Source organism: Paenibacillus marchantiophytorum (assembly GCF_014640555.1).
Classification (GTDB): domain Bacteria; phylum Bacillota; class Bacilli; order Paenibacillales; family NBRC-103111; genus Paenibacillus_E; species Paenibacillus_E marchantiophytorum.
Genome location: NZ_BMHE01000023.1, coordinates 57,672 through 106,937, shown reverse-complemented (window position 1 = coordinate 106,937; position 49,266 = coordinate 57,672). Strand labels below are relative to the sequence as shown.

The following is a 49,266-nucleotide window of genomic DNA, read 5'->3' as shown; positions in this document are numbered from 1 at the left end:
CTGTCTAAACTAGATAACTTCAAGATTCCGTACCAGATAACATAAGGAATCTCATTACATTGGATAATTCCAATGTAATCGTGAATTTGGTCGCCCATCGGGCTATTGGATTGGATTTATCCATTGGAATCCTCAAATCTGCGGCCTATATGGCGTTTTTTATCTGATACCATTGGATAAATCCAATGTAGATGCGAAATTAACCGCCTATACGGCTGCTTGATTGGATTTATCCAATCTACAACGTGAGGCGTTTCTTAGACAGTGGACGTGCCGCCGCACAGTCAGGGTATTTCAGCTACTTTCCCTTGCAGCTACTCTCTTCGTTCTCCCAACCATCTATTTAAACTAGCTAACTTCAAGATTCCGTACCAGATAACATGAGGAGTCTGATTACATTGTATAAATCCAATGTAATCGTGAATTTGGTCGCCCATCGGGCTATTGGATTGGATTTATCCATTGAAACCCTCAAATCTGCGGCTTATATGGCGGTTTGGTTGCTCAAGCTATAAAATGGAGGCGGTTCTATTTGCGACAAATCTTCAAAGGCTTTTAATCAATTAACTACGCAGAAAAAAACGGACCAAAGCCCAAGGCCATTGTCCGTCCCGCTCTGTTCCCGTCTCGCTCAGATCCACTCCGTCCCCATCCCAATCCCCAATTACAAAGTCTCAACCTCAGCAATCTCAATATATTCCATGCTTTTCAAATCATCATAAACCTCGGAAGCATACTTCCGATCGATGAAAACGATGAAATGGAGCTCCTGCTGCTCCTTGTTCAGCTCTTTGATATGTACGCTTTTCATTTTATACCCTCTGGCAATAATCTCCTTGATGATAGTCGTTAAATTGGCTTCATGCGACACGACGAGCCTGACACGCAAATCCTTCATCAACAGCGGTCTTGGTCCCATTTTCTTAATATAGTATGGCAAAACAACCACACTCACCATAATCAGCAGCAGTCCAAAAAAAGCTTCAACAAAGAACCCAGCCCCAACGGCAATCCCCAGTCCTGCGGCTCCCCAGATCATCGCCGCCGTCGTTAATCCGATAATGACATCATTATGCTTCCGAAGAATGACCCCTGCCCCAAGAAATCCGATCCCGCTAACCACTTGCGCCGCAAGCCGCATCGGATCCATGACGTGCAACCCGGGTACCGCATATTTATTCGCAGATTCAATAGATACAATCGTCAGTAAACAGCTGCTTAGACATATGACTAAAGAAGTTTTGAGTCCAAGAGGTTTATTTCTGATTTCCCGTTCCAGACCAATGATTAAACCGAAAATAGCTGCGATTCCTAATTTCATTAAATCATGCACATCTACAGACAGCATCATCGTTGTTGTCTCCTCTATGTCAGATAGCTTTACAATATCTTAACATTTTGGAGTTGTAATAAATAGACATGTATGATTTGTTTTTTTATGCCCCAAAACAAATAAATGACCATTGATTCAAAAATTTATTGACCTACAGTCATTTTACTCATTCAAACTGAACGAAAGGTCATCTTGTGCGGATAACCTGAAGATTCGTATCGCTCAACACGGGTTTGTTTTTATTCTCGAGGCCAAATAACCTTGTTCTGAATGACTATGCCACCAACCGCTTGCCGCCATCATCCAATACCAGTAAGAAATGACCATTGATTCAAGTTAATATTGACCATCAGTCACATTTTTTGATATAACTGATCTTGTATAAAGTTAATTATTAGATGGGGAGGCTCAATCATGGAGCGTGAGGAAAACATTGTTACTCGTGCAAACCGATCGAAAAATCATCTTGTGCGGACAACCGGAAGATTCGTATCGCACAAAACGGGTTTTCTTTTAATCTTGACCGCCATAACACTTGCAGGCTGTTCCAATAAAGCACCGTTATCTGCCGCAACGACTGCCGAGCAAGCAGCCGGGGCAGCGAGCAAACCTGTGATAACGGCTGCGGTTACCACACAAGCATGGGCAGGTGCCAAGACACTCACTGCCGATGTAATTCCTTCGCTGGAGTTGAATGTCATTCTTAAGGCGGATGGCGATGTAAAGTCCGTGCTGAAAAAACGCGGGGAACAGGTCCAGAAAAACGATGTAATCATCGAGCTGGATAAGAAAGATTTGCTTCGCCAGAAACAAAAGCTGCTTTATGCCAGAGCCAGTCTTGAAGAACAGATGTCCAAGGCCAAGAAGGATTGGGACGACGGTATTCTGGAACTAACGAACAATATGGCCATTACCCAGCAATCCTTGGACGATGTCACAAAGCAATATAACCGTGTTCTGAACGATTATGACACGGGGCAGGCAACGAAAGAACAGAAAGAACAATTGGAATCTCAAGTCAAGCAGCTAAAGCTGAATCTTCAAACTTTGAAGCAAAAGCTTCAGACGCTCCAAAGCACTAGGCCGCTTGCCGCCATAGAGTACCAATTGCAGGCTAACGATATCGATCTGCAGGATGCGGACGTCAACCTGTCTTATTTTGAAGTCAAGGCGCCTGCGTCCGGACTTTTGACCGAGATGCCGATTGAGGAAGGAATGACGCTTGCCAGAGGACAAAAAATCGGCGTAGTGCAGCAGCAAGCGCCAATCAAAATTCGCGCCGAAGTGACGGAAGCGGACTTGCCGCTCGTGCAGGGCAAACCGAACCTGATCTTTCATAATTCGGATTCCCCTGATACATATGAGGGAAAAGTGTCTTATTTGGCGAACACAGCCAACACCCAGACGAAAACCTATTCCATGGAGCTTGAAGCCGCGAACGAGAACGGTCGCCTCAAACCTGGAATGCGCGTGCAGCTTCAACTTGCTGGAGGCGGCGAACAGCAAGTTATCTCCGTACCGGCGAGCAGCGTTTTGCGCGAAGATGGCGAGCCCTATGTATTCATTTTGAATGGAGACCATGCCGAAAAAAGGACCGTCAAGCCCGGCCGCAGCAAGGATAGCATGACTGAAATCACACAAGGGCTTAAGGCAGGCGAGCTGCTAATCGTCTCCGGTCAGTACCAGCTTAAACATATGGAGAAAGTAGCGCCCGGCCAGTAGTTTCGGCTTCTAACCGGAACAACTGGACAGAAGGAGGAGTCCGCTTGATTGCTAAACTGATTAAATACCAAAAAATTACCCTGCTATTCTTTGTCGTTCTCGTGCTGCTGGGCACCTTTAGCTTTTTATCGTTAAGCCAGCGCGAAAATCCGGAAATCACCGTATCCATGGCTACGGTGAAGACGATCTATCCCGGAGCATCGCCGGAGAAGGTCGAGCAGCTTGTCACGAAGCCGCTGGAAGAAAAGATTAGAGAGATGGAGTCGATCAAGTCGATCGATTCGACTTCATCCACCAACGTGTCCTTCATTACCGTTGAGATGCAGCCCGGGGCCGATAACAAGCGAGCATGGGATACGCTCAGACAAAAGGTGCAGTCCGCGCAAGGCAAGCTGCCTGCAGAAGCGCATCAACCCGAAATCAATGATGATCTGGCCAAGACATCGGCGCAAATCATTCATTTGATTATGGAAAACCGTTCTCAGATGGAGTCTTTGCGCCCCATTTCTGAAACATGGAAGGACCAGCTGCGCACGGTTGCCGGCGTCAGCGATGTTGAAATCGTAGGACTTCCGGGTCAGGAAGTGAAGGTAATTCTGAACAAGGAGAAGCTCGAAAGCCTGCAGCTTCCCTGGCCGCTGGTTATGCAGGCGCTCACAACCGCTCACGACCGCACGCCGATCGGGAACGTGACTGCCAATAACAATAATGCTTACGTTCAATTGACGGGCGAATGGAAGTCCGCCAAAGATATTGCCGATACGGTCATTTACCGACCGGCAGGGCAAGGCAATTCACTGAGCATCAAAGATGTCGCAGAGGTTAAAGTAGCTCCCAAGAAAACGGAAGAGGAAGTTTTCTATCAAGGCAAACCTGCTATCGATGTGGTCATTTATCCAGCCAAAGGAGAAAATATTCCTTCCTTGCAAGTAGGGATTGACGCCAAGGTTTCCGAATTGCAAGCTCAGCTCCCCTCACAGGTGACGATGGTATCGTTGTTTACACAAAAGGAGAACGTCGATCATCTATTTGCCGATTTGTCGCGGGAAATGCTGATTGGGATGGGTGCGGTACTGATTGTCTGCATTCTGGGGCTCGCATTCGGAACGTCCATTATTGTCGCGCTCGCGATTCCCGTTTCCATTGCGCTCGGGTTCCTCCCGATCGGCATGACGTCCATCGATCTCAATCAGATTTCTATCGTCGCGCTGGTCATTGTCCTTGGCATTCTTGTCGACGATGCCATCGTCGTTAACGATAATATCGAACGCAGACTGTCCCTTGGCGATTCTCCTCTGGATGCGTCGCTGAAAGGCAGCCAGGAAGTTTCGATTTCGATTCTTACCGCAACGATCGCCACAGCGGCCGCTTTTTTCCCGCTGTTTTTCTTGAAAGGCAACATTGGGGACTTTATCAAGCCAATTCCCGTCGTCGTCAGCTTGACTTTAGCCGCGTCGATGGCCATGTCGTTAACCATCATTCCGATTTTCCGCAAATGGAGCAGCGAACGCAGTCTACGCAAAGGAGTCTACGTTCAGAATAAGCTGCCGGGACTTTTGGGAAAACCTCTATGGCACCTTAGCGAGAACTACGAAAAGCTCATCCGCCGCCTGCTGCGAAAACCACTGCTAACCGGCATGATCGGTCTCGTTATCGGCACGGCCAGCTACGGGCTTCTTCCCCTGCTGGGCGTACAGTACTTTCCGAGTGCGGAACGAAGCGAATTTTTGCTTGATGTGAAGATGCCCGTAAGCGCCGATTATAAGCAAACCGCCGATATGATGACAAGCTTATCGGTTTGGGCGGCTAAGCAGGATGGAGTCCAATCCGTTTCCACTTATGCTGGAAGGACAGCACCCAAGTTTTACTATGCGGAAAACGATTCTGTCGGAACTAGAACAGGCCAATTATATGTCAAGGTCGATGAATCCCGAACCCATACAGGCAAGCTTGTATCCGACTGGCGACAACAGCTCAAGCACATATATCCCGACATCGAGCTGCTGCCCAGAGAACTCGAACAAGGCCCTCCGGTTGGAGCGCCGATTGCCATTCGAATCAGCGGCCCGGATTTAAGCGAGTTAACATCGCTCTCCAAGCAGTTGCAAACGATTCTGAAGAGCATCCCGGGCACCGCCAACGTCTCCGACAGTGTCGGTGATGAAACCTATACGATGAATCTGCAGCTCGATCAGGAGAAAGCGCGTTATTACGGCGTCACTGAGAAAGATTTGTCCGGAACCGCCAGACTCGCAACCGAAGGGATTGAAGTTTCCAAACTGCAACTGGGCAACGAAGAGATTCCTGTCACATTGTTCAGCGAGGCAAACCAAACGCCATCCAATGAAACGATAGGAGAATTGCTAGTTCCTGCGCAATCCGGGCAGCTGTACCCGATTAAGCAGTTCATCGATGTGCAGTCTGACCGCATGATCACCTCCGTGCAGCATCGCAATCTGGTGAGAACGATCACGGTAAGAGCTTACACGGACGGAACATTGCCGGCGAATATCATGACCGAACTGCAAAATCAAGTTGGCAAAATGCAAAAACCAAACGCCTACACGATAGAATTTGCAGGCGAGAACGCTGACCGGGACGCTGCTTTCTCCTCCATAGGCAAGCTTTCGATTGTTGTAGTCTGCCTTATTTTCATTATTATTGCGATCCAATTCTATTCCTTGTCCATACCGTTCCTAGTCATGATGACGGTTTATCTGGCCATGGGGGGCGCTCTTATCGGTTTATTCGTGACGGGTGCGCCAATCGGATTCATGGCGCTTATGGGCTTTGTCAGTCTGGCAGGGATTGTCGTGCGCAACGGCATCGTGCTGGTTGAGTTTATAGAAGACGCCAGACATAACGGCATGGAATTGTACGATGCCATTGCCGAATCGGGCCGTGCGCGGCTTCGGCCCATTCTGATGACATCGGCTACCGCAATCGGCGGCCTGCTGCCCATGGCTATTATGGGAGGCAGCTTATGGCGACCGATGGCCGTCGTCATTATCTCAGGGCTTATTGTCTCCACGCTGCTCACGCTCATTATCGTCCCTGCCTTCTATCTACGGCTGGCCCTGTGGAGGGATAACCGCAAGCTGAAGCGCAGTGCAGCGGCAACGACAAACCTTCCTGCTCAAGGCGAAACAACTTCTCTCTAGATGCCCAAACGATTTTCAAAGGAGGAACAACTATCATGAAAACAATATTCAAGCAAGCGACTTTGAGCTTCGCTTTGGCTTCCTCGCTGCTGATGTCGGGGATCCCCGCATTCGCGGATGGCGCAGCGGAATCAGCAAGCGCTGCCGTATATAAGATGAACGCCGATCTCCCTGTTAGAGTAAAAGGCGTCTTTAATGAAAAGACGACCGGCGGCGTCCGCCTCGGCGCAGTGATTCGCATGAACAATACAAGCAACCATACGCTGCGGATACCCGATCATGAGCTCAGAGTCAAAACGCCGGACGGCTTCGTATACACCTTGCGTCCCAGCAGCGCCAACGAGCGCGGTATACAGCCCGGTGCGGAGGTGGAGTTGACCTACATGCTCGTCGTCAACCGCACGAGTCAAATAAGCCTGACAGAACTTTCACTCATCGATGTCAATTACGACGTATATCCAAAGCAGGAAACAGCGCTGTTCACGATCCCTATCGATGCCATCGTATGGAAAGGAAAACTTGACGGATTCAAAGATGCTGCGTTGTTGAAAAAATGGGGAGAATCGTTCACGATCCCGACACTCGAATCGCCTCTTAGCTATCGAACGATAAGCATAAGCAAAACCAATTCGAACGACGGCTCCGACTATGTCGTGAAGCTGCTCGCAACGAATCCGTCCGACCGGAGCGAGACCGTTCCCGCTCTGGAGCTGGCCGGTAAAACCAAAACGGACGTCTTTACAGGCCGGGAAGTTGAAGCAAACCCAGTAGTCTTAGAGCCCGGCGAAAACAAATATATTCATTTCGCTATCCATACGGAGATGAACGCGGTACTCGCCAGCCTTAACGTATTGACGACCGAAACCTTTGCGCAAGCGGGGACGAACGGCACGTTAAAAGTATCCAACTTTGGCATTGGCAAGCTGAACATCGATCTAGCACAAAAAAAATCGGATGTCCTCAGCTACGCCTATGAATCGCCGATAACATTCGAAGCGTGGAATGATGCCATCCATCAGGATCTGAAGGTAGCCCTGACGGAACTCCGCGTGGCGGACAATGAAGATCAGGGAAGCAAGCTTGCGGTAGCCAAATTCAAGTTTACGAACAAAGGATTAACTATGCTTCCGATTCCGGCGCTTCTAACCGAATTGCAGAGCCCAGGGGGTTACGATTATACAGGGATCAGGCAAAGCCAAGTTCAGAGTACAATTGCTCCGGGAACGTCATCGGTTGTCAACTATACGTTTGTACTGCCCGTATCGGAGACTGCCGAAACGTTTACGATGAAGCTGCAGCAGTCGCTCAGCGGGGGTTACGGGGACGATAATGTCGGGGGTACAAGCGGCGGTACGAAATCCGCCTACAAATCGACCATTGCTTCCTTTCAGGTAACTCCACAGGGTAAGGAAGACAGACATAAGATTACTCTGTATCCATATACGCTCAACATTAAAGACTATTTCTTGAACCAAATAACGTCACCTGATCAGATGATCGCCATTACCTATACGTATAAATTGCAACTATTCCTGGAACTGGACCGCGATCCGCGGGTGCTGACGGACCAGACGTTCTCCAGGCTGAAGTTCGAACTGGTCGATCCCGCCGGCAGCATCCTTGGCTCCAAATCATTCCCTTTCACAGGCACCGATCGCTTGGTGAGCGGCAAGCAGACGTTAACTTTCAACCATCTGACAACCGATCAAATACAAAGTAACGTGAGCGTTAAAGTATATGAATCGATCCTTACCCCATCCGGCGAAGTCAATCGACTGATTACGGAGTTGAAATAACGGACCAAAACAAAAAGCTTGGAAGAGTGCTACATCGCACTTTTCCAAGCTTTTTTATTAAATGCGGAAGCGATATCCCGCGCCCCATATGGTTTCAATGTATTGTGGATTGGATGGATCCTGCTCAATCTTCTCCCGCAGCTTGCGGATGTGTACCGTGACGGTGGCAATTTCACCCATCGCGTCCATTCCCCATAGAAGGTCGAATAACTGCTCTTTGCTGTACACCCGGTTGGGATTCATCGCCAGATGAGTCAGCAAATCGAATTCTTTGGTGGTGAACACGACTTCTTTCTCGTTCACGAAGACGCGGCGCGCCGTTTTATCAATCATAAGACCGCGAATGCGCACTTCATCATTCTTGGTTTCACGCCTGCCCATCAGCCTTTCATACCTTGCCAAATGGGCTTTGACTCTGGCTACCATTTCGCTGGGGCTGAAAGGCTTAATGATATAATCATCCGCACCGAGGCCCAGCCCGCGAATTTTGTCGATGTCTTCTTTTTTGGCGGACACCATTACGATCGGAATATCTTTCTCGCTGCGAATACGTCGGCAGATTTCGAATCCATCTACTTTGGGCAGCATCAGATCGAGGATAATCAAATCATAATCGTTCGTGAGCGCCCGCTGGAGCCCTTTGTCACCGCTGTTCTCTATATCAACCACATAACCGCTGATCTCCAAATAATCTCGTTCCAACTCGGCGATGCTTTGTTCGTCTTCAATGATTAAGATCCGACTCATCCTTCGCTCTCCTCCTGCTGACTAAGCGGTAATGCCATGTAGACCGTCGTCCCCCGCCCGATCATGCTGGTTGCGCCGATTCTGCCGCCGTGTTCTTCCATGATTTGTTTGGCTATCGCAAGCCCAAGCCCGCTCCCTCCGGTCGCTGTATTGCGTGAAGGGTCTGCTCGGTAAAACCGGTCAAAAATATGCGGGAGCGCCTCCTCGGAGATGCCTTGACCGTTATCTATAATTTGAATGACGGCATGACCGTCGATCTCTCTCAAAGTTAAAGTAATGCTGCGGTTGCCTTCATCACTGTACTTGACTGCATTCTCAATGATGTTCAGCAGAACACGTCTCAGCTTATCTCGGTCTGCGGTTACATACAAAGGCGATTGCGGCAGCTCGGTAAGCGCGAAGCGAACCCCTTTTTTCTCCATATCGAACTGCAATTCCTGCGCGCAATCCTGCACATATTGGCCAAGATCCACGGTCTCGAATTGAAAAGGGACTTTGCCCAAATCCAGCTTGGAAAATAAGAATAACTCATCTATCAGCCGATCCATATCAGCGGCTTTATTGTAGATGGTACGAATATAGCGGTCCATTTTGTCCGGCGAATTCGACACGCCATCCATGATGCCTTCGACATACCCTTTGATCGCCGTGACCGGTGTCTTGAGATCATGCGAAATATTCGAGATGAGCTCCTTGCGGTTCTCTTCATATTGCAGTTGAATTTCTACCGACTTCTTCAGCTTGCGCCGCATTTCTTCAAAAGCCGTACTCAGCTCTCCAATCTCATCATCGGAATGTCGGACAACTTCGAAGTCGAGATTGCCTTCTTTGATTTCCTCTGCTGCACGTTTAAGCGATTTTAGCGGCCTAATGATACTGCGTGAAACAAAGTAGGTCAGCACCCCGTTGGTTAGAACGAGAATGAGAATAAACGTAACGATGACCGATTTGGAAAATTGGTGCAAATATTTCTGGAAAGGGCCGCCGTCCAGGAAGACGAATACGGAGCCTTTGCTTTTATCCGAGAATAAAAAATCCTGCTGCCTAGTTATCCACAGAGAACCTTGGTTGCGCTGAAATTCGCCCGATGAGGTGCCGTAGGAAGGCAGTTTGGTCGTGTTTCCCGCTTCCCCTTCTTTGATGTAGGGAGAAACGTACGTAATTTCCAAATCTTTGCGAATAATTACACCCATATTGATCTTATGGAACCGCGCTTCCAAATCCTTGATGAAGGCAGGATCCAGGAAGGCATCCGGTTCTGTATCTGTCTTCGCTTTCATATAAGCGACATTCTCAAGTTCCTGATCGACAACACGCTTGATGGGATTGCCTTGGGAGAAATCCACTTGGAAACCGGACTTCAAGCTTCCGAAGGTTGCGATGCTGATTAAGATCACGGCTAGTATAGAGAGCACAAGCGGTACCAGCAGCATCGCGATGTAAGAAAGTACCAGCCGTAAACGAATCGACATCCGCGTCAAATCTCCTTTTTATCGAAAAAATAAAAACCTGCTGTGTAAAACAATATACTACATGCCGCTAGAAACATAAAGATACTGCTGATCTTGCCTATCGCTAGTTGGCTGCCGATCCAAAGCATGTGCCAATCCATATAAGCCGTAGGTGAATAGGTGGCAATCTGCGGAACGAAAAAGGCGGCTACTTTAAACGCCAAATATAAAAGTATGCTGACGGTCAAAGCGGAACTGCTGCTGGAAAAGAATTGCGCCAGAAATACGGCCACAATACTGAGTACAAACAGGGGAACAAAAGCTGAGCCATAGGCAAGAAACCACTTAACGACCGTGCCAAAGCCTCCAAAGTTTTGGAAAAACAAAGCGGATATAGCAGAGGCTAGCAAGCCTGCCGCCAGAAATAGCGCAATATAGATGCCAAGCGCAATTTGTTTGGAAGTAAACACTTTAAATCGCGTGATGGGCCGCGTGAGCGTGTTTTTCATCGTGCGGTCACCCATCTCACCGGAGAAGACATCTGCGGCTCCCATGAAGACGAAGAGCGGAAGGAAGATGCTTGTTAATAGGCCCAGCATCAGAATCGGGAAGTCCTGAGAGGCGATGGCGCCGATCCCAATTCCGCTTTGGAAGCGTTCCAGCAGCACGCCTGCAAGTACCGGCAGAATAAGCGTTACCGCCAGAAAGAATATCGTTTTCTTTTTGGCTGCCATTTTAATCGTTTCGTTCCAGACGTTGGCGGTTAAACTAAGCATGGGCTGCGAGCCTCCTGACTTCTGTAATTTCGCGCAAGTAGGCCTCTTCCAGCGATGCGCTGCCCTTGGCTAATTCGGAAATAAGTCCTTCACGTACAAGCCGTCCTTGATGAATGATGCCCATCCGGTTGCACATGAGCTCCATTTCATGAATCAGATGGCTCGAGATCAGGAACGTAATTCGTTCTTCTCTGGCCAATCGCAAAATAATTTCGCGTATTTGGACCATCCCTTCGATGTCCAAACCATTGGTAGGCTCATCCAGTATGAGCAATTCCGGCTTCGACAGCATCGCCGCGGCGAGTCCCAAGCGCTGCTTCATCCCAAGCGAATAGCCCGCTACCTTCTCCCGTTGAAACGGAGTTAGACCTACGATCTCCAGCACTTCGTCTACGCGCTGCTTGTCGATGCCCGGATAGAATCTTGCTGCCAGCTCCAGGTTTTTGCGGCCGCTCATGAATGTGAAGGCTTCTGCCGTTTCGATCAGCACGCCAACCTTGGACATTGCTTGCTCATACTGCGTCGACACATCATACCCGAACAACTTCACTTGGCCTTGCTGCGGCCGCGCTAAACCTGTCATGATCTTCATGACCGTGGTTTTGCCAGCCCCATTCGGTCCGAAGAAGCCATAAATATCGCCTTGCTGCACCGTCATATTCACTTCATGAATGCCGCGCTTGTTCTTATACATTTTTGTCAGATTGTTAATTTCTACGATCGCTGTCATGCGAGGTCCGCCTTTCAAGAAATAAGGAGGTCAACTTGTGTTGAACGTTGAGCCCTCCCCTTCTTTATGAGTTCATACTTATTCGTGTTTGCCGCCCCAGTTTTTGCGGGAGTTCTCGTCGAACTTCACGGTTTCCAACTTTTTGCCTTTCAAATCAACGGTATCCGGTGTTGTCGAGTTCAGGCTGGACAATGTCATATCCACACTAAGTACAACATCATGTGCTTTGCCGCCAGCATCTTTGCCGGAAATATGGATTTGTGCTGTTTGATTCGTGATATGGTTATCCGCATCCACACTTGCGTTCATTTCAACCTCATCCATCTTGATGTCAGAAGTTAATTGGGGCAGACTATTCTTGAGTGTCGTTACGTCAACACCCATCGTGTCAGCTTTGGCAGGCAGCGGACGATCGTTATTCTCAGCTGTGCCATGTTTGATGACCAGTGAGCCAATCGTGTTCACGACCGGAGAAATTTGACTGCCTGACAGTTTAAAATGGATGTTCTTCACGTTGCCTGATGCTTGATCCAACGTGACATAATTTTTCAGATTGCCGACTAAGGCGTCAACCACATTTTCCACTTCACTTATGACTTGCGGGTCCGGTGTGTGGTTGGCACGTTCATGCTCTTTGAACTTGCCCTGCACGCCATCGCCTTCTAACACTTTATACACATCAGAATCGTCTGTTTTCACAATTTGTTTGCCATCTTGGTTGTAAAAGTGAATCGTTTGCTGCTCCGCGCCGCTCTTCACGGTTACTTCTGCGCTTCCAGCTTGATTCTTGCCGCTGCTTTTGATCGTCGATGTCACATTCAGCAGCGGCGCACCATTGTCCTTCAAGCTCACATTCACCTGACGAGTTACATTGTCTACCATTGCTGTTTCTTTGAATGCCGATTTAAAAGCCTCATATCCGGGAGCATCTCCCACTCCTGCATATACCGAAGTCACAAGCATCATGCTGCCTACAGCTACACCTAGTCCCATCATCGCTAACTTCTTATTCATATCTGTTTGCCTCCGCGTATTCAACGCTTTATCTAATTTGGATGCGTTCCTCGCTTCCATGTATTCATCTTATCCCCCCGATCTTAATTGCCTCTAAAACACCTATTAAGCTTGCCTAAAACAATTCTTAAAATTTTATAAAGTGGGCATGTGTCAAACTGATAGACCGCACAACACGGAGATACTATAATGAATCAAAGCTCAGCTTCTCAGCTAGCATTAAGGAGGGTGGTCCTACTGGATATAGAAAATAAAGCTAATCATAGGGCGTACGAGTCCCTTGATCATATGAGTTTTAAGCTCCGAGAGATCGAACTGTTTCGAAACCACGCCATTGCTTGGGAATTAAGGCTTCAATTCATTAAGTCTTATACCCTCATTCTGGCAGCAAGCGGCCAAGGCTGGTTGACCATTGATGGTCGATTTATCGAGCTGCGGCAAGGCAGTGCCTATATATGCGCTCCCGGTCAACTGATTCAGGCAGCGGCGCACTCATTTGATGAACGTGGATTTTATCACTTGCGATTTGACATGATTGAAGAGGCAGAGGCATTTGGCCATCCTACAGAAATTATCAGGCAGATAAGTGTATTTCCGATCAAAGGTGAAGTGATTACTTCTTCTCCCGTCTCTGTTAATGCTTTATGTGAAACCATTTATCACGAGTTATCGGGCGGGGATCCGTTAAAACGATTCCGCAGTCAAATTCTCTTTCAAGAAGTGCTGTATACCATCTTGCAAGATGCTCTTCTCAACCAAGGAAACGACCCGGAATCCGCACTTGAAAGTACGAAAGCCTATATCGAGCGGCATTACCAACAAGATCTGACAATTGAGCAACTCGCCAAGGTTGCAGGCATGAGTTCCCGCCATTTTATGCGATTATTCAAAAAAAGGTATGGTTGCAGTGCAATCGACTATTTGACAGACTTTCGGATCAAACAAGCGCAGCAGCTTATGCGCACAGGTGAGCATTATCGTCTCAAGGACATCGCTCGGCATGTGGGCTATCACGATGACATTTATTTTAGACGTAAATTCAAACAGATTGCAGGCATGCCTCCCGCAACCTTTATGAAGAACAGCAAGCTGAAAATTGTTGCCTACGATTCTTTGTGCATCGGATATCTGCTTACGCTTAAGATCACGCCCAGCGCTGCCCCGGCTGATCACCCGTGGACCGATTATTATCAGAGAAAGTATGCAACAGAGGCTGTAGTTCCATTAAGTTCTGATTTTGTGCGTAAACGGGAGGAAATTCGGCTTGTTAACCCCGATTATATAGTCGGCCTTGACATCCATGTACCAGCCGAAGAACAGACGAGGCTTCAAGAAATTGCTCCCACCTTTGTTGTACCCTGGACAGAGACCGATTGGCGTAAGCAATTGCGCTTGATCGCTCAGTTTCTGGGCCTAACAGCAATAGCCGAAGTCTGGCTTGAAAATTATGAACGGAAAGCTCATTTGGTAAGCGCTCAAGTGAAATCTCTCCTGAAGGACGATAGTCTCCTTATCCTGAGAATAACCGGAAATCAATATCATGTTTTGGGCAGCAGAAGCATTGCCACTGTATTTTATGATGATCTTCAGATTGTGCCTGCACCCGGCGTTGATCCCATCAAGATGAATCAGCAGGTGATTCCTGAACAGTTGCCCGGTTTCGATGCAGATCGCCTTTTGCTCATCGTGGACGAAGATCCCCTGGCACAATCAACCTGGCACAAGCTTACCCATTCGAAACTATGGCACAATCTGAAAGCAGTCAGGAACGGCAGGGTAGATTTCCTTCCTACCTACCCGTGGGTAGAATATACCGCCTTCACCCAGGAATTATTGCTCAATGAAGTACAGAAGCTTTGGCGGAATCGTGCATAGAAAATTGTCAGCATCGTCAATATTCCGAAATACAGAAATCATCTATACTCCTCTTATGTGATAATGATAATCAGTATTAATGTTGATCTTCATTGACAAATTCAACTTTTATGAGGAGTATTGGGAAAAATGAAACGCAGTATACAAGGGATAGTGGGAATCGCCAGCATATTGTTTCTACTAGCAAGCACGGCTTGCGCAGCAACAAAAACGGAGCCAAATCAGGTAAGTTCCTCCCCTGCAGCCTCCAATCAAACCACTAAAGTCGCAACCGATAAGCAGCGTGTAGTAAAAAGCTCAAAGGGCGACGTCAACATTCCAGCCGAACCGAAGAAGGTCATTGGACTCTCTGTCGTTTATCCTGAATTTCTATATGCACTCGGTGTTACGCCTATTGCTGTCCAAAACTATCACTCGGAGTTTCCGTCCTATTTGAAAGAACCTTTCAAGCATACCGTGAAGACAGGTCTTGCCCAAACGCCTAATTTCGAAGCTATTCTAGCCACTGAGCCTGACCTCATTATTGCGCCTACTTGGTGGTCCGACAAAGATTATGAGCAGTTGTCCAAAATCGCACCCACCGTGCTTTTGCCACAGAGAGATAATTGGCGTGATGAATTAAAGGATATTGGCGAGGTTCTCGGTAAAAAGACACTGGCTGAGAAGGTTATTCAAGATTTACAAAACAAAGAAGCTGACGCTAAGGAAAAGCTTCATGCCCTTGTTGGAAACGAAACGGTGATGTATATGATGATTATGGCGAAGGAACTAGTTGTTTACGGAGAGAATATCGATCGAGGCAGTTTCATTCACAAAGAGTTAGGCTTGAAGCCGGTTAAAGACTTCCCGCAGAGTGAGCAGAGTGTGTCAATATCATTGGAAAAAATACCTGATTTTAACCCCGACCATATCATTCTACAACTGGATGATGATTCCAGTGATGAGGTTCAGAAGAGATATAAAGCCCTGTTGGAAAGTTCTTTATGGAAGAATATGACCGCAGTGAAGAACAACCACGTTTACATCATGGGAGGCAAGGAATGGTTTAGCTTGGGGATGTCTCCACTGGCTGACAGCAACGCCGTTGACGACGTGCTTCGCGCATTCAATAAGAACGCTAAATAATGGGGGCCTGCAGTGAGCATGGTAGACTTCAATGAACTGGAAGAGAAGTTTTTCCTAACGTTGCATGAACCTTCAAATCTCTTGCTTTCGATGCCGGCTATCCATCTCTTTCAAGATGAGCAAGCGATCCGCTTGATCGACATGTATAGCCCTCTCATCAAGACCAGTGAGCGTGCCGTTGCTGCTGCATTCTTCTGCAGTTGGTATGGCAGCGTCTGTGCAGCGATGCAGGACATGTTGTTTCACGATCATGGAGCGATCCTAGATGTATCCTTATCGAATTTAACCATTCAGCTACATGACAACTCTCCCTACTCTTCGTTTTCATTTAAAATCAATGAAGTACGATTGATTACAGTCCCAGACCGGGATGACCAAGAGGCTTGGTATATACGAATGCTTCATTCCTACTATAGCAACCAAGTACGCCCTTTGATCGTTGCCTTATCCCGGCTTACCCAAACAAACGTCAATCGATTATGGGGACAAATCGTCAATGCTATCTACGCCCATATCGACGAAGAGTTAAAAGAAATTACGGAAGAATCCTGCAAGACTCGTCTCCTTCATGAGTTCGAACTCCTCACTCATCATGTCGATGCCCAAGCATTCGGACTGCTTAGAAATCCGTTTGAACGTAAACCGAAATTCATTGAAAGCCTTGCAAACCCTAATCAAATGGTCAAAGTAAAAACGGCATGCTGCCTGGCTTATCTGCTGGATGCAGGGTTTGGCTACTGTTACACTTGCCCAAGATTAAAAGAAAGCGATCGAGCCTTGCTCAGGGCAAAGGCTCGTTGTTAACTTCTCTCCTTTTCTCGTTCGAGCAACATTTCTATCGTGCTTGAACGAGAAAATGTCAATACTGCGGAGGCTTGTCTGTATTCTTCAGCATCCCCGAATGAACGATCTCCGCCTTCACGCGGATATCCCCCAGTTGGTACGATTCAAAAAGTTTCTCCCCATTGGCCGTCACCTTAGACCATTCAGGGAAATCTTGTCTATACAGCACATGTTCCAGTTGATAGACATCTATCTTCTTTTTCCTCCCCTGTTCAAACGTATATTCAAGCTCCTCGGCAATTTGCTTTTCTATTTGCTTCTGCAGCGCCCGCTCATCAACCTTTTCAATAACTTCAGCAATAACAACCTTGCATTTCATAGCGATATCGAATATGAGCGGGTCCCCTTTACGCGGTTTAATATGAGCACTTGGCTTTAGAATAGAAACCGTCTGAACCGCCTTTCCGTCCATATAAACGACTAGTGGCGTGCGCGCCGTGCTCTTTTCCAACCATCTTCCACCTATGAACTGATCTTCGGACAGCCAGTCCACCTGACCTTTTTTACCGAGGGCATAGACACCGTTCACTTCTAATTTAGAATCCGGTTTGTTATTCTTTAACCAAACGTCTTTGCGAATGGCCAAGGAGGGCATCATAAGAGTATATCCGGGTTCCCTTAACAAAGCAGCAGCTCTATACAATTTATTAGGACGAATAACGGAGCGTTGGCGATAATTTTCTACGGGCTGCATCATAATGGAGGTCATTGGCGACGTATTAAAGAAGGGGATAACCGATAAAACATCTTCAATCGGCTCATCCGTGCTGTAGACCCATTGCGTAAATCGTGTTTCACCGAATCTCACAGATCCGTCGGTAAATCTACCTATCCCTTGCTTCAAAGCTTCCTTCGAAAAAAGGTAGGCATTGACGTGTCCCCAAAAGACGCGCTGCTGGGTCGTTTTGTACAAGCGATTGAATGCCTCGCTAACCGTATCTCCCTCCTCACGTCCAACCCATATCATCGGTGGCTGTCCAGATTTCCCCCCCTCCTGTTTCGCTACGCTTGCGAAGTCAAACATTTGACCATACATGACATATTTCCCTTTTTGATAATCGAAGCCTAAGGCTGTCAAATAATTCGTATCCTGAATGGTTTTCATATCCCAGCAGCCAGTCAGGCTTACAAGAAGCACGCAACCAATGGCAAGCTTACCTATCCCTTTCATCTTCATGGGGAATCCTCATTTTGCCGTGTGTCATCCCCGACCTGCAAAGAATGCGGTCTTCGCTTCATATGGAGAAACGGCTTAGCTAATATAGCCGAGATTAATTCCCGATATTTGGGCGGTGATAAAGGCGACAGATAGGGTACTCCAAAGGATTCCAACGTCGATAAATATAAAATAAGCCCAATAAGCGCCACCATATAGCCATAAATGCCAAATATCGTGGATTCAATCAAGATTAGCAAACGCAGTATCGTAACGGTCCCCGCCAGTGACTGGTTCACCAAGGTATACATCGCTATCGTCGAAATAGAGGTAATGACTAAGGTTGTGGGGCTCGTAATGCCAGATCGGATAGCGGCATCACCGACAATGAGTCCCCCAACAACCGTAACGGTTTGTCCAACTACTTTGGGCAACCGTGCGCCTGCTTCACGAAACAACTCAAACAGCAGCAGCATAATTATAAAATCCATCGGGCCTGAGAGCGGCAATCCAAGGCGGGATGAAGCGATGGTCGCAACTAAGGGATATGGAATCTGATCTAGATTAAATACCGATAAGGAAATCCAAAAACCCGGCAAAAAGGTCGCTACTACCAGACCTCCAAGTCGCAGGATGCGCTCAAAGGCAACATAATAAAAGGGAGAATGTACATCTTCGGGAGATTTCAAAATAAACATTAGATTGGCAGGAGCCATCAGTACCATCGGTGATCCATCAACGACGACGGCGAATCTGCCGCGGAGCAAGCTGTCAGCGACAAAATCGGGCCTTCCCGCATAGTCCAGCAGAGGAAAGAACGAGAATTTATAGCCGGACATTGCTTCTTCCAATTGCGTGCTGCTAATCAAGGCATCCACTTCAATTTTCTTCAGCCGCTCTCTGGCAACTTTAAGTACATTCGGATCAATGACATCATCCAGATAAAGCAAAGCAACTGTTGTTTTGCTTCTTACCCCAATCTGCGATTTTTCGCAGCACAAACTACGTGTTAATAAGCGCTTGCGCACTAAAGCAATATTCGTTGTTACACTTTCCGTAAAACCATCGCGCGGCCCCCGAATTGAAGTTTCTGTATTGGAATCTTCCGGAGACCGGTTGGGAGCCGAGGAAATATCAATGGCGTACAAGTGCTGCGTTTCTTCAAAAAAAATGATAAGTGAACCGGCATACAAAGAAACCGTCATGGTTTCTAATGCATTCGATCCCGTAATTTCTTCTAATTGGAGCATCGTATTTACTTCTAGCTTCGCTGCTTGTCCCAGCAACTTTTGGCCAAACAAGCTTTGCAGCTTGGGTAAAACCAAATTTTCAATATGATCTCTGTTGACCATACCGTCACAGTACATCAAGAGGACGTCCGTTTTGGGCTCGATATCGGATAGTTGATACGATTTGACAATCACATCATTCGACGAGGCAAACAACTCCCGAAGATCATGCTCATTCATTTTGTCACCTTCTCCTTAGGCCGCACGGGCAAGATCGTTAACACAAATAAGATAAGCAGGAAACCCACGCCAACCACGAGCATCATCGGGTAGTACCAATCTTGGATAAAACGTACCATCTCATCATCTGTAAATGGGAATAGGCAAACGGCTAGGAAAAACAGACTCAGCCCAAGCAAGACCCACGTGCGCGAACGTTTCTTTTGGAAACCCATCACATCCACACTTAGGAACATCAGCATGCACATGCGGATGCAGGCCCCTGATATCCATTGGAAAATAGATAGAAAGTCCAGATGAGAAATATATTTCCCAAGTGTCACCATGCGCCATTGCTCGAAGGCAGGATATCTTAGATCAGCCGCCTCAAAAGGGCCAAATATCGCAATAGCTCCCATGAGAGGACCTACCGTAAGTCCTATGATAATGATGCCCAGAATTAATAAAGCACGCAGCCGAATTCTCGTCTCGGCATGGTGCTGCAAGAACACAATACTTATCAGTTCGAAGGAAGATCCGCAGGTCAGCAGCATCGTTTTCATCGTGGGCGCATAACCGTGTGTAAATAATGGCGTAATCAAGCTATAGTCCTTGTATTGAAAATTAGCCCCCATCACAAAAAAGCCCAAGAGAACTACACCAGGCAGTAAAATACCTGAGGTAATGGCAACAGCCCTCATCCCTTCACGCGCAGCAAAAAAACAAAAAATGAGAAAAGCCAGCCCAATCATGATAGGCGGGGTTCTGGGCAAGTAGGAAATATTCGTCCAGGTGACCATATCCCGCAAAGTAATTGAAGCATGTGCCACGGCTATCCCAATAACGATTACCCTCAGCAGGAATACAACCACTTTTCCATACCTTTGTTTCATCCATACCATTATATTCTGCTGTTTGGACCGTTTAATCACAACATAAAGGAGAGTAATCCATATCAATGTAGGGATCATGGCGAGTGAGGCGCCAAACCAGGAATCACGTTTACCGTAATGAAGCAATACTGGAATTAATAAGACATGATTGGTGATGCTGATCGACAGAATTAAGACAAAATACAATTGCAGTGCGGTAATTTTCCGAGTTCCGGACATGAGCTTTTCTCCTGCTTTGGTAGTAGGTGGAAACTTTTATTGGTATGGTTAACTAATACAGTTTGATTTATGCACAAAAAAAGAGGCCGCTCTCCAGGTTTATTCAACCTGTCGAGACAGCCTCTTCGAATATCAGTTAGAACGTTGCAAGAATGATGACCAACAGAATATACAGTACCAGCACAATAGCTGTATTAGAGTATCCAACTCCTGACATGGCGACTCCTCCTTCCTGCCCGATTCATTGATCTAGGTTGTTACCTGATATATCCTATGTCGGGCAGGGCAGATGGGTATGGACGTTTGTCTAGTTGATCGGAAGAAAAGGGGTTAACTCGCCTTGGTAGAACACATCCAGATGATGCAGCGCACGCGTGCAAGCTGTGTAAAACAGCTTGCGCTCCTTCGCCTCCGCGTAGACGGCAGCTCCGGCGTCGTAGAGAATAACAGCGTCGAACTCGAGCCCTTTGGCGAGGTACGCCGGTAAAATCATGACGCCCGCTTCATAGTGCAGCGTCTCTTTGGTAATCCGCGCGAGGCCCGGCAGCAGCGGCTTGAGCAGCGCGTGCGCGGACTTCGTCTCGCGCTCGGTCTTGCAGATGATCGCGATGGAGCTTGCGCCGCCATCGCGCCGGGCGCGAGCCGCCTCCGCCACGAGGCGGCTCAGCTCGGTCTCATCCGCCGCGCGCCGCAGGCGCGGGGACTCGCCGCTACGGCTGAACGGCTCGATCGGCTCGCCGCCCGGCAGCACGCTGCTTGCGAAATCGACGATTTCGCGCGTGGAGCGGTAGCTCTTGACGAGACGGATCGTCTCCGTCTCCTCTTCCTTCATCAGCTCGCTGATCGAGCTGTATTCGCTCTTGCCTTCCGCAGCGCTCGCCTGAGCATTCGCGTGCGTGAAGATCCCTTGATTCCAATCGCCGAGCAGCGTAAATCGTGCTCGGGGGAATAGCTTCTTCAAGTAGGCATAGTGAAACGGCGAGTAGTCCTGCGCTTCATCCACAAGGCAATACCGGATGGTTCCAACGCGCAGTTGGCCCTCCACAAGCCCCTTCAGGTAGACAAGCGGAGTTGCATCCTCATAGTGCAGCGTCCCCTCAGCCAGCGCCGCGGAAGTGAAAGCGCTGATCGCTTCCCACTCAGCAGGCAATACCTGCCCTGATTGCTTCATGAGCTCCTGATGCAGCTCTGTATCCGTGTATAGATCCTTGTACATGCCAAGGACATCGACATAAGCAAGCTTTCGCGTTTTTTCTTTGAGCGGCCCAATAGCTTTGTGAGCTTTGATCTTGCTCATCTTTTTCATTTCCGGTTCGCTGCCCAGATATTTGGGTTCACGCACCATTTTCCGGTAGAACCGTTTCTGCGCATCGGCTTGAATCGCATCCAGCTTCTCCAGCATCCATTCGGATAGCTGTTCCATACGTTCCCCTAAGGCTAGGATGGAATCCTTCGCATAGAAACGTTCGTTCAGTTCTTCCGCTGTAATTAATACCTTCTTGCCTACGGACAGATCAAGAAAGCGAAGCCCTCCATGCTTGAACTTCTCGCCATAGGCTTCAATTACGCTGAGGAAAGCGGCTGATGTTTTGTACTGGATACTTTGCAGCCGTGTAGCATAAGCGGGATCCTGCTCCGTTCCTGTCAGAACAAACTCCAACTGGTCGTATGGATCTTCGAGCTGCAAGCCCGTATCACTTAATTTATGGGTCAAATAGTCCTGAAATGTCGTCTGCTGCATCGTCGCTTCGCCCAGTTCTGGAAGAACGTGCGAAACGTAGTCGCTGAACAGCGAGTTCGGCGAGAACAGAATCATATTATCCGCGCTGAGCGTCGTCCGATATTTGTAGAGCAAATACGCGATGCGCTGCAGGGCGACAGAGGTTTTACCACTGCCGGCAGCCCCTTGCACGACCAACACCTTGTGCCGATCATCGCGAATGATCTGGTTCTGCTCACGCTGAATCGTCGTGACGATACTGTGCATCTTCTCATCCGCGCTGCGGCTGAGCATCTGCTGAAGCATCTCATCGCCGATAGAGATCCCCGTATCGAACACATCCTGCAGAACGCCGGCTTTGATAATGTATTGGCGCTTGAGCATCAGCTCGCCGCTGACATCCATTTCCGGCGTCCGATACGTCGCAGGGCCCGGCGGATAGTCATAAAACAAACTCGCGATAGGCGCGCGCCAGTCATAGATCAGTATTTCATCCGTTTTGGCATCGATGAAAGAGGTCAACCCGATGTATATCTTCTCGCGCTCTTGCTCGCTGCGCTCCTTGAAGTCGATGCGGCTGAAATACGGCGCATCCACGACGCGCTGCAGCTTCCGCAGCGCATCCTGCGCTAAGCGGTAGCTGCGCTCTTGGCCTTGCAGGACGTGCTCCTGCTGGGCCATACTCGCCGCTGTCTCGATCAGATCATCATCATTGTCGGCATTGACGGATATATCGTCCCAGAAGCTGCGGCCAATCGCCGTCGCCTCGGAGCGGCGCTGATCCACCGTCTCCCCCAAATCGATAATCCGCTGTTGGATCTGGGCTCGAACAGAGGCAACGCGCTGCGCTTCCTTCTCCCGTTGTTCCTTTTCTATCGCCATAAGAACTCACTCCTGACTATTTATATACGCCATGAATCACCTCTTCGAACTCAGGCTCTTCCATATGTACATCATCCATTTCGCCCCAATTGCTAACGATTCGCAGAACATCCATGGCCTTGAGCTCCTGCCGGTTGCAGGCAATGGTCAGCCTATTCGCCTCTTGCTCTACAATTTGAAAGGGCAGCTCCCAACTTGAAGGCACCTGAATTTCGCCTCGATAAGTCACTTTCATCATCGTGGGCAGCCCGATGCGGTCGCGCAATTCCTGAATGGAACCATCATACCCGATTTGACCATGATTAATCACGATGACCCTTTTGCATAGCTGCTCGATGTCATCCATGTCATGGGTGGTCAACAGAATCGTTTTGCCGAATTCGCGATTCAATGTATGAAGAAACCCCCGAATATTCCGTTTGGCCACGACATCCAAGCCAATCGTTGGCTCATCCAGAAACAGAATATCCGGATCATGCAGCATGGAAGCGGCTAGATCAGCTCGCATCCGCTGACCAAGCGAAAGCTTGCGAACAGGCGTATCCAGCAGTTCCTGCAGCTCAAGCAGTTCGGTTAATTCCCCTAATCGGCGGCGGGCAACGCTCTCATCCACCCGATACATCGCCGTCAGAATCTCGTAGGAATCCTTCACAGGCAAATCCCACCATAGCTGGCTTCTCTGGCCAAACACAACGCCTAGCTGGGCTACGACGCGTCTCCGATGTTTTTGCGGGCTATATCCATGAATCAGCACCTCGCCCGAAGTCGGATGCAGGATGCCGGTTAGCATTTTGATCGTCGTCGACTTCCCGGCACCATTAGGTCCAATATACCCGACGAACTCGCCAGATTCAATCTCGAAGCTGACATCGCGCACAGCTTCTTTCTCTTTGTAGGCTCGTGAGAACAGCGTTCTTAGACCTGCAAACTTGCCTTCTTTCACCAGCGGGGTCTGAAAAGTTTTGCGTAAGTGTTTAACGGTTATCATAATCCACTCGTCCCCTCCTTAACTGCCTGTGCTTTGATAGCGGGATAATCCCAACTTCCAGAACCGAATCGCAAGCCACAGGGAAACCGCGGCCACCGCCGCCGTACCGAGCAGCATGCCGATACCGCCTTGGTGTCTTAGGACATATAATGTCGGGATATAATTAACGAAGCCAACCGGAACCACCAGCAATAACGCGCCCTGCAGCCATTTGGGATAGAGGGATAACGGATACCTGGCAGCTGTTTGCGACGCGTCCTCGGTCATATTTTGCAGGGATTCAATGCGCGTCAGCCAGAAGCCCGCAGCCGCTGTCGCCAGTCCGATGGCGAATAAAATAATCGCGCCCGAGATGATCATTAACCCCGTTAATGGAATCACAAGCCAACCAATTTGACCGCTTGCTAGGAGAGCCTGTATCGCAATGTAGAGAAGAATCAGTCCCTGCCCGATTTCGGCAATTAAGACTTGTGAATTCTGGGTCATTAAAGCCAGCAAAACAGGAACGGGTCGGATTAACAGCGCATCCAGGTCCCCTGAAACGAGATACTTTTCCAAATGATGCACATCCGAAGCCAACGTGCGGTAAATCGCCCTGGAGATCATCATGACCCCATATAAGTAGCAGACTTCATACAGGGTCCACCCCTTGATATTGCCAAAACGCATCATGACCAGCGCAACCATCAGAAATTCGCAGATATGCACACAAGAGGCCATGGCCGTAGAGAAAAAGAAATTAAATTTGTACTGCATCCGGCTGCGCAAACTCGCCTTGATGAGGAGCATATACAGTTTGACCGAGATCATCCGCCCTGCACCTCCAATTTCCTGCGTACACCTTGGGTAACGGCCAAACAGACGCAAGTAAACCCGATGCTCCATAGGAGAGCGCCGAGCACAACGGTTCCATGTTCAAGCTGTAAATAGATACGAGTCGGATAATAGAGCAAATACGGATATGGTGTATAAAAGCTGATCGTGCGAAGCCAGGATGGCAGCCATTCCAGCGGAATGAAAAATCCGGACAGCAGCATGCTGAAAGAATAATTCACCCAATAAAACCAACGGGACTCCGTGGTCCAGAGAGCGGCAACACCAATCAAATAATTCATGCAAATGGAGATATAGGCGGCCAAGATCAGAGCAACGACTGTCCAGCCATAAACGAGAACTTGCTTAGGAAGCTGTAAAGAGAAGATGAAATAATAGAGGGCATAAATCGGGATAAATTTGTAGAGAAATTGATAATAGATTTGGCCCCATTCTCGACTCATCGTCTGATAGAACAGGTGTACAGGCCTCATCAGATCGATAGCGATTTGACCCGTCCGCACAGATTGTTCAAGCCCGAGCCCTTTCGTTGTGAACTGTGTAATCCACAGAATCGCTTGATTAAAGGCAATATAACCGACAATCCCTTTGGCGCCATACTGACCTAGTGATGCATCACTGCCCAGTCCCGTCCAAATGCTGGCATAAATAAAACCGAATACCGCGCTCACTGCATTATGCAGCAGATGTGAACCGCGATACTGCAAATTCCTTGCATACGCCTTGCGCGCCAAAACCGCGAAAAGCATAAAACACCTCCTCCGTTTTTACAGGCAATCATGGATGTTTCCTTGCAGCCGCTGCGTAGAGACAGGAGTTCTATATTACCAAAAATCCCCTAACAATAGCAATGATTATTTTTCGCGCGCAAAAAATCCCCATCTCGTCGCAAACGACAACGAAACAGGGACTTCTACTACTGTGCACTTACAGGTTTGGCTTCCGAGGGCGTACTGCTTCCCCCTTCGGCTCGAAGCGCAGAATCGGGGTCGTTGAACTCCGCATTATAGCTGGCTTGAACCGACTTCGACAAATATTCGTGATCGATATAGGAGGCCAGATACTGCTTGCCGAAGAGTAAATCGTATTGGACATTCCTATAATCCTCTAACAAAGACTTCGTAGAATCGGGTACCTTGGTATGAAGGCTCTGATCGGCGTCCACCACCAGATTACTCAACAAACCTGGCACTTGGGCAGCCAACTGGGCATTCAAAGCAAAGTTCGCCGGCTTCGTCATTTGCAGCATATCCAGCACACGTGCGCCCAAGAAAGAATCGCTTAGCAGCGGAATATCTTGCTTCGGCTGATCAAAATTCGACCACATGACGAGCGGGATACTATGCATCTTCTTCACTTCTTCCAGCGACCACTCGCTGGGATTGCTGCTTTGAATAAATCCTGCTTCTTTATAAACTTGATAATCCAGTCCAAGCATTGGCAAATGATCCCCATAAAAGACTATCATCGTTGGCTCGCTGGAATCCTTGTAATGATCAATCAGCATTTGCAAGCTTTGATCGGCATCATGTGCGCCTTGCGTGTAGGTTTCCAGAATGCTTTTGGCAGCAGGCGTCAGGTTGCCCTCTGCTTTAAATTGATTTTCGCCGTATCGCGGATCATCATAGGGGCCATGATTCTGCATCGTGACCGTATAAATAAACATCGGATCTGGCGTTTTATCTACTTCATCAATAATCGATCTGGCAACCTCTGCATCCGAAATAAAGTACCCTTTGGTCTCCGGATTCTCGAAATGCTCACTGCTCTTGAAGGACTGGAATCCCAGATCCTTATACACCGTATTCCGATTCCAGAACCAACCCTCGTAAGAGTGAATCCCCATGCTTTTGTAGCCTTGGTCGGCAAAGTAACTCGCCAAACTCGGCACTGGCTTAGAGACATATTGTTGGTATGGAATGGAGCCGCCAGGCAGCAAACTCATGGAATTACCGGTCAAAACTTCAAATTCTACGTTGCTGGTACCGCCCCCGAATTGTGGGGACAGCAGGTAACCTGAAGTGGACTCTTTTTGCAACCGATGGATCGTTGGAAGCGGATCTTCGCTAAACTTGACGTTCGGCAACAAAGTCGGGTCCCAGAACGCTTCGCTCATAACGAAGATAACGTTCGGCTTCTTCCCGTTCAAGGAGTCCGCACTGATGGAAGCTTTGGACGCTTGTTGCACGCTTCCTGTTGGTTGTTCCAAACTTGCAGCAACTGCTGCGATCGACTGATCGCTATACGTCTCGGGCTTAGGAACGATGGAATTTTTGACATTCAGTGTAAAAGCCAGCGCTAAACCGTTATTGGCGTAGTTTTCTTGCTGATTCCACACAATTTCGTTGACTCCCGCGTGATCAAGTATTTTACCAGCCAGCGGCGTCTTCACCCCGAACGCGTACAAGGCATAGAGCGAAAACAACCCCAAACCGATTCGACTAATCACCGGCAAGGTGACGCGCGGTAAAACCCAACGAAGCAGCAGGACAACGATCACGGCTGCCGCCACGACGCTGATTCGCAGCAAAGCGGCTTTTCCCGTAACGAGCGAAGCGATATCCATACTTTCTTTATTGAGCAATATGTCCCATGGGAAGAAAGGCTCCCCAATCATTTTCACCTTCATATACGAAATTAAAGCCACAAGCCCAAGCAGCAGCGTCGTAATGGACCCTGAAATTGCCAAAGAACCTACGAAAGAAAATACCAAAGCCAATAAACAGAAAGACAGTCCCACATTTAAGAAGTAAAAAGCTTGGTTAGACACGATCCATTGGATTGTATTTGTGAAAGAGCCGCGTTCCAAGAGCTCCATACCTGCTACGGATATTAATGGCAAACCAATCATGAACAGCAGAAACGAAATCGTCGCTCCCAGACGGGCTGGTCTCGTCTTCTTCGTTCTTTTCGGAAGACGGTTCCGGGGCTTCAAATTCAAGTGCATCTTACATCACTCTCCTCTTGCCCCTAATTGTATACACGAATTGTGAAGAAAATATGTAGCCCACCTTAAAGGGTACTTAATTTACATATTTTACCATTGTTTTAATTCTGCTAACCAGGCTGCAAGCGCCTTTAACTCATCCTCTTTGAGTGCAACTTGGAACGGAGGCATTCCGCCGCCGCCTTTTTGAATGCGTTTAATGATCTCTTCTTCCGTCAATCGTTCTCCGACTTTTTGAATATTCGGCCCTTGTGCGCCCTGTAATTGATTACCGTGACAAGAAATGCAGAAATTTTGATAAATCTTGGGACCATCGGCTTTTACTGCTGCCACCTGTGTGTCATTCGGTTTACTAGGCTTACTCCCGCAAGCGGATAAACTGAGAATCAAAACCAGCAATCCAAGCATCCATCTCATTGTCATATGCGCGAACCCCTCAATCATGTATTTCTCTCATCATACCAGAGCGCAGATTGAAAAATAAAGGAATTCACAGCTTATACATCTTATACATCAGTATCGTGAACTTACGAATAGGAGCGCTATATGTTCGTTTTCTTCGCTAATTCTTGTCCTTATTATGTTGTTTTATGAAACGATTTATCGGATCAGACATTTGGAAAAAATCGCCTGTCCCATAAGGCCAATTCAATTCGTTAAATAGTCAAAGAAGCCGTTTTCGCGTCAATAAGCATCATACAGTTCGTTGGCAAAGACCAATTGATTTTGAGAGGCTCAACTCAACGTTCTCTCGCTCTAAGCGTGCTGCCGCATCGCTAACAAAATAGCTACTCTACCTATCAGCAACTCTCACCTTGAACAAAAATAAGACACGGCAGAGCCGCGGCTCTAACCATGTCTTACTGCTATATGTTTAAAGCAATTTTAAGCGGATAACATTCCATGAGGCTTTGCCGAGTGTGCCTTGAATTTGACCATTTGCCGAAACTGTCGCATTGCCGCCTGTATGAGGCTTCACACGATCTTGTGCATCTACGGTATTCGCAGCTTTCAAATCGTCATTCTCTAGCACGATATGTTCAATGACGCGGCAGCCTCCGAAACTGCGCAGATCCAATTCCAGCGGGAGCGCTTCCTCCAAATGACGGTTTACCGCGAAGATCGTCACTTCGGATTTCTCCTCATTATGAACGGCTACAGCTTCCAGATGAGGCACATCCGTGTAGTCTTTGGCATCGTACTTGGACGATTTAATCAAAGGAACTAGAACGGTTCCGCGCCCGAACACACTTGCATGCATGTAAGGATAATAGATTGTTTGCTTCCAGGCTGCTCCGCCATTCGCCGTCATGATTGGCGCGATAACATTGACGAGCTGTGCCAAGCAGGCCATTTTCACACGATCCGCACGCTTCAACATCGAGATTAGCATACAGCCCACCAAGAGCGCATCTTCATGATTATAAATATCTTCCAGCTGTGGCGGCGCGATGGACCATGGCTCGATCTTGCTGTCGGCTTCATTGGAGTGATACCACACATTCCACTCGTCGAAGGAAAGGTTGATCTTCTTCTTCCCGCGCTTCTTCGCTTGAATGTAATCGGCTGTCGAAATTACTGTATGAATAAAACGATCCATACCCATCGATTGGGCCAGGAAATTCGCTGTATTTTTATCCCGATTGCCATAATATTGATGCAAGGAGATGTAATCGACGTGATCGTAGGTATGATCGAGAACAGTCGCTTCCCATTCCGGGAATGTTGCCATTGTTAAGCTGGAGCTGCCACAGGCCACAAGCTCAATGGATGGATCGACCCATTTCATCACTTTGGCTGTTTCACATGCTGTCCGACCATATTCTACGGCAGTTTTGCTGCCGGTTTGCCAAGGGCCGTCCATCTCATTGCCTAGACACCATGTTTTGATATTATGCGGTACTTTATACCCATGAGAAATCCGCAAGTCGCTCCAGTAAGTACCGCCTGTAATATTGGCATACTCGATAATATCTCTGGCTTCGTCCGGCCCGCGAGTTCCCAGATTAACAGCCATCATCGCGTCGGTATTCGCTTTCCGGCACCAATCCATGAATTCGTTCAGCCCTATCAAGTTAGGCTCGATCGTGCGCCATGCCAGGTCAAGCCTCTTCTTCCGCTGCTCGATCGGCCCAATGCCGTCTTCCCAGTTGTAACCAGATACGAAATTCCCACCTGGATAACGAACAATCGGCACGTCCAGGCCTTTCACCAGTTCCAGAACATCGGCACGAAAGCCTTGCTCATCCGCTTGTGGATGGCCTGGCTCGTAAATCCCTCCATACACGGCGCGTCCCAAATGCTCGATAAAAGAGCCATAAATTCGAGAATCCACTTCACCGATAACAAAATCTTTGTCAATAATCATGCTTGCTTGGATAGACATTGCTTTCACCCCATCGTATAATTAATAAAAATATAAATTGGTTAATGAAATTATTACGTTATTAATTTCTATTAAACAATAAAAAAAGTTCAAATTCAAGCTTTTCATTTCGCCCAATTTGAATTAATATTTTCATTAATTAGTACGAATCTAATTATGAGGAGTTTTGACGATGATCCACGCAACAACAGACCACAAATGGCTGCCGCTCTATGAAGCATTGGCTAGCGACGTGAGGCTCAGGATACTTGATTTGCTTGGTGAGAAACAAATGAATGTGAAAGACTTGGCCCAAACCTTGGGCCTCAGCAGCGCCATCCTTACGATGCATGTGAAAAAGTTAGAAGCTGGCGGACTCATTCACACCCAACTCGTCCGCAAACAAGGCGGCACACACAAAATGTGTACCTTAGCGGTAGGCAGTATCGACATTACACTCCCACAGTTTATCGAACAGAAGCGAGCCTTCGACGAAGTGTCTATTCCTATCGGGCACTATACTCGCTTTGACATTCAGCCAACCTGCGGGCTGGCAACTGCTGAGCACGTCATCGGCCAATACGATGATCCACGCTTTTTCTTCGAGCCTGAGCGCATGCATGCCAAGATTCTCTGGTTCGGCAGCGGCTTCGTGGAGTATAGCATTCCGAATTATGTGCTGCCCAGCCAGACGTTGGAGGAAATCGAAATCTCCTTGGAAATCGGCTCCGAAGCTCCAGGTATCGCCGAGAACTGGCCCTCTGACATTCACTTCTATGTGAATGATACCCTGCTTGGCTTCTGGACAAGTCCCGGCGACTCGGGACAGGGCCGCGGTCAACTCACCCCTGCGTGGTGGGCGGATTCCATCAACCAATACGGCTGGTTGAAGGTGATTCGGATCACCGAGCAAGGGACATTCCTGGACGGACAGCCGCTATCGCCAGTCACGATCAAGGATATTCGCATGTCCCGCAACGAGTGGACACTGCGCCTTGAAGTGCCGGTGACTGCCGAGCATGTCGGAGGATTGACCTTGTACGGGGAAGGCTTCGGCAACTACAACCGGGATATTATGTTCCGCACGTACCGCAGGTAGGGCGTGTGGGCTGCACGCAAGGCCATCTTCCGCAGCCGCCTAAGCGTGCAAGCCCATTCCCTCTTGCCTGACGTTCTCAAGCCCTGCGCCGCTCGCCTTCCGTGCCTCAGCCTGCCGCAAATACTTCTTCTGCCGCCACCGGATGATGACCAGAATACCCCGCAAATACTCGTCGCAGATCATCGCGACATAGATGCCCGCCAAGCCCCAGCCCAAATGCAAACCGAGATAATAGGAAAGTCCTGCGGCTAATCCCCACATGGAGATCAGCGAAATCACCATATTGAACCTCGTATCCCCGATCGCGCTCAAGGCGTTGCCAAACCCCATGTTGAGCATCTTCCCCGGCTGCAGAACCAAAGTCAGCCCCAGACAAGACATCCCAAGCTGCACAATACCCGCATCGGACGTAAAGAAACTGAGAAAACTTTTGAACGTGAAAAAAAGAATCAGACTGTTGAATCCTACTAATCCCATGCCGATCCAGGTGCCGCGATAACCGCTTCGATACGCTTCTTTGATATTCCCGGATCCGTACAGATGGGCAATCTGAATTTGTACAGCCAAGGCAATCGAAAAACCCAACATAAAACAGATCGATTCGAGCGTATTCAAATACGTCCTCGTTGCCAGCTCTCTTGCCCCCAAAGTTGCCAAAATGGTGTAAATCGTTAACTGCGACAATACCCAGGAGGACATGTTGATGCCCATCGGCCAACCAATTTTCAGGATCGCCCCGAACAGCTTGCGGTTAAAAACCAGTAAATCTCCCCAAGAGATTCTCCGCTCGAAAGCGGTAACGAACATAAACAGCAGCAAACAAGTCGCCAGCAATCGGCTCACTAACGTCGATATCGCTACACCGGTCAACCCCAATTGGGGGAAGCCCAGCTCGCCGTATATAAATCCATAGTTAAACACAATATGAATCACATTCATGCCAATCGCCGTAATCATCGGCCCTTTGGTATTCCCTGTATTGCGAATGATCGTGCTCAGCGCAGCTGTCAGTGCCGTTAGAACCATCCCGCTTCCGACAATCGAAATGTAGGTTTGGGCCAATGGAAGCAGCCTCTCCTCCAATTGAAACAGCCTTGCCAGTGGCAGCGCTTCTTGATACAGGATCATGCTAAGCACAACCCCGATTGCTGCGCTCACGGTAACAGCCATGATCGCAACCGTACGGGCAGCTTCCTGCTGCTTGGCGCCTATTTTCTGCGCTATCAAAATCCCCGCGCCGCTGGCCACCGTCATAAATAAAATCATCATGGCTTGAAACACTTGATTCGCCAAGCCCACAACAGCAACCGCATCATCCGACACACGGCTTACCATCAGGGTATCTACCACGCCCAATAGTAGTTGCAGCAGTAATTCGACGAAAATCGGCCACGCCAAAAGCCATAATGTGAACTTATTTTTCTCTGTCTGCATGATATGCCACCATCCGATTCCAGTCTCTCTTTTTATGAAAATGAAACTTTGTTGCCTGCTCAAATTATAGATGCTATAGTGGGTTCCATGTATCAGCATTGCAACTTAAACTTTCAAAATTCCAACTTCTATACGAAGAAGTGAACAGGTGATTCAGATGGCCTTGATAGAAATGACAATCCCGCCTTTTCCGCATTACATTACTAGCGGTTTCAATACCATCCCTAAGAACGCCAAGCATCCCAGCAGAAGTCATATTGAGGTTTTCGATCTCCTGATTACCACCTCCGGGTGCCTCTTTCTGGCGGAAGAGGAGCAGCGGTTTGAGGTTGCTCCTGGTCAAGCCCTCATTCTAAGACCGGACTGCTACCATTTTGCAACCCAAGTATGCGCGGAGGATACCTCGACGTATTGGATGCACTTCCACGCTGGAGGTCACTGGAACATGGTTGATAACACGCTTCCGGCCTTGCCGCTTGAAGATCCCTCTCCCGTCTTCATCAAGCCATTCTCGGTCGAGCCATTTACCATTCGAATCCCGCAGTATACGACCCTTTTGCAGCCTGAGAAGACGTATGAATTGTTCGAACAGCTCCATCAACTGCAGCCGCGCGCGCATGTGAGCGGTGCCCGATTTGCTCAGCAGCAGTTGTTTCATGAATTGATGCTCCAACTATCCGTTTCTGCGACAAAGGAACAACTCTCACCTTCGCTGGCCTGCGCGGAGAAAGCTGCTTCCTATTTGCGTCAGCATTACCGAGAGACGGTTTCCGCCAAAGCGCTTGGCGATCATGTGAACTTCCATCCCGTGTACATCGCTCGCTGCATGCAAAGAGAATACGGCTGCTCGCCGACGGAATACCTGCTCCGCCTGCGCATCCAGCAGGCCAAGCTGCTGCTGCTTCAAACCGACCTTCCGGTTGCTCATGTTGGAGAAGAAGTCGGCTTCGAGCAGCCTGCCTATTTTGCTACTTGTTTCACCCGCCTGGAAGGCATTTCTCCGCGCAAGTACAGGCAGCGTTTCGCCAGAGATTAGCTTGAGCGACAGTACTCAGTGGCATATATACAACAGCTGAGCAATACAGTTAACGTATATGACGTGAGAGGGAGTTGAGCTTGATTATGGAAGAACAACAAACCGCACCTGTCCTTAGCGTGAAGAATTGGATGTTAACGATCCTGCTGCTCGCGATTCCAATTGTGAACATTATCTTATTATTCGTATGGGCATTCAGCAGCGGGGAGAATCCGAACAAAGCCAATTATGCCAAGGCCAGCCTAATCTGGGCCGCTATCGGGATTGTGCTTTATATTCTTTTTGCTGTGATCATTTTTGGTACCGTGATGTCCTCGATCAATTCGTTTTAGTTAATAACAAATGAAGCTGCTCTCCCAGGCGCGGTACAAACCGCCGGGAAGCGGCTTTTTTTACTTTCACCCGCCAATCCAAATAGTCCTTTCACGAAATATGATATACTGGGAAAAAATGATAAGTAGCATTCATCACAAAATTCAACCCTACTTGGAGGTTAACAATGAAACACGAAATCCTGTATAAAGGTGCTTTTCCCATGCTGAAAGTACAGCTTGAACAAGGAGAGAACATCAAAGCTGAGGCAGGGGCCATGGTTTCCATGTCGCCTAATGTGGAGCTCAAAGGAACGGTCGATGGCGGTATTATGCGAGGTTTGGGCCGAATGCTCAGCGGCGAGAAGTTCTTTTTTCAAGAACTAACCCCTTCCAGAGGACCAGGAGAGGTTTTGCTCGCGCCAGCTGTAATCGGCGACATTGAGGCCGTCGAACTGGATGGATCGTACAAGCTTTTCGTGCAAAAAGACGGCTTCCTCGCCGGCACCTCCGGCATCCAGGTCAATACCAAGATGCAGAATCTGATGAGCGGCTTTATGTCGGGCGAAGGCTTTTTCATCGTGGAAATTAGCGGAAAAGGCACCGTCTTCCTATCGTCCTACGGGGCAATTCATGCCATTAACCTTTCACCAGGTGAAGAGGTCGTCATTGATAATGGGCATCTGGTCGCTTGGCCGGATTATACCCACTACACCATCGAAAAAGCGGCCAAAGGCTGGCTATCCAGCGTTACGAGCGGAGAAGGCGTAGTCTGCCGATTCCGTGGGGAAGGTGTCGTACTGATTCAAACACGCAATCCCAAAAGTTTCGGTGGCTGGTTAAAGCAGTTTATTCCGGGTGGACGTTAAAAAGGCCATGATTTCGCCGCCCTGAGAGATAAGCCTCTTATTTGGGACAAATCTTAGCTAGAAGGGAACTACAAGGCGCTATTTTGGCAAATAGCAGGGATACGAGGGTCGTAGCGGAACTACAGGGTCTTATTTCTACGAAAAGCGCTGAATTTTCCTATAAAAGACAAAATAGCGGACTGTAGTTCCCTCTCGGTCGCGATCATCCACTTTTTGCTAGAATAGCGGACTGTAGTTCCCATTCCTCCGCGTCACTCCAAAAACATATATGAAGAACCTAGCCTGAGGCCTGCGGCTAGGTTCTTTTCATTTCTTGTTGGGATTGTTTGCCTCTTGATAAGAAGCTCCGGGGTTGAAGTTAATGCTCCGCCCAGCTCGCAAGATAAGTTTGCTGTTCCGCCGTTAGTCTGTCGATTTCAATACCAAGCGAGTCCAGCTTATAGAGCGCTACCTGTTCGTCCAACTCGAACGGTACATTTATGACTTTACTGCCGAGACTTTGATAATGCTCGTTCACATATTTCAACGACATTGCTTGCAGGGCAAAAGTCATATCCATGATTTCTGCCGGATGACCGTCGCCCGCCGCTAAGTTAACGAGCCGCCCTTCTGCAAGTAAATAGACGCAGCGACCGTCGATGAACGTATACTCCTCGATGTTTTTCCTGACAGTCCGTTGCGAAACGGCGATGTCTTCGAGATCCTTCACATTGACTTCCACATCAAAATGGCCCGCATTCGTAAGAATGGCTCCGTCCTTCATCAGAAAATAATGCTTACCGCATATGACATCCTTATTACCGGTAACCGTGACGAAAATATCGCCGATTGGGGCCGCTGCTTGCATAGGCATAACCTCAAAACCGTCCATGTACGCCTCAACGGCTTTGATCGAGTCCGTTTCCGTGACCACGACTTTCGCCCCCAAGCCTTTGGCACGCATGGCTACGCCTTTGCCGCACCAGCCATAGCCTGCCACGACGACGACTTTACCAGCTACGACTAGATTAGTCGTCCGATTAATCCCGTCCCACACCGATTGCCCCGTACCGTACCTGTTGTCAAACAAATATTTGCAGAACGCGTCGTTCACCGCAATCATCGGGAATTCGAGCCGATCTTCCTTTTCCATCGCCTTCAAACGCCATATCCCTGTTGTCGTTTCCTCAGCCCCGCCGCGTACCTTCCCTAACAAATCGCGTCGTTCGGTATGCAGAATGCCTACCAAATCCCCGCCGTCGTCAATAATCAAATCCGGCTCTGTTTCGATTGTATCGATCAGCATCTGTTTATACTCCAGCGGATCCGGATTATATTTGGCATAGACGGTAATGCCGTCACTAACGAGCGCTGCGCAAACATCATCTTGGGTAGATAAAGGGTTGCTGCCTGTAATCGTCACTTGTGCACCGCCTGCTTGAATGACCTTCGCAAGATAAGCCGTCTTCGCCTCCAAGTGAAGCGATATGGCGACTTTCAATCCTTTAAAAGGCTGTTCGATGACGAATCGTTCCTTAATTCGACTCAGAACAGGCATATGCGCGCACGCCCATTCGATTTTAAGCCGGCCTTCTTCCGCCAATGCGATATCCCGGATTTTACTGCGTTCCTTGGCATTCGAATTCATATTAACTCCTCGCTCCCCTTGTACTTCGTTATTTGTTCCGCTTTCGGCAGCTCGATAAAAAAGGTGAAATGCCCGTTCGCATGCTTCAGACCTATTCTTCCTCCGTGCAGCTCGACGATATAGTTCGCAATCGATAGACCGAGTCCTGCACCCGAAGGCACGTCGCGATCACGCCTGGATGGCTCTGCCTTATAAAAACGCTCGAACAAAAGCTTTTCCTGCTCCTTGGTAATCGGACTTCCCCAATTTTCAACCGCAAGCACAACAAGATGATCGCGCTCGGCAAGTCGAACCGTGATTTCACCTGGCTTCAAGGAGAACTTGAGGGCATTCATGAGCAGGTTATCGATCGCCCGTACCAGCCTTTCAACATCCACATGGGCAAATAGGGACTGTTGTTCCCAATCCTTCCTGATCGCAAGGGAGAGCTCCTGCGCGATCGGCTCGAACTCGATGATAATTTGCTCCAGAAGGCTGTTGAGGTCGATCACCTGGAAGGAAAGATTGGCATCTCCGCTGGTAAGACGAGTATACTCGAACAGATCGTCGATCAGCTTTTTCATTTGCTGGGTCTTGTTAAAGGCATTATGGATGTACCGTTTGTGTTCGTCCAGATCCTGGTAATCGTCATTTTTGAGCAGGTTCAAATAGCCGATGATGCTCGTCAAAGGCGTGCGCAAATCATGAGATACGTGCGTGATCAGCTCCATCTTTGATGTCTCGATCTGGCGCTCTCTCTTCATCATGCTCTGAAGCTGCTCAGCCATGTAATTGATGTTCTGCGCGACTTCCCCAAGCTCATCTTGGCCCGGCAGGGGCACCCGGTAATTGAGATCCCCATTCGCGATCGCCATGAGGCCGTCGGCAAGAGTTCTCACTTTCCTGACGATAGGACGCATCAGAAAGAAAAAGATAAGTAAAAAGAAAAATAAGAACGAGAGGAAAGACAAGGCTGCGTTAGCAAAGGAAAGAGCCTCACTTTCACTCTTCATGACGATAATCTGCGGCAAAATAAAATTCAAAAAATCATTGATGAGGGACGTTCCGAAAAAAGCAGCGACCAGGCTAAATAGAAGCGATCCGAGCAAGCGCAGCCTAATGCTCTTCTTCCAGTTCAAGAGGGAAAGGAAGTCTCTATTCAACTTTATATCCCACTCCCCAAACCGTTTTGATAAATCGCGGTTCACGCGGATTATCTTCGATTTTCTCGCGAATGTTGCGCACGTGGACCATCACGGTATTGTCAGACAAAAATTTATCTTCTTTCCAAACGCTCCTATAAATTTGTTCTACATTGAATACCTGTCCACGATGGCTGGCAAGCAGTTCCAAAATAGAAAACTCGATTGGTGTAAGTAGCGCCTCTCTGCCGTGCACCGTCACAAGATGCTTGTTTATGTGAATAACCAGGTCGTCGATCTCCACTATGTTCCTATCGGAAGCTTTGGCCTGAGTTTCGGCCGCGCCGGTAAATGTTTGCCTGCGCAGCTGCGCCTTGACTCTTGCGACCAGCTCCAGCGGGTTAAACGGCTTCGCCATGTAGTCGTCCGCCCCGGTCGTAAGCCCCGTTATTTTGTCGATATCCTCGCTTTTTGCGGAGAGCATGATAATCGGAATTTTCGTCATCTCTCTAATCTTGAAGCAAGCTCTAATCCCATCCATATTCGGCATCATGACGTCCAGAATGATCAAATCGATCGATTCGCGGTGCAGCAGCTCAAGTGCTTGAACGCCGTCCTCCGATTCAAAAACGCGGTAGCCTTCATTTTTCAAGTAAATACGAATGACGTCGCGAATTTCCGGATCATCGTCTGCAATGAGCACACTTATTGTCAAGCTGGATCACTCCCAGGTTTGTTATTTTCAGATAAGCCAACACGGCTAAGAGCACGAAAGGCAGCCAGAGCAAGCGTAAACCGTGTTCGTAAAATAGGGTGCCGACTTCCCGTGCATGATCGCCCACTTAGCGTCCAGTCCTATTGCAAAGCTACCATATTTTTGAACGAGCGTCTCCGAAAAACATAAATTTTTTCCCATTTTTTTCTTGCGGCTCAATCTCATCACCCGAATACGTTAGAATGAACACAGCCATTCATAGTTCATGAAAGCGAGCCTCCTTCGATGGTTTACGGTTACTAAAACGTACAAGCTTTAGGGTGAAAACAAGCGCTTCGGACAATAAAATAGCCCCGGCAACGTCAAGAATCGCATGCTGTTTCACGAACAAAGTGGAGATGATGATGCTCCATGCGGCTATGACAATCGCCGTTCGCGCTTTTCGCTCAAAGCTGCAGCGATAAGATGCTTTCAGCACGATGTAGCTGGTCAGGACATGAATGCTCGGGAAGCAGTTGAACGGCTTATCGGTCGCATAAACGAGTTTCACAAGCCCGATTAGCCAGCTGTCGTCAATTAGGGGCGGTCTGGGTACGGTCGTTTGATACGTTGCATAAATAAGGTAACAGGAGATAAGCCCTGCGCACAAGGCAATCAAGCTGCGGTAGTAGACGGCTCTATCCTTCAGAAACATGACGATCAACATGCCGAAGATGAACGGATACCAGATCAAGTAGGGAATAATAAATACGGGAATAAAAGGGATCAGATTATCTAAATCAGTCATCAGATTACCGACATCGCCGCTGCCGTTATTCAGACGACCATAGAATACGTTCAAAACCGGAATCGAAAACAGCCAAAGAAGCGGAAGATATGTGCCAAGCTTCGATTGGATGTTGTTGGCGTCGGTTTTTTCCGCGCCCATCAAGATACTCCCCTTTTGCGGCAGACGTATACGAAAGCAGGCGGAACGTTGAGAGGGACAAAATGAACGCGCTCGATGTCAAATCGCTGGCTGAGCTGCTTCCGCATCTGCTGCGAATACTGGAAGGCGATGAATAAGCCGCCTGGCTTCAGCGTCGTTTCGATCTGGTTCATTAATTGCTCACGCAGAGCCGGCGGAAAATTAAAAAACGGGAGGCCGCTCAAGATGCAATCTAGCTCATCGATTCCTTCTCTCCGTAAGGCAGACTGCATGCTGCAAGCGTCGGCATAGCAGGCAAAGTCCCGAAACCTGGCGGACAATTGACTGCGCAGCTGCTGGTCTTTTTCAAATACGAGTACTTTGGCCTCTTTATGCAGAACCTGTGCCAGATGTCTGGTAATGGCGCCAGTGCCGCCTCCGAGCTCGGCAACGCTCCTAACTTGATTCCATTGAACGGGCTCGAGCATTTTTTTGGCCAGAAACACAGAGCTCGGCGTGACACTCCCGATCTGGCTCGGCGCACGCATGAATTTATACAGAAATAACAGCTGCTCTTGCATCGCTCTAATCATGGGAAAAACTCTCCTCTCGTTACCATTCGATGCCTTTATCGTAACGAAATATTCTGCAGAATATGCGAAGGAAAAAGTAAAGGAATTCTGAAGAAATTTTGAAGTAATAGCCAGTAGAGGCTCCCCGTGGACACTCCTGTAATAAGAAAACCAGCTTCGCCGGCCTGAGAGATCCGCCTCTGATTTGGGACAAATCTTAGAAGGGAACTACAAGGCGCTATTTTGGCAAATAGCAGGAATACGAGGGTAGTAGCGGAACTACAGGACCTTATTTCCACGAAAAGCGCTGAATTTTCCACCAAACAGCAAAATAGCGAACTGTAGTTCCCTATACCTCGCGATAATGACTCTTATGGCTAGAATAGCGAACTGTAGTTCCCTTACCTCCTCGCGAGGCAGCTGGAGTAACTCTTCGTTCACTCCAACCCTATATCTTCAAAAAGGGCCTACCCCTTAGTCATCCATGACTAAGAGATAGGCCCTTCTTTTCTATTCAACTACACCCGCTCATAAAGAAAATCCACAATATGGACAGCTTGCATCGGCGAACCAGGGGCATGTTTATCAATGCCCAGCTTCATTTGCAGCAAACAACCAGGGTTGCTGGTCACGATGTAATGGGCATCCGTAGCTTTGGCGTGATCCATCTTGTGGTCGAGAATCGTGTTCGCCATATCCGGCTGAGTCAAATTGTAAATGCCGGCGGATCCGCAGCAGGACCCCGCATCTTTCATCTCGACGAAAGTCGCGCCAGGCATCTGCTTAAGCAATTTGCGTGGGGACTCCCCGGCTTTCATTACATTGCGCAAATGGCAGGAATCCTGATACGTGATACGAACGCCAGGCCCTTCTGTGAAGGTGAGCGGGCGACCTTTTTCCAACAAAATTGTACTGATGTCCTTCACCCTGCTCGCAAACCACTTCGCCTGCTCCTGCCACTGGGCATCGTCATGCAGCAAATGATCATACTCAACCAGAATCGCGCCGCATCCGCCTGCATTCGACACAATATAATCCACACCCGCTTCCTGAAAAGCGCGAATATTATGGCGAGCCAATTGCTTAGCCTGATCCATCTCTCCGCTATGAGCGTGAAGGGCGCCGCAGCAGTTCTGGGCTTCCGGGATCACCACATCGAATCCGGCTTTGGCCAGCAGCTGTACGGTTTTACGGTTAGTTTCCGTAAACAATACGTCCATTAAGCATCCGCGGAACATGCCGACGGTACCTATTTTCTCCCCAATCGCAGGAACTCGGGTTCCTAGTTGATCCACAACGCCCTTCCCAGCCGCTTCGGGCAAAACGTTTTCCAACGCGGACATCTGCTTGGAAAATAGACCAACGACGCCAGTTTTTCGTGCGAGAGTTTGGGCGCCTGACTTTTGATAAAATCTAAGCCCCTTGCCTAGCAGCTTCATGCGATTCTGATGAGGGAACAGCTGGCCAAAAACGACCTTGCGCACACCTTTTACCCAAGTTCGGTGCTGTGTGGTGTGATCCTCGATGGCATCCCTCGCCTGTTCAATCAATTGACCATATTTGACGTCCGCTGGACACGCTGGTTCACACGCTCTACAACCTAGACAATGGCCCATTTGCTCCTCGAATCGAACATTCGGTTCCATAATTCCGTCAACCGCAGCTTTCATCAAAGAGATTCGTCCACGCGGGGATTCCGCTTCCACACCGGTTTCCTTGAAGGTTGGACAAGCCGGCAAACAGAAACCGCAGCGCATGCAGTTCGTTAGCTGATCATAATCCAGCTTCAATCTCAGTGATTCCTGGAGCGACTTAGCCGTAGCATTAGACATGGTCAATCACCACCCTGCGTCTGGACTCTTTGGCAAACATTTTACCCGGATTGAGGATGTTCAAAGGGTCGAAGCCCTGTTTAATATTCATCATGATGGCGATCCCTGCGCTTCCAACTTTCCATTCCAGGAATGGCGCTTTAACGAGCCCGACGCCGTGCTCTCCCGTAATCGTACCGCCAAAACGTATCGCTTCTTCAAAAATTTCCTCAAAAGCGGCCTCAACGCGCTCGATCTCATCATGATTTCTGGCGTCCGTAGTCGCTGTCGGGTGCAAATTGCCATCCCCGGCATGGCCAAAAGTGCATATCTGCACGTCATACTTCTTCGCAATGCGATTAATCTGCTGCACCATTTCGGCGATTTTGGAACGTGGTACAGTCGCATCTTCCAAAATTGTCGTGGGACGAAGCCGAGCCAGCGCCGTGAAAGCACTTCGCCTAGCTGTAAGCAGCTTCAGCGCTTCTTCTTGATTGCTGGCGATGCTGATTTGATCCGCATGCTCTTCCTGGCAAATTTCCGAGATTCGGGCAATATCCCGCTCCACCGTTTCGAACTCGCCATCTTGCTCAATGAGCAGAATAGCCTCCATGTCGAGTGGCAGCCCCAGCTTCGCGAAGTCGTTCACCACACGAATCGTCGGATTATCCATGAATTCCAGCGTGGCAGGAATGATCCGATTCTCAATAATCGCAGATACCGTGCGTGCCGCTCCGTACATATCTTTGAACATCGCGAGCATAGTTTTCTTATGCTTAGGAGGAGGGATGAGCTTCAACGTTGCTTCGGTAATAACCGCAAGGGTTCCTTCCGAACCGACCAGCAGCTTCGTCAAATCATAACCCGCTACGTCTTTCATCAATTTGCCGCCCGTACGCATAATCTCCCCAGAAGCCAGCACGCACTCCAGTCCGATGACGTAATCTTTGGTAGTCCCGTATTTCAACCCGCGCAAGCCTCCGGAACACTCGGCAATATTGCCGCCAATCGTAGAGATCGCCATGCTGCTCGGGTCAGGTGGGTAAAAAAGTCCCAAACCCTCAATATGCTCAATAAATGTCTTCGTAATTATTCCTGGCTGCACAGTCGCGGTTAAATTCTGCATGTCCACTTCAAGTATGGCATTCATCCGATGCATGACCATCACGATGCCGCCTTGTACGGGAACGGTGCCTCCGCATAGATTCGTCCCGGAACCTCGGCTGATCAGCGGGATCTGATGCTCGCTCATAACTTTCATAATGGCCGATACCTGGGCCGTATTTTGCGGATAAATAACCCCTTCAGGCAGCTGTTGCAGCATAGGGGTCCCATCGTAGGAATGTGTGACAAGCGTTTCAATATCATCTTTAAAATAGGCGTCGCCTACGATACCACGAAGTTTAGCTTTCACTTGGTTTTCAAGCATGATACATGCCTCCCTCTCGGAGTCATCATGTCATCAGATGACTTTTTTCTTATATTAGCGTATAATAGAATCATTGTATAGCCATTTTTCTGGAGGTTTTCCTATGACATTCCCACAGATCAAGCCGCAAAAAGGCTCTGAGATCGTGATGACCCATATAAAGCAGCAAATTCAAGCGGGTACCTATCTACCCGGCGCCAAACTCCCTACTGTCGATCAGCTAGCGGCGAACTTTGAGGTGGGCCGCTCTACGATCCGCGAAGCGATGAGTGCCTTGAAAGCGATGGGCTGGGTCGATATTCGCCATGGCGGGGGGACGTTCGTTAGCCTGACATTGCCCAGCGAGGAAGGCGACAATTCGGGTTCGGGCCGTTTCTTTTATCAGACGGAGTCGTTTCAAGAAGTGCTGGAGGTGCGTAAATTTATCGAGGCAGGCTGTGCTTCTCTTGCTGCAGAGCGGCGTACGGAGGAAGACCTGCGGCTCCTTGAGGTGACCATTCAGGAAATGGAAGCGGCCATCGGGGACGAATCCCTTAGCGAGCAGGCTGACATTCGATTCCACCTCACCATTGCCAGAGCCTCCCATAACTCGTTATTCGTCAGCATGATGGAATCTTTGACCGACCGTTTGCAGGAAAGCATGAAAGAGTCTCGCCGGCTTTGGTTTTTTGCAGAACGGGCTTCCGTCGAGCTGCTGATCCAAGAGCACAAGGATATCTACGAAGCGATCAAACTCCAGCATGTGAAACTGGCCGAAGATCGGGTCATGCAGCATATTTTGAAAGTCGACCGCGTCGTTCACAAGCTGGACGCTGGCTCTCGTTAATGGCCATAACCTGCGGCTGCTTAACAACTCTAATGCACCTTTTTCTTGCTGCTGAGCTCGCTCTTTTCCTGCTTTAAGGCTGTAAAACAGCCTTAAAAACCTAACTTCGCCTCCAGCCGCTGACTTAACGCTGATTAACAACCTTAAACAATTTTTCTTGCTGCTCAGGGGTGGGAGGGCTGCTACTTGAAGGAATAAGAGTCTTTGGAGGCTGCTATCTGCGCGGGATGCGGGTGTTAGCAGGGAATAAGAGCCTCTGGAGGCTCTTATCCGTGGTTTGAACGTGGAAAAGCTAGCTACTTAAAGGAATAGGAGTCTTTGGAGGCTGCTATCTGCGTGGGAAGCGGATGTTTGCGATGTATAAGAGCTTCTGGAGGCTCTTATCTGTAGTTTTGGTTCGGAAAAGCTAGCTACTTGAAGGATTAAGTGCCTTTGGAGGCTGCTATCTGCGTGGGATGCGGATGTTTGCGAGGAATAAGAGCCTTTGGAGGCTCCTATCAGTAGCCAAAACGCTCCAAAACATCAAGTTAATTCGCCACATGCCCTCGTTTTTTCACATCTTATATGATAAAATGGTTTTATAAGTTGAACTTGGTTTTTCATATAAAACCAAACTGAATATCCCCACACCAAGGAGGCCCTTTTTTGGACGATAAATACCGAGTTCCGGCTATTGAGCGTGCCCACCTAATTCTCAAAGAAATTTCACTGCATCCGGGCAAGCTGAAACTCATCGATTTGTCACGAACGCTAGTGATTAACAAAAGCTCAATGTACTCCCTATTGTTAACGCTGGAGAACCTAGGCTGGATCGAGAAGGAAGCCGGCGAAACGTACCGTTTGGGGCGCGAGCTGTCTCGCTTCGGTCATGCGGCTGCGCAGCAGCGCAATTTGAACGAAGCTTTCCACAAGGAGGCCGCGATTGCCAAGCAAAGACTAGGCGAATCTTTTCAACTTGCGAAGCTCGATGGCATCGAAGTTCTTTATATCGCCAAAGAGGAAGCGCTTACACCTGTTCGTCTCGCATCCGAGCCCGGCATGCGCTTGCCCGCGCATGCGACAGCGCTCGGCAAGGTCATGCTTGCTGACCTCAGCGACGATGACTTTAATTCGCTGTATTCACCCAGCAACGAGCCCTTTGCTCATTTGACGGTGAATTCCATGACGACTGCACACGCATTGAAGATTAGCTTGCAAGACATCCGTGAACAAGGCTACGCCTTGGATTTCGAAGAAGCCGTCATCGGCTTCAATTGTGCAGCAGCGCCGATTCGCAATGCCCAAGGGCGAGTGATAGCCGCTGTCAGCTGCTCCATGATGCTGCCGCAATGGGAACAGAAGAAACAGATCTGTATCGAAGAAGTTTGTCAGTTAGCTCACCAATTATCCGATTAACAAGGAGAATTCAGATGCGATTACAAGACAAGGTCATTCTTATCACAGGTTCAGGCTCCGGCATTGGCAGAAGCTCAGCGCTCCTATTCGGGCGAGAAGGCGCCCACGTTATTGTGAACGATCTCGATGAGACTAAAGGTCGAGAAACCGTTCAAGAAATTACCCAAGCAGGCGGCACGGCCCGCTTCATTCAGGCCGATGTGACGCAAGCAGATTCCGTCAAACAGATGGTGGATGACATCATCCAGGCTGATGGCCGCATTGATGTGCTGTTCAACAATGCCGGCATCAGCGGCGTTGGCGCTCTTCATGAGCTGGAACCTGATTTCTGGGATCGCATCATGAGTATTAATGTCAAAGGCGTATTCTTGCCATCCAAATACGTCGTGCCTCATATGATCGAGCGTCAATCCGGTTCAATCATAAATATGTCCTCCTGCATCGCAGAAATTGGTCTGGCCCGAAGAGCGGCTTATGCGGCAACGAAAGGCGCGGTGCTGGCATTGACCAAATCCATGCAGGTCGACTACGCCGCGTATGGCATACGGGTGAATGCGCTGTTGCCGGGAACCATTTTGACCCCTTTCGTCGAGAATTATCTCCGTACCTCTTACGATGATCCAGAAGCGGCTATCGCCTCGTTGAAAACCAGACAACTCAGCAATGAGTTGGGCCGACCGGAGGATGTCGCGCAAGCGGCCTTATTCCTTGCTTCTGACGAATCCAAATTCATGATGGGATCACCATTGTATATCGACGGTGGCGCTACCTTCGGCAAAAACGCTTAACGGCTTATCCGCTCTTCTCTACTCATACATATCTCATTTCTAGGAGGATTTAACTATGAAGCTGCTTACTTTCCGCTCACAAAATGAACTCAAACTGGGTGTCCACACGGACTCCGGCGTACTGGATATCGAACAAGCGCTTCAACAACTTTCGCCCGATTTCAGCGTTCCTCTTACCGTTCACGAGGCCATTCTAGGCGGTACAACTGCGAATGAAGCCCTACAGAAGCTCGTACATTTAGCACTCAAAAGTGAAGCTAGCGCATCTTTGCTGCGCAGTGAAGACTCACTCGACTACGGTCCCTGCGTCACGAATCCGAGCAAAATCATTTGTGTCGGGCTGAACTACCGCAAGCATGCCGAAGAAACGAATGCGCCGATTCCGCAAACGCCGATCCTTTTCAACAAATTCAGCAACACGCTCACAGGGCATGGCCATGACATCGCGCTTCCTCGCGTAACCAAAGAAGTCGATTATGAAGCGGAACTCGTTATCGTTATTGGCAAACAGGCTAAGTATGTCGCCAAAGAACAAGCTTACGAGCACGTGTACGGCTACTGTTGTGTCAATGATCTCTCAGCGCGCGACTTGCAAATGCGAACTTCGCAGTGGCTGCTCGGCAAATCCTGCGATGGCTTCAGTCCGCTTGGACCTTATCTGGTCACCGCTGACGAAGTCGGCAATCCCAATGATCTCACGATCAGCACGACCGTGAATGGCAAAGTACGCCAAAACTCGCATACGTCCGATATGATTTTTCATTGTGACGAAATTGTTAGCTATATTTCACAGCATATGACGTTGAATCCGGGCGATATCATTTTGACGGGGACTCCGGAAGGCGTCGTTCTCGGGGATCCTGTTGATCAGCGCGTTTACCTGCAAGACGGGGATGTTGTGACCATATCCATTGAGAAGCTAGGAAGTTTGACCAACCGTTTAATCAACGAATAAAATAAGCAAAAACCCCCAAATGAAAGCCATTGGAAGAGGCACATCCTCATCCAGCGGCTCTGCATTGCGGGGGTTTCTTCTTTCAAAACAATTCAGCACTTCGTTCCAGCAAGCGACAGAAGGAGCGGTTGTGACCGATGTAAAAGGATGATAAATCATACCGATTTCGCTCAGGCTCAAAGGTTACCAGCAAGCGATGCTTCATCTTTTTGATGGCTGTATGAATAAAGCTCTCAGCTTCTTTGGAAGCAATTAAGGTCATGTAAGCATACAAGGAATGATCTTCTGGTTCATCCAGCAAACTCACTCCGGCACAGGAGAATTCGGTCTGTACATGCTTGTCGCGCAGCAAAATTAACGTTCTATGCAGCTCTGCATCCACATCCACTTGCTCCAAGAGGAGTGTTTTCTTGGGATGTTTGCGAGGTTTGTGGCGATCTGACCACTGCAATAGTTCCTGTTCCCGGCGATCCCATTGCCCCTTAGAATGGCGGGTTATCACGAATTCACGTTGTTCATCTTCTTGGTTCACAGGCAACATGAACTTGTCCCTCCCACTTGCGTACGTATGAACCTAAATTTACTACGATTCCCTAGCATACAGCAAGGTGTCAGCAACTTTAAGAAAGACTTAGCCTGCGGCTAGGTCTTCGAGTCCATGCACCTTAGCCCTGATAGATCCTTAGCGGCACAACCTTGTAAGGGAACTAGAGGACGCTAATTAGGCAAAAAGTAGGGATGCGAGAGGCATAGCGGAACTACAGGGTCTTATTTCCAGAAGAAGTGTTCAAATTCCCATGAAACAGCAAAATAGTCGAGTAGGCGGGGCCTTTCCATCTTGGATTGTGCCCCTTACCCCTCACAGATCCGTACGTGCCCAATTAAGGCATACGGCTCTTCACGCTACCTTACAGAGTTGCTTTTCTTTGCAAATAGATTCACAGTTATGTGTGGTTTCGGAAATGGGTTTCGGGTCATGAACATCGCGAACTTTTCCTCCGTGAAGCTTATCTTCTGACTTCTTCGGTTTCTCCACTTCAGTACCAGTCTTTTGACTGCTCTTAGGTAGGATGTGATCCCTTTTATGTTGTCCGACACACCATAGTAATTGTAGTGTCCAACTAATTTGCTTCGCAGGGTTTCCATGAATTCCGCTTCTGCCTTGTGTCGGTTGCTCCGAATCCATGCCTTGATGTCCTTTACTTTCGCCCTAAATTTCTTTGCGCTCGTTTTCCTCATGAGTCTTGAGCGCCCATTCTTCCCTTTGCCCCAGTAATGCGTAAACCCTAGGAAGTCGAAAGGTTTCTGGTTTCTTTAAACCTACCTCTTTGCATGCCACTTCTGACTGCCTTCCGAATCGGATAATTTTCGTCTTCTCTTCTGCGATTTCTAACCCAAACGTATTCAGCCTTACAACCAATGCCTCGTAGAATCGCTTCGCATCCTTTTCCTGTTCAAAGCAACACACGAAATCATCCGCGTAGCGCACCATTTCTGCCCTTCCAACACATTCTCTTTTCACTGTCACCTCGAACCATAGGTCAAGTGCGTAGTGCAAATAAATGTTGGATAAGATCGGCGAAATGATTCCCCCTTGCGGTGTTCCTTCATCCGTAGGCTTCAACTCTCCGTCCTCCTGAATTCCTGCTTTTAAGAACTTCTTAATCAGTCTTAAGAGATTAGGGTCAGCTAGACGATGCGCCAGAAATTTCATCATCCACTCATGATCCATGTGATTGAAAAAGCCGCGAATATCTGCATCAACCACATAACGTATGGGTTCTTTCATGATGATCCGGTCGAGCGCTCTAATGGCATCATGTTGGCTTCTTCCGGGTCGAAATCCAAACGAATATTCCATGAAATCCTGCTCGTAAATCGCTTGCAGAATCTGGTTTATTCCGTGTTGTACGATCTTATCCTCGTAGGAAGGGATACCTAGCGGGCGCATGCTTTTCTTATCTTTTGGGATGTATGTCCTTCGAGAAGCTTGAGGTTTGTACGCATTACGTTTCATTCTCGCTATGAGATCGTCCAGATTTTCCTCAAGCTGCTCTCCATATGCATCCTTCGTGACTTTATCGATTCCCGTCGCTTTGTCTGCTGGTAGCTTTGTATGGCTATCCATCAGCATTTGTTTATTAACTAGGTGGGCTAAGGCTGTGAACCTTTCTTGCGGTCTTGCTTTGGCAATCTCTGCTATTCTTGCTAGTTTCGTTTCCATTTTTTTTCTCCGCCTCTGTGTGCTGTAAATGTGTCTCTACCAAGATCGGTAACATGTAGCGCCTTCCCTCCGCCGACATTACATCGGTTTCTCTGGTACTATGCAGCTATCCGACTCCCTGC

At 48.5% G+C, this 49,266-nt stretch carries 41 protein-coding genes; 14 read left to right on the top strand and 27 right to left on the bottom strand.

The features are described 5' to 3' along the window. Positions 1 to 664: 664 nt before the first annotated feature. A complete protein-coding gene (locus tag IEY34_RS20830) occupies positions 665 to 1,351 on the bottom strand; it encodes an MgtC/SapB family protein (protein ID WP_189014731.1) in 687 nt (228 codons plus the stop codon). Positions 1,352 to 1,747: 396 nt separating this feature from the next. Here IEY34_RS20830 and IEY34_RS20825 point away from each other — a divergent pair, with 396 nt between their 5' ends. The 3 genes from IEY34_RS20825 to IEY34_RS20815 are packed head-to-tail and all read left to right on the top strand — an operon-like array spanning position 1,748 to position 8,012. Beyond that, a complete protein-coding gene (locus tag IEY34_RS20825) occupies positions 1,748 to 3,055 on the top strand; it encodes an efflux RND transporter periplasmic adaptor subunit (protein ID WP_189014729.1) in 1,308 nt (435 codons plus the stop codon). Positions 3,056 to 3,099: 44 nt separating this feature from the next. Next, positions 3,100 to 6,216 (top strand): efflux RND transporter permease subunit, encoded by a 3,117-nt coding sequence (locus IEY34_RS20820; RefSeq protein ID WP_189014727.1) that lies wholly within the window; start codon positions 3,100 to 3,102, stop codon positions 6,214 to 6,216. A 35-nt stretch (positions 6,217 to 6,251) separates the two neighbouring features. Next, positions 6,252 to 8,012 (top strand): hypothetical protein, encoded by a 1,761-nt coding sequence (locus tag IEY34_RS20815; protein ID WP_189014725.1) that lies wholly within the window; start codon positions 6,252 to 6,254, stop codon positions 8,010 to 8,012. Between the two features lie 57 nt (positions 8,013 to 8,069). Here the strand turns inward: IEY34_RS20815 and IEY34_RS20810 are convergent, their stop codons facing one another. The 5 genes from IEY34_RS20810 to IEY34_RS20790 all read right to left on the bottom strand — a co-directional run bounded on the left by IEY34_RS20810 (position 8,070) and on the right by IEY34_RS20790 (position 12,730). After that, positions 8,070 to 8,759 carry a response regulator transcription factor gene (locus IEY34_RS20810; protein ID WP_189014723.1) on the bottom strand — a complete coding sequence of 230 codons (690 nt, stop codon included), beginning with the start codon at positions 8,757 to 8,759 and terminating at the stop codon, positions 8,070 to 8,072. After that, positions 8,756 to 10,231, bottom strand: a complete 1,476-nt coding sequence (locus IEY34_RS20805) for a sensor histidine kinase (protein WP_189014721.1) — start codon at positions 10,229 to 10,231, stop codon at positions 8,756 to 8,758. The genes IEY34_RS20810 and IEY34_RS20805 overlap by 4 nt, the downstream gene beginning before the upstream one ends. A gap of 5 nt (positions 10,232 to 10,236) precedes the next feature. Further along, positions 10,237 to 10,986, bottom strand: coding sequence for a DUF2705 family protein (locus IEY34_RS20800; RefSeq protein ID WP_189014719.1), 750 nt, complete (start codon positions 10,984 to 10,986; stop codon positions 10,237 to 10,239). Next, entirely contained in the window at positions 10,979 to 11,716 is a 738-nt protein-coding gene (locus IEY34_RS20795; RefSeq protein WP_189014717.1) for an ABC transporter ATP-binding protein, read from the bottom strand. The genes IEY34_RS20800 and IEY34_RS20795 overlap by 8 nt, the downstream gene beginning before the upstream one ends. 78 nt (positions 11,717 to 11,794) lie before the next feature. Then, entirely contained in the window at positions 11,795 to 12,730 is a 936-nt protein-coding gene (locus IEY34_RS20790) for a hypothetical protein (RefSeq protein WP_189014709.1), read from the bottom strand. A gap of 288 nt (positions 12,731 to 13,018) precedes the next feature. Between IEY34_RS20790 and IEY34_RS20785 the strand changes: the two genes are divergently transcribed. From IEY34_RS20785 to IEY34_RS20775, 3 genes are all read left to right on the top strand, one after another. Continuing rightward, positions 13,019 to 14,605 (top strand): helix-turn-helix domain-containing protein, encoded by a 1,587-nt coding sequence (locus IEY34_RS20785; protein WP_189014707.1) that lies wholly within the window; start codon positions 13,019 to 13,021, stop codon positions 14,603 to 14,605. A gap of 129 nt (positions 14,606 to 14,734) precedes the next feature. After that, positions 14,735 to 15,730 carry an ABC transporter substrate-binding protein gene (locus IEY34_RS20780; protein WP_189014705.1) on the top strand — a complete coding sequence of 332 codons (996 nt, stop codon included), beginning with the start codon at positions 14,735 to 14,737 and terminating at the stop codon, positions 15,728 to 15,730. 18 nt (positions 15,731 to 15,748) lie between these two features. Next, a complete protein-coding gene (locus IEY34_RS20775; RefSeq protein ID WP_229757755.1) occupies positions 15,749 to 16,534 on the top strand; it encodes a ferric iron reductase in 786 nt (261 codons plus the stop codon). A gap of 55 nt (positions 16,535 to 16,589) precedes the next feature. On the opposite strand, the gene IEY34_RS20770 is transcribed toward IEY34_RS20775, so the two are convergent. The 10 genes from IEY34_RS20770 to arfA all read right to left on the bottom strand — a co-directional run bounded on the left by IEY34_RS20770 (position 16,590) and on the right by arfA (position 30,046). After that, positions 16,590 to 17,750 (bottom strand): Ger(x)C family spore germination protein, encoded by a 1,161-nt coding sequence (locus tag IEY34_RS20770; protein ID WP_189014701.1) that lies wholly within the window; start codon positions 17,748 to 17,750, stop codon positions 16,590 to 16,592. After that, the gene (locus IEY34_RS20765; RefSeq protein WP_189014699.1) at positions 17,747 to 19,198 is read right to left on the bottom strand and encodes a spore germination protein; all 1,452 of its coding nucleotides are present in this window, start codon (positions 19,196 to 19,198) and stop codon (positions 17,747 to 17,749) included. Before IEY34_RS20765 ends, IEY34_RS20770 begins: the two co-directional genes overlap by 4 nt. Continuing rightward, positions 19,195 to 20,289: a GerAB/ArcD/ProY family transporter gene (locus IEY34_RS20760; protein WP_189014697.1), complete on the bottom strand. Its 1,095-nt coding sequence runs from the start codon at positions 20,287 to 20,289 to the stop codon at positions 19,195 to 19,197. The genes IEY34_RS20765 and IEY34_RS20760 overlap by 4 nt, the downstream gene beginning before the upstream one ends. A gap of 307 nt (positions 20,290 to 20,596) precedes the next feature. Next, positions 20,597 to 22,891 carry an RNA polymerase recycling motor HelD gene (helD, locus tag IEY34_RS20755; protein ID WP_308423037.1) on the bottom strand — a complete coding sequence of 765 codons (2,295 nt, stop codon included), beginning with the start codon at positions 22,889 to 22,891 and terminating at the stop codon, positions 20,597 to 20,599. A gap of 16 nt (positions 22,892 to 22,907) precedes the next feature. Then, positions 22,908 to 23,879 carry an ABC transporter ATP-binding protein gene (locus IEY34_RS20750; RefSeq protein ID WP_189014693.1) on the bottom strand — a complete coding sequence of 324 codons (972 nt, stop codon included), beginning with the start codon at positions 23,877 to 23,879 and terminating at the stop codon, positions 22,908 to 22,910. 18 nt (positions 23,880 to 23,897) lie between these two features. Beyond that, positions 23,898 to 24,689, bottom strand: coding sequence for an ABC transporter permease (locus IEY34_RS20745; protein WP_189014685.1), 792 nt, complete (start codon positions 24,687 to 24,689; stop codon positions 23,898 to 23,900). Then, the gene (locus IEY34_RS20740) at positions 24,686 to 25,462 is read right to left on the bottom strand and encodes an ABC transporter permease (RefSeq protein ID WP_189014683.1); all 777 of its coding nucleotides are present in this window, start codon (positions 25,460 to 25,462) and stop codon (positions 24,686 to 24,688) included. The genes IEY34_RS20745 and IEY34_RS20740 overlap by 4 nt, the downstream gene beginning before the upstream one ends. 167 nt (positions 25,463 to 25,629) lie before the next feature. Continuing rightward, positions 25,630 to 27,660, bottom strand: a complete 2,031-nt coding sequence (locus tag IEY34_RS20735; RefSeq protein ID WP_189014681.1) for an LTA synthase family protein — start codon at positions 27,658 to 27,660, stop codon at positions 25,630 to 25,632. A 90-nt stretch (positions 27,661 to 27,750) separates the two neighbouring features. Next, positions 27,751 to 28,083 carry a c-type cytochrome gene (locus IEY34_RS20730; RefSeq protein WP_308423036.1) on the bottom strand — a complete coding sequence of 111 codons (333 nt, stop codon included), beginning with the start codon at positions 28,081 to 28,083 and terminating at the stop codon, positions 27,751 to 27,753. Between the two features lie 451 nt (positions 28,084 to 28,534). Next, positions 28,535 to 30,046, bottom strand: coding sequence for an arabinosylfuranosidase ArfA (gene arfA, locus IEY34_RS20725; protein ID WP_189014677.1), 1,512 nt, complete (start codon positions 30,044 to 30,046; stop codon positions 28,535 to 28,537). Between the two features lie 172 nt (positions 30,047 to 30,218). On the opposite strand from arfA, the gene IEY34_RS20720 reads away from it, so the two are divergent. Continuing rightward, a complete protein-coding gene (locus IEY34_RS20720; RefSeq protein ID WP_189014676.1) occupies positions 30,219 to 31,124 on the top strand; it encodes an ArsR/SmtB family transcription factor in 906 nt (301 codons plus the stop codon). Positions 31,125 to 31,163: 39 nt separating this feature from the next. Here IEY34_RS20720 and IEY34_RS20715 read toward each other — a convergent pair whose 3' ends face one another. Then, positions 31,164 to 32,558 carry an MATE family efflux transporter gene (locus IEY34_RS20715; protein ID WP_189014674.1) on the bottom strand — a complete coding sequence of 465 codons (1,395 nt, stop codon included), beginning with the start codon at positions 32,556 to 32,558 and terminating at the stop codon, positions 31,164 to 31,166. A gap of 157 nt (positions 32,559 to 32,715) precedes the next feature. Between IEY34_RS20715 and IEY34_RS20710 the strand changes: the two genes are divergently transcribed. The 3 genes from IEY34_RS20710 to IEY34_RS20700 all read left to right on the top strand — a co-directional run bounded on the left by IEY34_RS20710 (position 32,716) and on the right by IEY34_RS20700 (position 34,774). Then, positions 32,716 to 33,594: a helix-turn-helix transcriptional regulator gene (locus IEY34_RS20710; RefSeq protein ID WP_189014672.1), complete on the top strand. Its 879-nt coding sequence runs from the start codon at positions 32,716 to 32,718 to the stop codon at positions 33,592 to 33,594. 86 nt (positions 33,595 to 33,680) lie between these two features. Then, a complete protein-coding gene (locus IEY34_RS20705) occupies positions 33,681 to 33,926 on the top strand; it encodes a hypothetical protein (protein WP_189014670.1) in 246 nt (81 codons plus the stop codon). A 167-nt stretch (positions 33,927 to 34,093) separates the two neighbouring features. Continuing rightward, positions 34,094 to 34,774, top strand: coding sequence for a TIGR00266 family protein (locus IEY34_RS20700; RefSeq protein WP_189014668.1), 681 nt, complete (start codon positions 34,094 to 34,096; stop codon positions 34,772 to 34,774). 358 nt (positions 34,775 to 35,132) lie between these two features. Here the strand turns inward: IEY34_RS20700 and IEY34_RS20695 are convergent, their stop codons facing one another. From IEY34_RS20695 to IEY34_RS20665, 7 genes are all read right to left on the bottom strand, one after another. Further along, positions 35,133 to 36,401: an adenosylhomocysteinase gene (locus IEY34_RS20695; RefSeq protein WP_189014666.1), complete on the bottom strand. Its 1,269-nt coding sequence runs from the start codon at positions 36,399 to 36,401 to the stop codon at positions 35,133 to 35,135. Then, on the bottom strand, positions 36,398 to 37,543 hold the full coding sequence (locus tag IEY34_RS20690; RefSeq protein WP_189014664.1) for a sensor histidine kinase: 1,146 nt from the start codon (positions 37,541 to 37,543) through the stop codon (positions 36,398 to 36,400). The genes IEY34_RS20695 and IEY34_RS20690 overlap by 4 nt, the downstream gene beginning before the upstream one ends. After that, positions 37,536 to 38,237, bottom strand: coding sequence for a response regulator transcription factor (locus IEY34_RS20685; RefSeq protein ID WP_189014662.1), 702 nt, complete (start codon positions 38,235 to 38,237; stop codon positions 37,536 to 37,538). The genes IEY34_RS20690 and IEY34_RS20685 overlap by 8 nt, the downstream gene beginning before the upstream one ends. Before the next feature lie 256 nt (positions 38,238 to 38,493). Further along, positions 38,494 to 39,165 carry a phosphatase PAP2 family protein gene (locus tag IEY34_RS20680; RefSeq protein WP_189014661.1) on the bottom strand — a complete coding sequence of 224 codons (672 nt, stop codon included), beginning with the start codon at positions 39,163 to 39,165 and terminating at the stop codon, positions 38,494 to 38,496. Beyond that, a complete protein-coding gene (locus IEY34_RS20675) occupies positions 39,165 to 39,737 on the bottom strand; it encodes a class I SAM-dependent methyltransferase (RefSeq protein WP_189014660.1) in 573 nt (190 codons plus the stop codon). Before IEY34_RS20675 ends, IEY34_RS20680 begins: the two co-directional genes overlap by 1 nt. Positions 39,738 to 40,234: 497 nt before the next feature. Further along, on the bottom strand, positions 40,235 to 41,548 hold the full coding sequence (locus IEY34_RS20670; protein WP_189014659.1) for a (Fe-S)-binding protein: 1,314 nt from the start codon (positions 41,546 to 41,548) through the stop codon (positions 40,235 to 40,237). Beyond that, the gene (locus tag IEY34_RS20665) at positions 41,541 to 42,956 is read right to left on the bottom strand and encodes an FAD-linked oxidase C-terminal domain-containing protein (protein WP_189014658.1); all 1,416 of its coding nucleotides are present in this window, start codon (positions 42,954 to 42,956) and stop codon (positions 41,541 to 41,543) included. Before IEY34_RS20665 ends, IEY34_RS20670 begins: the two co-directional genes overlap by 8 nt. Before the next feature lie 103 nt (positions 42,957 to 43,059). On the opposite strand from IEY34_RS20665, the gene IEY34_RS20660 reads away from it, so the two are divergent. The 4 genes from IEY34_RS20660 to IEY34_RS20645 all read left to right on the top strand — a co-directional run bounded on the left by IEY34_RS20660 (position 43,060) and on the right by IEY34_RS20645 (position 46,920). Beyond that, complete coding sequence (locus IEY34_RS20660) at positions 43,060 to 43,782, top strand: FadR/GntR family transcriptional regulator (RefSeq protein ID WP_189014657.1); 723 nt, start codon at positions 43,060 to 43,062, stop codon at positions 43,780 to 43,782. A gap of 645 nt (positions 43,783 to 44,427) precedes the next feature. Further along, positions 44,428 to 45,177: an IclR family transcriptional regulator gene (locus IEY34_RS20655; protein WP_189014656.1), complete on the top strand. Its 750-nt coding sequence runs from the start codon at positions 44,428 to 44,430 to the stop codon at positions 45,175 to 45,177. A 14-nt stretch (positions 45,178 to 45,191) separates the two neighbouring features. Continuing rightward, positions 45,192 to 45,965, top strand: a complete 774-nt coding sequence (locus IEY34_RS20650) for an SDR family NAD(P)-dependent oxidoreductase (protein WP_189014654.1) — start codon at positions 45,192 to 45,194, stop codon at positions 45,963 to 45,965. Positions 45,966 to 46,020: 55 nt separating this feature from the next. Continuing rightward, a complete protein-coding gene (locus tag IEY34_RS20645) occupies positions 46,021 to 46,920 on the top strand; it encodes a fumarylacetoacetate hydrolase family protein (RefSeq protein ID WP_189014652.1) in 900 nt (299 codons plus the stop codon). An 82-nt stretch (positions 46,921 to 47,002) separates the two neighbouring features. On the opposite strand, the gene IEY34_RS20640 is transcribed toward IEY34_RS20645, so the two are convergent. The 3 genes from IEY34_RS20640 to ltrA form a co-directional block, all read right to left on the bottom strand. After that, positions 47,003 to 47,461: a hypothetical protein gene (locus IEY34_RS20640; protein ID WP_229757751.1), complete on the bottom strand. Its 459-nt coding sequence runs from the start codon at positions 47,459 to 47,461 to the stop codon at positions 47,003 to 47,005. A gap of 362 nt (positions 47,462 to 47,823) precedes the next feature. Continuing rightward, positions 47,824 to 48,159, bottom strand: coding sequence for a group II intron maturase-specific domain-containing protein (locus IEY34_RS36890; protein ID WP_229757750.1), 336 nt, complete (start codon positions 48,157 to 48,159; stop codon positions 47,824 to 47,826). After that, positions 48,131 to 49,144 (bottom strand): group II intron reverse transcriptase/maturase, encoded by a 1,014-nt coding sequence (gene ltrA, locus IEY34_RS20635; RefSeq protein ID WP_229757749.1) that lies wholly within the window; start codon positions 49,142 to 49,144, stop codon positions 48,131 to 48,133. Before ltrA ends, IEY34_RS36890 begins: the two co-directional genes overlap by 29 nt. Positions 49,145 to 49,266: the final 122 nt, after the last annotated feature.

What these genes read in the sequence shown, in the direction of transcription:
- IEY34_RS20785 (WP_189014707.1), top strand. Translation starts at nt 13,019, where the DNA reads ATGAGTTTTAAGCTCCGAGAGATCGAACTGTTTCGAAACCACGCCATT.
- IEY34_RS20750 (WP_189014693.1), bottom strand. Translation starts at nt 23,879, where the DNA reads ATGATAACCGTTAAACACTTACGCAAAACTTTTCAGACCCCGCTGGTG.
- IEY34_RS20665 (WP_189014658.1), bottom strand. Translation starts at nt 42,956, where the DNA reads ATGCTTGAAAACCAAGTGAAAGCTAAACTTCGTGGTATCGTAGGCGAC.
- IEY34_RS20675 (WP_189014660.1), bottom strand. Translation starts at nt 39,737, where the DNA reads ATGATTAGAGCGATGCAAGAGCAGCTGTTATTTCTGTATAAATTCATG.
- IEY34_RS20790 (WP_189014709.1), bottom strand. Translation starts at nt 12,730, where the DNA reads ATGAATAAGAAGTTAGCGATGATGGGACTAGGTGTAGCTGTAGGCAGC.
- IEY34_RS20775 (WP_229757755.1), top strand. Translation starts at nt 15,749, where the DNA reads ATGGTAGACTTCAATGAACTGGAAGAGAAGTTTTTCCTAACGTTGCAT.
- IEY34_RS20640 (WP_229757751.1), bottom strand. Translation starts at nt 47,461, where the DNA reads ATGTTGCCTGTGAACCAAGAAGATGAACAACGTGAATTCGTGATAACC.
- IEY34_RS20805 (WP_189014721.1), bottom strand. Translation starts at nt 10,231, where the DNA reads ATGTCGATTCGTTTACGGCTGGTACTTTCTTACATCGCGATGCTGCTG.
- IEY34_RS20760 (WP_189014697.1), bottom strand. Translation starts at nt 20,289, where the DNA reads ATGTCCGGAACTCGGAAAATTACCGCACTGCAATTGTATTTTGTCTTA.
- IEY34_RS20705 (WP_189014670.1), top strand. Translation starts at nt 33,681, where the DNA reads ATGGAAGAACAACAAACCGCACCTGTCCTTAGCGTGAAGAATTGGATG.
- IEY34_RS20815 (WP_189014725.1), top strand. Translation starts at nt 6,252, where the DNA reads ATGAAAACAATATTCAAGCAAGCGACTTTGAGCTTCGCTTTGGCTTCC.
- arfA (WP_189014677.1), bottom strand. Translation starts at nt 30,046, where the DNA reads ATGTCTATCCAAGCAAGCATGATTATTGACAAAGATTTTGTTATCGGT.
- IEY34_RS20645 (WP_189014652.1), top strand. Translation starts at nt 46,021, where the DNA reads ATGAAGCTGCTTACTTTCCGCTCACAAAATGAACTCAAACTGGGTGTC.
- IEY34_RS20700 (WP_189014668.1), top strand. Translation starts at nt 34,094, where the DNA reads ATGAAACACGAAATCCTGTATAAAGGTGCTTTTCCCATGCTGAAAGTA.
- IEY34_RS20825 (WP_189014729.1), top strand. Translation starts at nt 1,748, where the DNA reads ATGGAGCGTGAGGAAAACATTGTTACTCGTGCAAACCGATCGAAAAAT.
- IEY34_RS20740 (WP_189014683.1), bottom strand. Translation starts at nt 25,462, where the DNA reads ATGCTTTTCGCGGTTTTGGCGCGCAAGGCGTATGCAAGGAATTTGCAG.
- IEY34_RS20735 (WP_189014681.1), bottom strand. Translation starts at nt 27,660, where the DNA reads ATGCACTTGAATTTGAAGCCCCGGAACCGTCTTCCGAAAAGAACGAAG.
- IEY34_RS20650 (WP_189014654.1), top strand. Translation starts at nt 45,192, where the DNA reads ATGCGATTACAAGACAAGGTCATTCTTATCACAGGTTCAGGCTCCGGC.
- IEY34_RS20660 (WP_189014657.1), top strand. Translation starts at nt 43,060, where the DNA reads ATGACATTCCCACAGATCAAGCCGCAAAAAGGCTCTGAGATCGTGATG.
- IEY34_RS20730 (WP_308423036.1), bottom strand. Translation starts at nt 28,083, where the DNA reads ATGACAATGAGATGGATGCTTGGATTGCTGGTTTTGATTCTCAGTTTA.
- IEY34_RS20745 (WP_189014685.1), bottom strand. Translation starts at nt 24,689, where the DNA reads ATGATCTCGGTCAAACTGTATATGCTCCTCATCAAGGCGAGTTTGCGC.
- IEY34_RS20765 (WP_189014699.1), bottom strand. Translation starts at nt 19,198, where the DNA reads ATGAATGAGCATGATCTTCGGGAGTTGTTTGCCTCGTCGAATGATGTG.
- IEY34_RS36890 (WP_229757750.1), bottom strand. Translation starts at nt 48,159, where the DNA reads ATGAGGAAAACGAGCGCAAAGAAATTTAGGGCGAAAGTAAAGGACATC.
- IEY34_RS20695 (WP_189014666.1), bottom strand. Translation starts at nt 36,401, where the DNA reads ATGAATTCGAATGCCAAGGAACGCAGTAAAATCCGGGATATCGCATTG.
- IEY34_RS20680 (WP_189014661.1), bottom strand. Translation starts at nt 39,165, where the DNA reads ATGGGCGCGGAAAAAACCGACGCCAACAACATCCAATCGAAGCTTGGC.
- IEY34_RS20770 (WP_189014701.1), bottom strand. Translation starts at nt 17,750, where the DNA reads ATGAAGATGAAAGGGATAGGTAAGCTTGCCATTGGTTGCGTGCTTCTT.
- IEY34_RS20795 (WP_189014717.1), bottom strand. Translation starts at nt 11,716, where the DNA reads ATGACAGCGATCGTAGAAATTAACAATCTGACAAAAATGTATAAGAAC.
- IEY34_RS20780 (WP_189014705.1), top strand. Translation starts at nt 14,735, where the DNA reads ATGAAACGCAGTATACAAGGGATAGTGGGAATCGCCAGCATATTGTTT.
- IEY34_RS20715 (WP_189014674.1), bottom strand. Translation starts at nt 32,558, where the DNA reads ATGCAGACAGAGAAAAATAAGTTCACATTATGGCTTTTGGCGTGGCCG.
- IEY34_RS20720 (WP_189014676.1), top strand. Translation starts at nt 30,219, where the DNA reads ATGATCCACGCAACAACAGACCACAAATGGCTGCCGCTCTATGAAGCA.
- ltrA (WP_229757749.1), bottom strand. Translation starts at nt 49,144, where the DNA reads ATGGAAACGAAACTAGCAAGAATAGCAGAGATTGCCAAAGCAAGACCG.
- IEY34_RS20810 (WP_189014723.1), bottom strand. Translation starts at nt 8,759, where the DNA reads ATGAGTCGGATCTTAATCATTGAAGACGAACAAAGCATCGCCGAGTTG.
- helD (WP_308423037.1), bottom strand. Translation starts at nt 22,891, where the DNA reads ATGGCGATAGAAAAGGAACAACGGGAGAAGGAAGCGCAGCGCGTTGCC.
- IEY34_RS20830 (WP_189014731.1), bottom strand. Translation starts at nt 1,351, where the DNA reads ATGATGCTGTCTGTAGATGTGCATGATTTAATGAAATTAGGAATCGCA.
- IEY34_RS20670 (WP_189014659.1), bottom strand. Translation starts at nt 41,548, where the DNA reads ATGTCTAATGCTACGGCTAAGTCGCTCCAGGAATCACTGAGATTGAAG.
- IEY34_RS20800 (WP_189014719.1), bottom strand. Translation starts at nt 10,986, where the DNA reads ATGCTTAGTTTAACCGCCAACGTCTGGAACGAAACGATTAAAATGGCA.
- IEY34_RS20710 (WP_189014672.1), top strand. Translation starts at nt 32,716, where the DNA reads ATGGCCTTGATAGAAATGACAATCCCGCCTTTTCCGCATTACATTACT.